Origin of the sequence: Streptomyces sp. NPDC049585 (assembly GCF_040675615.1) — a bacterium.
GTDB lineage: Bacteria > Actinomycetota > Actinomycetes > Streptomycetales > Streptomycetaceae > Streptomyces > Streptomyces luteosporeus.
Map to the genome: position 1 here is coordinate 56474 of NZ_JBFAPE010000021.1, position 55158 is coordinate 111631.

Below are 55158 nucleotides of genomic sequence, written 5' to 3' on the forward strand. Positions count from 1 at the left end.
CGACGTCGGCCCGCATCGCCCGCAGAGCCGCCCGGGAGGCGGCCAAATGGGTGCGCTCGCGCTCCAGCGGGTCGTCGGCGTGGGTGGTCACTTGCTGTGCGGGCACGGCGGAGCCTCCAGACGTACGGCGGAAGAGCGGTCGGCCGCCGGTTTCCGTCCGGACGGCAGCGCACCCGCGGCGAAAGGGGCGGGAGGCGGCGAGAAGGGGGGATTGTAGTCACCTGCCCCCTGGGCGCGCGAAGCATTTTCCGCGCCCCCGGCGCGCCCTCGGGGACGCCCGTCCCTCTCCCGTAGGGGACGCCGTGCTGCTCAAGTCGTACGCCCGGACCTGCGCAGTTACACCGGCAGGCCGATGCCGCGGCGGTGGCCGGAAGCCATCATTGAGGGCATGAACACGACCACGCCATTCAACTCCGCCCTCCGCGCCTTCAAGGCCTTCGCCGGCGCGGCCCTGAGCGTCGTCCTCCTGGGCCGCCACGCGGAGGAGCGCCCCGCCCTCTGAGTAGCCCGTCCCAAGGAGCTGAGTACGTCGGCGGTGTTCCGGCGACCCGCCGGCCGGTTGGATGGGGGCATGAACCACACGAACTCCGCGAGGGACGACCGGGCCTGGCTGGTCCGCTCCCTGACCACCCTCGTGATGCTGCCGCTGCTGTTCATGGACTTCGTGTCCATCGGCCTGTCGCCGATGGCGACCGACAGCTGCGGCCCCGACCACTGCTCGCAGGCGCTGAACAACGCCCTCATGGCCGCCCCGATCCTGTGGCTGACGGCCGTCGTCCTGCTGATCGTCTCCTGGGTGCTGCCCTCGCGCACCCGCTTCTCCGCGGCCCGTACGACCACGGCCGTGCTCTCCCTGGGCGCCGGCCTGCTCACCTTCGCCGTGCTGGCCAACCTGCCGAACGGCTGACGGGCGCAGTCGGCTACGACTCCGGAAGCAGTACGTCCGCGTCGTCGAAGATGCGCAGCACCACCAGCAGCAGCCGCCCTCGCGAGACCATGTACTCCGCGACGATCTGCGAGGTCAGCCGCACCTCGCGGTCGTGCTCCCCCAGCCCGATGGGCCGGGAGAGCTCGGTGTAGGGGTCACGCGCCAGGATCTCGACGGCCTTGTCGAACGCGGCGCGGCGCACCGGATCGAGCCGGTCGCGGTCGCGCGCCGCCGGCTCGGTGTACAGCACCTCGTAGATCTCCTGATGAGGCAAAGCGCCCTCCTTGCCGTACCACCGCCGCGCCGTGGCGTGAATTCGTCCGCGGGAATTCACCCGCCAGGGTAGCGACTGCTCCCGCGTACACGCGGGCGCATCAGCCGGTCCCGTCGCCTGCCGGCAACTCGTCGGCGTCGACGATGCGGTACGCGTAGCCCTGCTCGGCCAGGAAGCGCTGGCGGTGGGCCGCGAAGTCCTGGTCGATGGTGTCGCGGGCGACGACCGAGTAGAACCGCGCCTCGTGTCCGTCGGCCTTGGGCCGCAGCACCCGCCCGAGCCGCTGGGCCTCCTCCTGACGGGAGCCGAAGGTGCCCGACACCTGGATGGCGACGGTCGCCTCCGGCAGGTCGATGGAGAAGTTCGCGACCTTGGAGACGACCAGGACGGAGATCTCCCCCGCCCGGAAGGCGTCGAAGAGCTTCTCGCGCTGGGCGTTGCTGGTCTCGCCCTTGATCACGGGCGCATTCAGGTGCTCGCCGAGCTCGTCGAGCTGGTCGATGTACTGGCCGATGACCAGCGTCTGCTCGCCCTTGTGCCGGGCCACCAGCGCCTCGGTGACGCGGCGCTTGGAGTCGGTGGTCGAGCAGAAGCGGTACTTCTCCTCGGGCTCCGCCGTCGCGTACGCCAGCCGCTCCGATTCGGTGAGGTTCACCCGCACCTCGACGCAGTCGGCCGGGGCGATGTAGCCCTGGGCCTCGATCTCCTTCCACGGCGCGTCGAAGCGCTTGGGGCCGATCAGGGAGAAGACGTCGGACTCCCGGCCGTCCTCGCGCACCAGCGTCGCGGTCAGTCCGAGCCGCCGCCGGGCCTGCAGGTCGGCGGTGAACTTGAAGACGGGCGCGGGCAGCAGGTGCACCTCGTCGTAGACGACCAGGCCCCAGTCCCGGGAGTCGAACAGCTCCAGGTGGGGGTAGATCCCCTTCCGCTTCGTGGTCAGCACCTGGTACGTGGCGATGGTGACCGGGCGGATCTCCTTGCGCGTCCCGCTGTACTCGCCCACCTCGTCCTCGGTCAGCGAGGTGCGCCTGACCAGCTCGTGCTTCCACTGCCGGGCCGAGACGGTGTTGGTCACCAGGATCAGCGTCGTGGCCTTGGCCTTGGCCATGGCCCCCGCGCCGACCAGCGTCTTGCCCGCGCCGCACGGCAGCACGACCACGCCGGAGCCGCCGTGCCAGAAGCCGTCGACGGCCTGCTGCTGGTACGGCCGCAGCGCCCAGCCGTCCTCGTGCAGCTCGATGGGGTGCGCCTCGCCGTCGACGTACCCGGCCAGGTCCTCCGCGGGCCAGCCCAGCTTGAGCAGCGTCTGCTTGATCTGCCCGCGCTCGGAGGGGTGCACCGCGACGGTGTCGTCGTCGATCCGGGCCCCCACCAGCGGCACGATCTTCTTCGACCGGAGGATCTCCTCCAGCACCGGCCGGTCGGTGCTCTCCAGCACCAGCCCGTGCACCGGGTGCTTGAGCAGCCGCAGCCGCCCGTAGCGGGCCATGGTCTCGGCGACGTCGACGAGCAACGCGTGCGGCACGGGGTAGCGGGAGTAGGTGACGAGCGCGTCGACGACCTGCTCCGCGTCGTGCCCGGCGGCCCGCGCGTTCCACAGCCCCAGCGGCGTGACCCGGTAGGTGTGGATGTGCTCCGGCGCCCGCTCCAGCTCCGCGAACGGCGCAATGGCCCGGCGGCAGGCGTCGGCCTGCTCGTGGTCCACTTCCAGGAGCAGCGTCTTGTCGCTTTGGACGATCAGCGGACCGTTCACGCGTCACCCTTTCGCTACGGCTAAACCTCCAGTGTGCCTCATGCGGGGGTGGTCACGTCGGGGGTTCGCGAGCGGGCGGTCAGTCGAGGATTCCGCGGGCTTCCAGGATCTTGTGGACGTCCTCCAGGGTCCGCGGCGCCGGGCCGTCCTGCTCCAGGACGCCCGTCTCGCGCAGGGCGGGGAGGGCCTCGGCGAGGGTGGTGGCGGATTCCGCCGGGCTGCCGGCCTCGTGCAGGAGCTGGGCGAGGTTCACCCGGGCCAGGCCCTCGTGGTAGCGGTCGTCGGTGTCGCGGTAGCAGGCGACGGCCTCGGTGCAGGCCGCGAGGGCTTCGGCCGGGCGGCCGGCGCCGGCCAGGGCGGAGGCGAGGTTGACGAGGACCCTGCCCTCGGCGTTGCGGTCGGCCAGCTCGCGGTAGCGGGCCACCGCCTGTTCGAGGGGGGCGAGCGCCTCCTCGTTGCGGCCGGATCTGATCAGGGACAGCCCGAGGTTGCCCAGTGCGTTGGCCTCGCCGTGCGGGGCGTGGCAGGTGCGGAAGGCCTGGACGGCCCGGGCCTGCGCGTCCAGGGACTCCTCGAGCCGCCCCTGCCGGGAGCGGACGAGGCCCAGGTTGGTGAGCGTCTGGGCCTCGCCGTGGACGTCGCCCAGCTCGCACAGGATGTCCCGGGCGCGGACGAGGGCCTCGGCGGCCTCGTCGAGCAGGCCCTCGTGGCGCAGGACCGTGCCGAGGTTGTTCAGGGCCAGGGCCTCCCCGCGGCGGTCGCCGATGCGTGCGCAGATGGCGGCGTCCTGGCGGTGGACCTCGATGGCCTCGGCGAAGCGGCGCAGGTCCTGCAGGACGAGGCCGAGGTTGGTCAGTGCGATGCCCTCGTTGCGCAGTTCGCCGGTCTCGCGGTGGATGGCGATGGCCTTCTCCAGGACGGTGATCGCCTCGTCGAAGCGGCGCATCTCGCCGAGCACCAGCCCGAGGTTGCTCAGGGCGCCGGCCTCGCCGCTGCGGTCGTCGATCTGCCGGTACAGGTCCGCGGCGACCTTGATGATCGAGGCCGCCTCCTCGAACCGTCGCAGGTGGCGCATCGGCACGCTGATGTTGTTGAGCACTCCGGCGAGGGCGAGCGGCCATTCCATGGCCCGGGCCGCCGACATGGCCAGGGCCCCCAGCCCCAGCCAGTCGTCGAAGTGGCGCCGCAGGGAGAGGTACTCGACGAGGGCCTCGAACAGCATCAGGGGCAGTTGCGGTGCGTCGAGGGCGGCGGCCGTCGCCGCGACCGCGATGAGGTTGGTGCGCTCGTCGTCGAGCCAGGTCAGGGCCTGGTTGCGGGTGGCGAAGAGGGGGTGGGGCGCGGCCGCGTGGGCCAGGTGGCTGGCGGCGGCCCGGGTCGTGTCGACGTAGTACTGCAGGAGTCTTTCGAGGGCCCGCACGGCGGCGTCCCCGGTGCCGTGGGCCTCGCCCAGTTCGGCGGCGTACAGGCGCATCAGGTCGTGCATGCGCCAGCGCCCGTACGTCGCGCCCGCCTCCAGCAGGTGGCCGCGGGCGAGGGCACGCAGCAGCTCCTCGGCGGCGTAGGGGTCGGCGTCGGCGAGGCGGGCTGCGGCCTCGGTGGACAGGTCGGGGCCGGGGTTGAGGGACAGCAGCCGGAAGAGGCGGGCCTGGTCGGGGCGCAGGTGCGCGTAGGAGAGCGCGAAGGCCGCGCGGACCGTGGCGTCCTCGCTGCTCAGGCGCTCGAGTCTGCTGCGGCCGTCCTCCAGGGCACCGGCCATGGAGGCCAGCGGCCGGCTGGGCAGTTCGGCGAGCAGGGCGGCGACGATCCGCAGGGCGAGGGGCAGGTGGCCGCACAGCCGGGCGAGGCGGGCGGCGGCGCCGGGGTCGTCGGCGACGCGGGTGTCGTCCTCACCGCGGGCCTGGCGCACGGCTCCGGCCAGCAGGTCCACGGCGGCGGCCTCGTCGAGTACGGACAGGTCGTACAGCCGGGCGCCGAGGCCGGTGAGGGTGTGGCGGGAGGTGACGAGGACGGGGATGCGCGGGTCGCCGGAGAGCAGCGGCCGGGCCTGTTCGCTGCTGCCGGCGTTGTCGAGGACGACGAGGAGCCGGCGTCCCTGGTCGGCGTAGGCGGCGAGCACCGAGCGGTAGAGGCGGGCGCGGTCCTGCAGATCGGCGGGGAGGTGTTCGTCGGTGACGCCGAGGGCGCGCAGCAGGGAGCCGAGGGCGCGTTCGGGGGTGAGCCGGCGTTCGGCGTCGTAGCCGAAGAGGTCGACGAACAGCACGCCGCCGGGGAACCAGTCCCGCTCGCGCCAGGCGTGCCAGGCGGCCTGCCGGACGAGCTCGGTCTTGCCGACGCCGGGCAGTCCGGCCACGGAGCACACGTGGGGCGCGCCGTCGCCGGGCGGGCGCGGGCGCAGGAGGTCGGTGAGGAAGGCGAGGTCGTCGCCGCGGCCGGTGAAGGTGGGCGACGGATCGGGCATGCCGGTGAGGTGGGGCGGCAGTTCGCGGGGCAGCTGGAGGGTGACGTTCTGGCCCTGGACGACGGTGTGGAAGAAGACGCCGCCGGATATGTCGTTGTGCACGCCCCGCCCCTCGCTCGCATCCGTGTGCCTCCACACGGTACGGGCGCACCGGGCCGCGGGGAGGGGAAAACGCCGCCGGGGCGGCACCCCCTGGGAGAGGGGTGCCGCCCCGGCGATCAGGACGGTCGATCAACCGGTGCGGTCGATCAGAAGTCCATGTCACCGCCCGGCATGCCGCCCGGAGCGGCCGCGGCGGCCTTCTCCGGCTTGTCGGCGATGACGGCCTCGGTGGTCAGGAACAGCGCGGCGATGGACGCGGCGTTCTGCAGGGCGGAGCGGGTGACCTTCGCCGGGTCGATGATGCCCTCGGCGATCATGTCGACGTACTCGCCCGTGGCGGCGTTCAGACCGTGGCCGACGGCCAGGTTGCGCACCTTCTCCACGACGACGCCGCCCTCGAGACCACCGTTGACGGCGATCTGCTTGAGCGGGGCCTCCAGGGCGGCCTTGACGGCGGCGGCACCGGTGGCCTCGTCGCCCTCGAGCTCCAGCTTCTCGAAGACGGCGGACGCCTGCAGCAGGGCCACGCCACCACCGGCGACGATGCCCTCCTCGACGGCGGCCTTGGCGTTGCGGACGGCGTCCTCGATGCGGTGCTTGCGCTCCTTGAGCTCCACCTCGGTGGCGGCACCGGCCTTGATGACGGCCACGCCGCCGGCCAGCTTCGCCAGGCGCTCCTGCAGCTTCTCGCGGTCGTAGTCGGAGTCGCTGTTCTCGATCTCGGCGCGGATCTGGTTGACGCGGCCCTGGACCTGGTCGCTGTCACCGGCACCGTCGACGATGGTCGTCTCGTCCTTGGTGATGACGACCTTGCGGGCGCGGCCGAGCAGGTCGAGACCGGCGTTCTCCAGCTTGAGGCCGACCTCCTCGGAGATGACCGTGCCACCGGTGAGGATGGCGATGTCGCCGAGCATGGCCTTGCGGCGGTCGCCGAAGCCCGGGGCCTTGACGGCGACGGACTTGAAGGTGCCGCGGATCTTGTTGACGACCAGGGTCGACAGGGCCTCGCCCTCGACGTCCTCGGCGATGATCAGCAGCGGCTTGCCCGACTGCATGACCTTCTCCAGCAGCGGGAGCAGGTCCTTGACCGAGGAGATCTTGGAGTTGGCGATGAGGATGTAGGGGTCCTCGAGGACGGCCTCCATGCGCTCCATGTCGGTCGCGAAGTACGCCGAGATGTAGCCCTTGTCGAAGCGCATGCCCTCGGTGAGCTCGAGCTCGAGGCCGAAGGTGTTGGACTCCTCGACGGTGATGACGCCTTCCTTGCCGACCTTGTCCATGGCCTCGGCGATGAGCTCGCCGATCTGGGTGTCGGCGGCGGAGATGGAGGCGGTGGAGGCGATCTGCTCCTTGGTCTCCACGTCCTTGGCCTGCTCGAGCAGGGCGGCGGAGACGGCCTCGACGGCCTTCTCGATACCGCGCTTCAGGGCCATCGGGTTGGCACCGGCGGCCACGTTGCGCAGACCCTCGCGGACCAGCGCCTGGGCGAGGACGGTCGCGGTCGTCGTGCCGTCACCGGCGACGTCGTCCGTCTTCTTCGCGACCTCCTTGACCAGCTCGGCGCCGATCTTCTCGTACGGGTCCTCGAGCTCGATCTCCTTGGCGATGGACACACCATCGTTGGTGATCGTGGGGGCGCCCCACTTCTTCTCGAGGACGACGTTCCGGCCCTTGGGGCCGAGGGTGACCTTGACGGCGTCGGCGAGCTGGTTCATCCCGCGCTCGAGACCGCGCCGTGCCTCCTCGTCGAACGCGATGATCTTGGCCATGTGAAGTGGTCCTCCCAGGACGGGGTGGATTGCTCCGGACCGCGCTGGCGCCCGCGACGGACGGCCTGCTTGCCCCGCGGTTCCTTGCCCCGCTTGGCCCGCGACCTCACCGACGGTCCAAATCTGTCACTCTCACCTGGAGAGTGCTAAGCCCAATGATTAGCACTCGCACCCTGAGAGTGCAAGGCCGCCCTACCGGTGCAGCCTGCCCCGCCGGGCCTTGGGTCACACGTGGTGCCCAAGGGTGCCCGCAACGCGCGAGGGGCCCGCGTCGTGATGACGCGAGCCCCTCGGCGAGCTTCAGCGAGCTTCAGTGAGCCGGTGGTCGATGCGCACCGATCAGACGGTCACCTTGACCATGTCCGCCTGCGGCCCCTTCTGGCCCTGCGAGATCTCGAACTCGACCCGCTGCCCCTCCTCGAGGGTGCGGTAACCGTCCATCTGGATCGCGCTGTAGTGGACGAATACATCCGCACCACCGTCGACCGCGATGAAGCCGTACCCCTTCTCCGCGTTGAACCACTTGACGGTGCCCTGAGCCATGCCTAACTCCCCTATTACTGGCCCTTGCACAGGACCGCACTTCGCGGACCCGGGTCAGACCTCACCCCCAGACAGGGTGGGGGTGTGCGCCGGAACGCGTCGACCGCGGCTGAATGTATCTGCACGGATGCCGTCTGCAACAGGTCACTCGGACGAGAAATCCGGCGGCGGCCGATCGGTTATTCGTACCGATTTCCACAGCTTCCCGGGCAAGTCGGGCCGGGCAAAACGCCACCAACCCGGCAAATCGCATCCTCGCAATGGGCACAACTTGACGGGTTCTCGTACGCACTCGGCAGTGACGCCAGAGGGGGAACGCCCCAACTGTAGCGCGCTTCAACAGACGGAATCGCCCCGTCCGCTTTACGGACGGGGCGATTCCGTCTGCTTGCCGAGCGTGGTCGCGAGGCCGGCTCAGCCGCCCGCGACGGCGGGAATGATCGAGACGCCGGCCCCGTCGGGCGTGGCCGTGCCCAGGCCGTCCTCGAAGCGGACGTCGTCGTCGTTCACGTAGACGTTCACGAAGCGCCGCAGCTTGCCGGCGTCGTCGAGCACCCGGCCGGCGATGCCGGGATGGTTCGCCTCCAGGGAGGCGATCACCTCGCCGAGGGTGGCGCCCTCGGCGGCGACCTCCGCCTGCCCGCCGGTGTAGGTGCGCAGGATGGTGGGGATACGGACGGTGACGCTCATGGGTATGCCTCGACCTTCTGTGTGTCGTGTGAGGTGAGAGGTGTAAGCGAAGAAAGGGACGCCCGTTCGGGCGAAGGGCCCTACCGGCCCTGCAGGCCCGCCGCACGGAAGGCGTCGAGCGTCGGACGGATCGTGGCCGTCGGCCCCGCCGCGACCGCGTCGAGCGTCTTGAGCCCGTCCCCCGTGTTGAGCACGACCGTGGTCAGCTCCGGGTCCAGCGCGCCGCTCGCGAGCAGCTTGCGGGTCACGCCCACCGTCACCCCGCCCGCGGTCTCGGCGAAGATGCCCTCCGTCCGGGCGAGCAGCCGGATCGCGTCGACGACCGCCGCGTCGTCGACGTCCTCCACGCCGCCGCCGGTGCGCCGGGCGATGTCGAGCACGTAGATCCCGTCGGCCGGGTTGCCGATCGCCAGGGACTTGGCGATGGTGTCCGGCCGTACCGGCCGAACCACCTCGTGGCCCGCCTTGAAGGCGCGGGAGACCGGGGCGCAGCCCTCGGCCTGGGCGCCGAAGATCTTGTACGGCCGGTCCTCGACGAGCCCGAGGGCGACGAGCTCCCGGAGCCCCTTGTCGATCTTCGTCAGCTGGGAGCCGGAGGCGACGGGCACGACGATCTGGTCCGGCAGCCGCCAGCCGAGCTGCTCGCAGATCTCGTACGCCAGGGTCTTGGAGCCCTCCGCGTAGTACGGGCGGAGGTTGACGTTGACGAAGCCCCAGCCCTCGCCGAGCGGATCGCCGATGAGCTCGGAGCAGAAGCGGTTGACGTCGTCGTACGTGCCCTCGATGCCGACGAGGTCGCCGCCGTAGACCGCGGCCATGACGACCTTGCCGGCTTCCAGGTCGTGCGGGATGAACACGCACGAGCGCAGGCCCGCGCGGGCCGCGGCCGCGCCGACGGCCCCGGCGAGGTTCCCGGTGGAGGAGCAGGACAGGGTGGTGAAGCCGAAGGCGCGCGCCGCCTCGACGGCGACGGCGACGACGCGGTCCTTGAAGGAGTGCGTGGGGTTGCCGGAGTCGTCCTTGACGTACAGGCCGCCGGTCACGCCGAGTTCGCGGGCGAGGTTGTCGGCCTTGACGAGCTTGGTGAGGCCGGGGTTGAGGTTGGGCCGTTCGGCGACGTCCGCGGCGACCGGCAGCAGGGGGGCGTACCGCCAGATGCTGGCCGGGCCGGCCTCGATGCGCCGGCGCAGCTCCTCGGGATCGCCCTGGGGCAGCTCGTAGGCCACTTCCAGCGGTCCGAAGCAGGAGGCGCAGGCGAAGACGGGGCCGAGGGGGGAGCGCTCGCCGCACTCGCGGCAGGAGAGCGCGACGGCAGGTCCGAAGGAGGACGCAGGTCCGGCGGAGGGTGTGGTGGTACGACTTTCAACGGCTTCGACGGCCATGGAGGCGAGGCCCTTTCTCCTCATCTTCCTCGCGGCGCACCTCGCCACGAGACGGAATTGGCACCTTCCCCGCCGGGAGCCTCGCGTCCTGTACGGACGAAAGACCGGCTGGAGGGTTGCCGGGGCTTCATCGGGCCGTGTCCCTCTGCCCCTCTGGATGAGCGGTATGGCGCTGGGCGGACCCAGGCATTTGTGCGCGGAACGACCCCGACATAGGGCGGCCGTCCGCGTTGTTCAAGACTGTAACGGAAGGGGCGGCCGCAGCAGAGGGCCGTCCGAACCGCGAGATGCGTCACACGGGCGCATCGGCGACCATCGAGACGATGCACAGCAGGGAGTCCTACACGTGCTGGATGAGGTGGAGCGCTGGCTGGCCCAGCGGTCCTGGTCCGCAGCCGATCGTCCGCTCGACCGGCTTCTCGCTGCCAAACGCGGCTCGGGCACCACGGTCAGCGTCGTACTGCCGGCGCTGAACGAGGAGGCCACGGTCGGCGCCATAGCGGCGACGATCCGTCGCGAGCTGATGACGGACGCCGTCCCGCTCGTGGACGAGCTGGTGGTGCTGGATTCCGGCTCCACCGACCGTACGGCGGCGGAGGCGGCGGCGGCCGGGGCGCGCGTGGTGCACCGCGACGAGGTGCTGCCGCGGATCCCGGCCCTGCCCGGCAAGGGCGAGGTCCTGTGGCGCTCGCTGCTGGTCACCACCGGCGACGTGATCTGCTTCGTCGACGCCGACCTGCGGGACTTCTCGGCCACGTTCGTCTCCGGCATCGTCGGCCCGCTGCTGACCGACCCCGAGGTGCAGTTCGTCAAGGGGATGTACGACCGTCCCCTCGGCGAGGCCCCCGGCCAGGGCGGCCGGGTCACCGAGTTGGTCGCCCGCCCGCTGCTGAACCTGCACTGGCCGCAGCTCGCCGGCTTCGTCCAGCCGCTGGGCGGCGAGTACGCCGCCCGCCGCTCGCTGCTGGAGCGGCTGCCCTTCCCCGTCGGGTACGGCGTGGAGCTCGGCCTGCTCGTCGACGCGCTGCACACGGTGGGCCTGGACGCCCTCGCCCAGGTCGACGTCGGCGAGCGCAAGCACCGCCACCAGGACGGCCGCGCGCTCGGCCGGATGGCAGCCACCATCTACCGCACGGCGCAGCTGCGGCTGGCCCGCGGCCACCTCGTGCGGCCCGCACTGACCCAGTTCGAGCGAACGGCGGAGGGTTTCGTCCCGCGGACGTACCCGGTCGACACCGAGGAGCGCCCCCCGATGGCCGGAATCCCGGAGTACGCCCGCCGGCATGCCGCGTAAGCGTACGTTTGAGCGGTTCTCCCGGGGGCAAGGCTGGCGACATGGTCGTTGAGCACACCCACACCTCCCCCGGCGCGGCGCCCATCGTGGTCGCCTCCAACCGCGGCCCGGTCTCCTACCGGCTCGGCGAGGACGGCACGCTGCATGCGGGCCGCGGCGGCGGCGGGCTGGTCTCGGGGCTGAGCGCGATCGGCCCGGACGCCGGGGCCGTGTGGGTCTGCGCGGCCCTCGGCGAGGGCGACCGGCTCGCCGCCCGGCGCGCCGGGCGCAGGCTGGACGCCGCCGACACCGGCGAGCAGCCGGTGCGGATGCTCGACATCCCCTCCGCCACCTTCGCCGCCGCGTACAACGGCGTGGCCAACTCCGTCCTGTGGTTCCTGCACCACATGCTCTGGCAGACCCCGCTCGAACCGTCCTTCGACAGCGGGTTCCGCGAGCAGTGGGCCCAGTACGAGGCGTACAACACCGCCTTCGCCGACGCCGTCGCCGAGGAGGCCGCCGAGGGCGCCAGCGTCCTCGTCCAGGACTACCACCTCACCCTCGTGCCCGGGCTGCTCCGCGCCCGCCGCCCCGATGTGCGCATCGGCCACTTCTCCCACACCCCGTGGGCCCCGCCCGACTACTACCGCCTGCTGCCCGACGACATCGCCGAACAGGTGCTGCGCGGCATGCTCGGCGGCGACCGGGCCGCCTTCCTCACCCGCCGCTGGGCCGAGTCCTTCGCCGCCTGCTGCGCGAGCGTGCTGCCCGGCGCGGAGATCCTGCGCGAGGAGGACGGCACCGCCGCGGCCGTCCGCTTCGAGGACCGCACCACCCGGCTCGGCGTGCACGGGCTCGGCGCCGACGCCGAGTTCCTGCGCGCCCGCGCGCACCGGCCGGACGTCGAGGAGTGGATCGACCGGCTGCGCGAGCAGATCGGCCCCGACCGAAGCATCGTCCTGCGCGTCGACCGCACGGAGCTCTCCAAGAACATCGTGCGCGGCCTGCACGCCTACCGGCGCCTGCTGGAGGACCACCCCCAGTGGCGCGGCCGCGTCGTCCACCTCGCCTTCGCCTACCCCTCCCGGCAGGACCTGAAGGTCTACCGCGACTACACGGACGAGGTCCAGCGCGTCGCCCAGGAGATCAACTCCGCCTTCGGCACGGACTCCTGGCAACCGGTCTCGCTGCAGGTCAAGGACGACTTCGCACGCTCCCTCGCCGCCTACCGCATCGCCGACGTGGCCCTGGTCAACCCCATCCGCGACGGCATGAACCTCGTCGCCAAGGAGGTCCCCCTCGTCTCCGACCGCGGCTGTGCGCTGGTGCTCTCCCGCGAGGCCGGCGCCGCGGCGGAGCTGGGCGAGGACGCGCTCCTGGTGAACCCGTACGACGTGGAGGCGACGGCACGCGCCCTGCACATGGCCCTGCTGATGGACCCGGCCGAGCGCGCGGAGCGCACGAAACGTCTCACGTCCGCAGCAACCGCCCTGCCCCCGGCCCACTGGTTCACGGACCAACTGGCGGCGCTGCGACGGTAGGCCCTCCCGGGGGCTTCGCCCCCGGGAGACCGCTCAGCCCAGCTTGTCCGCAAGCGCGGTCAACAGCTCCACCACACCCGACGGCCCGTCCACCACAAGGTCCGCCCGCTCGGCCAGCACCGTCACCTCCGCACTGCCACTGCACACGAGCGTCCCCGCCACCCCCTCGCCGCGCAGCTCCTCCACCGCCGCGAAGGCGGCCACGTCGCCGAGGTCGTCGCCGGCGTACAGCACCGCGCGGGCCCCGGTCTCGCGGAGGTAGCCGGCGAGGGCGACGCCCTTGTCCACACCGGGCGGGCGCAGTTCGAGCACGAACCGCCCCGGCTCGACGATCAGCCCGTGCCGCTCGGCGAGCGCCGCGAGCGGCGCGCGCAGCGCGTCGAAGGCGGCCTGCGGGTCGGTGGCGCGCCGGGTGTGCACGGCGATGGCCCGCCCCTTGTCCTCGGTCCAGGTGCCCTGCCACGTACCGGACGCGTCGAGCACGCCGGGCAGCTCGGCCCGTACCGCCGCCACGCCCGGGTGCGGCGCCGGGGCGCGTACGGTGCCGGTGACCGCGTCCCAGCGTTCGGCGCCGTAGTGGCCGAGCACGACCAGGCGCTCCAGGCCCGGCACGCCGGCGAAGCCGCCGTGGCGCACCGCGGCCCCGGCGGGGCGGCCGGTGACAACGGCGACGGAGGCGAGGTGCGGGGCGAGGCGGGCGAGGGCGGGCACGGCGCCGGGGTGGGCGCGGGCCCGCTCGGGGTCGGTGACGATCTCGGCGAGGGTGCCGTCGAAGTCGAGGGCGACGACGGCGTGTTCGGGCCGCGCGAGCAGCGCGGTCAGGCCCTCGCGGCCGGCGTCGGTCACGGGTTCCGGAAGCGGTTGGCTGCCCATGGGGCCCGACCCTACCGGTGTCAGCGGCGCTCGCGCCGCTCCTCGCGCAGGCGCCGCAGCCGGTTGACGGTGACGGGGTCGTGGGCGAGGGCGCGGGGGTCGTCGAGCAGGACGTTCAGGAGCTGGTAGTAGCGGGTGGGCGTGATGCCGAGGCGTTCGCGGACGGCCCGTTCCTTGGCGCCGGGCCCGGGCCAGGACTGCCGTTCCAGGGCGAGGACGGCGAGGTCGCGTGCGGACAGGCCGCCCCGGGGGCGGCCCTCCGGCGCGTCCGTTCCGCCGTCCTTCTCCCGACTCACGTACTCCAACCTACCGGTCGGCCAGCTCCGTCGCCTCGGCCTCGCGCTGGATCTCGCCGAGGACGGCGGCGGGGTCGCCGCTCTTCTGCACGACGGATCCGATCTTCTCCTTGATCGTCGCGCTGACCTTGGCCCAGGAGGTCTTGTCGGCCGGGTAGAAGTCGGCGTTCTGCAGCTGGTCGAGGAACGGCCACAGCTTCTCGTACTGCCGGTCCAGGTGCATGGCGGCCGAGGCGGACTCGGTCACCGGCAGCAGCTGGTACTGGCCGGTGAAGCTGAGGTGGTTGTCCTTGCTGAAGACGAAGTCGAGGAAGGTGCCGATCTGCTCGCGGTGGCCGTTCTGCTTGAAGGCCATGATCCAGTCGGCGACGCCCATGGTGGAGGCGGCCTTGCCCTTGATGCCCGGCAGCGGCGCCGTCCCGTACTTGAGCTTGGCGGCCTCCGCCTGCTGCATCAGCGTCGGGTGGCCGTGCAGCATGCCCACGTCGCCCTTGCAGAAGGCCTCGAAGAGGTCCTGGCGGTTGGTGCGGGCGGGGTCGCCGGGGCCGGTGAGGCCCTTGCCGACGAGTTCGTCGCGCACCCACGCGAACGCCTTGATGTTCGCGTCCGAATTGATCGTATATGCACCGGTGTTGTCGGTGTAGCCGCCGCCACCCGCCAGCATCCACAGCATCGTCTCGGCGGGCGCCTCCTCGGGGCCCAGCGGGAGACCGAAGGGTATCTTCACGCCGGCCGCCTTGAGCTTGACCGCCGCGGCCTGTAGCTCCTCCCAGGTCTCCGGCGCCTTGCCGATGCCGGCCCTGGTGAAGAGGGACTGGTTGTAGAAGAGCATGCGGGTGCTGGAGACGAACGGCAGGCCGTACTGCACCCGGTGCACCTCGCCCGCCTTGGCGATCGGGGTGATGAAGTCCGCCTGGGTGGGGATGGAGATCAGCTGGTCGGCGCTGTAGAGCTTGCCGGCGGCCGCGAAGTCCGCGTACGCACCGATCTGCGCGATGTCGGGCGCCTTGCCGGCGGCGACCATGTCGGCGACCTTCTTGTCGACCTCGGTCCAGCTGTAGACCTCGACGTCGATCTTGATGCCGCTGTGCTTGGACTCGAAGTCCCGAGCGAGGGAATTCCAGTACTTCTTGGAGCTGTTGTCCGGTTTGTCGCCGTAGTCCGCCGCGACCAGCTTCAGCTTCTTGTCGCCGACGGGGCCCTCACTCCCGCACGCCGTCAGAACGGGCGCCAGCGCCGCCGTCGCCACGCCCGCCGCCGTCATGCCCAGGAACCGCCGCCGCTGCACCTTCTGCTACCCACCTTGTGGTTCGTGTCCGCACTATGGAGACCGTGAATCTCCCCCCTGGGATTCGTGAGTCCCGTGGAGACCGTGAGTTTCTCCCGCGCGCAACCTTACGGTCTACGGATCCCGCGTTGCGCTTCGGTATCGCCCTAACGCCCTTCCCCCAGGTCAGCGCGGACTGCTATGCACGGGAACGACCGATTGCCGCACCACCGCACCCGCAAGGAGCGCAGCCGCATGAAGCCGTCACTGACCACGCGTGAGCTGTCCACCCAGCCCGCCTCCTGGCGCCGCGCCACCACCGCGGCCGCCCACACCCCCGGGCTCCCCGCCCCCGGCGAACGCGTGGCGGTCACCGGCTGCGGCACGTCGTGGTTCATGGCCCAGGCGTACGCGGCCCTGCGCGAGGCCGCCGGCCACGGCGAGACCGACGCCTTCGCCTCCTCCGAATTCCCCGTGGGCCGGACCTACGACCGCGTGGTCGCCATCACCCGCTCCGGCACGACCACGGAAGTACTGCACCTCCTCGACACCCTCCGCGGCCGCACCCCCACCCTCGCCCTGACCGCCGACCCGCACACCCCGGTGATGCACACGGCGACCGAGGTCGCCGTCCTGGACTGGGCCGACGAGGAATCCGTCGTCCAGACCCGCTTCGCCACCACCGCCCTGGCCTACCTGCGCACCGGCATCGACGGCGCCGCCACCGTCGAGAAGGCCGCAGCCGACGCGGAGGAGGCCCTGGCCGAGGAGTTGCCGATGGCGGCACTGATCGCCGAACAGTGGACGTTCCTCGGCCGCGGCTGGACGTACGGGCTGGCGCAGGAAGCGGCCCTGAAGATGCGCGAAGCGGCCGGAGCGTGGACGGAGGCCTACCCCGCGATGGAATACCGCCACGGCCCCGTGGCCATCACGGCCCCCGGCCGCGTGACATGGGCCTTCGGCCCCCTGCCCGACGGCCTCCCGGCCGAGGTCGCGGCCACCGGCGGCACCCTCGTCCACGCGGAGGGCCGCGACCCGATGGCGGACCTCGTCCGCGCCCAGCGCCTGGCGGTGACCCTGGCACAGACCCGAGGCCTGAACCCGGACGCCCCCCGCAACCTGACGCGGAGCGTGATCCTGCCGACGAGGTGAGGCGCCGGACCCGAAATCGGGGCTCCGCCCCGGACCCCGGCCCCACCACAGGCGGTACCGGCCGCCACCCCGGCGAGTGGACTAGACCTTTCGTGCTCCGACGCGCAAAACTACAGGCGTGAAACACGTCATCGCCCTCGACGTCGGCGGCACCGCCATCAAGGCGGCCCTCGTCGCCCCGGACCACACGCTCCTGTACGAGACGCGCCGTCCCACCGGCCGTGAGCGGGGGCCGGATGCCGTCGTGGCCGGGATCCTCGATCTGGCCGCCGAGCTGCGCGGCGTCGGTGAGGAGCGGTTCGGGGAGGGGGCCGTGGCGGCCGGGGTGGCCGTGCCCGGGATCGTGGATGCGGCCTCCGGCACCGCCGTGTACGCCGCGAACCTCGGCTGGCGCGACGTGCCCCTGCGCGACGTGCTGGCCGAGCGTCTCGGCGGGATTCCCGTGGCCGTCGGCCACGACGTGCGCACCGGCGGGCTGGCCGAGGGCCGTATCGGTGCAGGCCGGGGCGCGGACCGCTTCCTGTTCGTGCCGCTGGGCACCGGCATAGCGGGCGCGATCGGCATCGACGGCCGGATCGAGGCCGGCGCCCACGGCAACGCGGGCGAGATCGGCCACGTGGCCGTCCGTACCGGCCCGGATGCGCCGCTGTGCGGCTGCGGGGGCCGGGGCTGTCTGGAGACGCTGGCCTCCGCCTCGGCCGTCAGCCGTGCCTGGGCCGAGGCCAGTGGCGACCCGGCGGCGGACGCGGCCGGCTGCGCCCGGGCCGTCGAGGCCGGCGACGAGCGCGCCCGCGCCGTGTGGCAGCGCGCCGTGGACGCGCTCGCCGACGGCCTCGTCGTGGCGGTCAGCCTGCTGGACCCCGGCATGTTGATCATCGGCGGCGGGCTGGCCGAGGCCGGCGGGACGCTGTTCGCGCCGCTGCGCGCGGCGGTCGCCGAGCGCGTGACGTTCCGCAGGCTCCCCCTCATCGTCCCGGCGGCCCTCGGGGACGCCGCCGGCTGCCTGGGCGCCGGTCTGCTCGCCTGGGACCTGCTCGCCGTCCCCACCGACACCACGGAGGTATCCGCCCGATGAACGAACGTACGGTTCTCACCGGAGCCCGCGTGGTCCTGCCGGCCGGGGTCGCGGAGGACGACCGGCTGACGGTGGAGGGCACCCGGATCGCGGAGGGCGTGCCGCACGAGGCGCCCACCATGGATCTGACCGGGCACTGGATCGTCCCCGGCTTCGTGGACATGCACGTGCACGGCGGCGGTGGCGCGTCGTTCCAGGCGGGTGGCGCCGAGGAGGCGATGACGGCGATCGGCGCGCACCGCGCGCGCGGCACGACGACCATGGTCGCCTCCATGGTGACCGGCGACCTGGACGACCTGGCCCGGCAGGCGGCGCTGCTGTCGGAGCTGACGGAGCAGGGCGAGCTGGCCGGCGTCCACTTCGAGGGTCCGTTCATCTCGCCGCACCGCTGCGGCGCCCACCAGCCGGAGCTGCTGCGCGATCCGCACCCGGCGGACGTGCGCAAGCTGCTGGACGCGGCCCGCGGCGCCGCCCGGATGATGACGCTGGCCCCCGAGCTGCCCGGCGGCCTGGACTCGGTGCGTCTGCTCGCCGACCACGGGGTCGTGGCCGCCGTGGGCCACACCGACTCCTCGTACGAGGCCACGCTGGAGGCCGTCGAGGCGGGGGCCACGGTGGCCACCCACCTGTTCAACGCGATGCCCTCGCTGCTGCACCGGGCGCCGGGGCCGGTGACGGCCCTGCTGGAGGACGAGCGGGTCACCGTCGAGCTCATCAACGACGGCACCCATCTGCACCCGGCCGTCCTGCAGCTGGCCTTCGCGCGGGCCGGCGCGGACCGCGTCGCGTTCATCACGGACGCGATGGCCGCCGCGGGCATGTCCGACGGCATGTACACCCTCGGCCCGATGGGTGTCGAGGTCAGGGACGGCGTCGCCCGCATCTCCGACGGCCCCACGGCCGGTTCGATCGCCGGCTCCACGCTCACCCTCGACGTGGCCTTCAAGCGGGCGGTGACGGTCGACCGGCTGCCGGTCGAGGACGCCGTACGGGCCCTGTCCGCCAATCCGGCACGACTGCTCGGCGTCGACGACCGTGTCGGCTCCCTCGAACCCGGCAAGGACGCGGACCTGCTGGTGTTCGACGGTTCCTACGACCTGGTGGGCGTCATGCGCAGGGGAGAGTGGCTGGTCCGTCCCGAAGTGGGCTGATTGCTCCTCCAGTTGCGGCGCGGCGGCAGGTCCCGAGGTCTGGGCCTGCCGCCGCGCATTTGGCATGATCACTGGCGCTGTCGTCCGCCGGACGAGGAGAGAGTCGAGGAGAGAGAGGCGCCGATGATCCTCACGGTCACGCTCAACGCCGCGCTCGATCTGACCTATCGCGTCCCCCAGCTGCTCCCGCAGACCGAGCACCGCGTCACCCAGGCCCTCGAACGCCCCGGCGGCAAGGGGCTCAACGTCTCCCGCGTCCTGGCCGCCCTCGGCCACGAGACCGTCGTCACCGGCTTCGCCGGCGGACCCACCGGCGAGACCCTGCGCCGGCTGCTGGCCGACGCGCCCGGCCCGCTGACCGACGCCCTCCTCCCCGTCACCGGCACCACCCGCCGCACGGTCGCCGTCACCGACGCCGCCACCGGCACCACCACCCAGCTCAACGAGACCGGCCCCGACATCACCCCCGGCGAATGGGCCGCCTTCACCGACCGCTACGCCCAACTGCTGTGCGACGCCGACGCCGTGGCCCTGTGCGGCAGCCTGCCACCGGGCGTGCCGGTGGGCGCGTACGCCCATCTCGTACGGCAGGCCCGGGCCCGCCACGTACCCGTCCTGCTCGACACCGGCGGCGAACCCCTGCGGCGCGGCATCGCCGCCCGCCCCGACGTCGTCAAGCCCAACGCCGCCGAACTGGCGGCCCTCACCGGCTCGACGGAACCCCTGCGCGCCGCCATGGACGCCCGCCGCCGCGGCGCCCACACGGTCGCGGCCTCCCTCGGCCCCGACGGCATGCTGGCCGTCACCCCCGACGGCATCTGGCGGGCCACCACACCCCGTCCCCTGCAGGGCAACCCCACGGGCGCCGGCGACTCGGCCGTGGCCGGTCTCCTGCTCGCCCGCGACCTGCCGTGGCCCGACCGCCTCGCCCGGGCCGTGGCCCTGGCGGCCGCCACCGTCCGCTCCCCGACGGCGGGCGACTTCGACGCGGCGGCGTACGAGGACCTGCTCCCGCAGGTACGGGTCACGGCCATGTGACACCCCACGACAGGAGCCGCCACATGCCCCTCATCCGCACCAGCGAGCTCATGAAGTCCGGCCGTCCCCTCGCCGCCTTCAACGTCATCACCCTCGAACACGCCGAAGCGATCGCCACCGGCGCCGAGGCCGCGGGCACCCCGGCCGTCCTCCAGATCTCCGAGAACGCCGTGAAATACCACGGCGGCGCCCTGGCCCCCCTCGCCGCCGCCACGGCCGCCGTGGCCCGCACCTCCAGCGCCCCGCTCGCCCTCCACCTCGACCACGTCGAGACCGTGGACCTCCTCCACGCCGCCCACGCCCACGGCTTCGGCTCCGTCATGTTCGACGCGTCGAAACTCCCCTACGCCGACAACGTCAAGGCAACCGCCGCGGCCGTCCGCTGGGCCCACGCACGCGAGATCTGGCTGGAGGCCGAACTCGGCCGCATCGGCGGCAAACCGGGCGACGCCCACACCCCCGGCGTCCGTACGGACCCCGCCGAGGCCGCCGCCTACGTCGCCGAGACCGGCGTGGACGCCCTCGCCGTGGCGGTCGGCAGCAGCCACGCCATGACCACCCGCACGGCAACCCTGGACCACACCCTGATCGCCACCCTCCGCGCGACCGTCCCCGTCCCCCTGGTCCTCCACGGCTCCTCGGGCGTCCCCGACGAGGAACTCCGCGCGGCGGTGACAGCGGGCATCCGCAAGATCAACGTAGGTACGGCCCTGAACCGCGCCTTCACGACCACGCTCCGCGCCTCCCTCGCAGCCCACCCGTCGACGACGGACCCCCGCAAACACCTCACCCCGGCCCGCGAGGCGATGGCCGGGGTGGTGACGCAGTTCCTGGAGACAGTGCGCTTCTGAGCAGGAGTCAGGCGGGAGCAAACCGGCCAAAACCGATTATCGAATCGAACAAAAGAGCTATATGATCTTGAACCTCTCGCTCCGACACCGGTTGCGAGAGGTGACCGTGAGACCGCATGAGGGGAAGAAATGCGCCGAGGGATACGAATGATGACCATGAGCGGCGCGCTCGCACTGGGCGCGCTGTTCGCAGGATCGTCGTCCGCCCAGGCCTATGGCTGGGGCCAGGCCAACAACTGGAACAACGCGTGGAACATCCGCTCCGCGCAGACCACGTCCGCACCCGTGATCGCCAGGATTCCGGCCAAGCAGGACGTTCCTTGCTGGTACGAGTACTGCACGGGAGAGGAGACCGGTGGTTCCTACACCTGCCCCGGCTCCTCCACTAAGTACAACACGTGGGTCCCGCTCAACTACAAGAGCCGCAAGGGCTGGGTCGCGAGCCGTTGCGTGGGCTTCCGCCAGGGCTGACCGACTCGCCCGGCCAATGAAGCCCTGAGCCTTCGCGTTCCGTCCAAGACGCGAAGGCTCAGGGCTTTCTTCGATACGCCGACGTCAGCCGTTCACGTGCCCCGGCTTCAGCCACACCTGGTCGAGGTTGAAGTTGCACTGATTGCCCTGCTCGCACGAAATCTTTATGGTGTTCGTGCCCTTGTTCAGGTCGATCCATGCGAACGTCCGGGTCCAGCCCTTCTCCCAGTCGCCGTTCTTGGCCTGGGCGAAGTTCTTCATGTTCAGGGCCTGGCTACGCGCGGACCCGTTGATCGAGAGCGTGGAATTGGCGTCCACGCCCGGCACGCCGTATCCGACGAACACCGTGTACTCGCCGGCCTGCGGGACTTCCAGCACCCACTCGACTGAGGCGCCAACCGCGTTCATGCCGGCGATGTACGTGCCGCCGTCGGCCTTCGCGCCCTTCACGTCCTTGGCGGTGGTGGCCCCGCCAGCGAGCCGGAGGCTCGCGGCGTCCCGCTGCATCATGCCGGCCGCCGACGGGTTCTTGGGACCGTCGTCGCCCTTCTTTGCGTCACTATCCTTCTTGGACTTCTGGGACTCGTCCCGATCTGCGCCGCCAGCGCTGTTCTGCTGGCCGCTCTTGCCGTCGCCCGACATGTTGGCCACGATCGCCGCGCCGATGCCGCCCGCGACGACCACCACGACCGCCACCGCGGCTATGAGCAGCCCGCGGCGCTTCGGCCGGGCCGGTGGGGCGGCGTGGCCGCCCTGGGGCTGGGGGCCGGGGGCGGGGGTGCCGCGGCCGAGCGTCTCCGGGGCCGCGTAGTGCGGGTTCGGGCGCTGGGCGGCGCCGACGCCCTGGGCGCCGCCGTAGGTGCGGGAGCCGACCGGGCGGACCTGGTTGTACGACGTGCGCGGGACGCCCGGCTGGTAGCCGGCGGAGTCCTGGTTGGTGCCCTCGCCGCCCTCCGAGCGGTACAGGTAGCCGAACGGATCGTCGTTCTCCGGCGTACCGGTGCCCGGGCCCGTGCCCGTGCCGTTGTTACCGGCCGTCATCCCCTGTCACTCCCCACATGGTGTGCCCATCGGCGCCCACGCTGATACCCGCCGAAACCGCAGCTGTCGGCGGCGGTTGCCGCATCGGCGAAGCGTACCCCGAGAGGGTGGTTTCACGCCGTGCCCCTGCCCTTCACAACGTACGCAAAACCCCACGGTCCCGGCACTCAGCCGGCACGTCTTCCGGCCTTGGCACGTGATCTTTTCTCGACGTACATCCGCTGGTCGGCCGAGTGGAGCACCTCGTCGGCGGACATTCCGCAGCCGGCCCAGCCGATTCCGAAACTGGCCCCCACCCGCACGGCGCGTCCGTCGACCCTTATAGGCGGAATGATCGCATTGCGCAGCCGCGCCGCGAGGTCCTCGGCGTCGGCGGGGGTGAGCCCGTCGGCCAGGACGACGAACTCGTCGCCGCCGAGCCGGGCGACCGTGTCGCCGTCGCGCACCCCGCTGCTGAGCCGCCGGGCGACCTCTATGAGCACCTCGTCGCCCGTGTGGTGCCCGAAGCGGTCGTTGATCGCCTTGAAGCCGTCGAGGTCGCAGAAGAGGACGGCGAGCCCCTTGGTGCCGTCGGCGAGGTCCTCGTCGGGGGCGATGGCGTGCTCGTGGTGGTGGTCGTAGCCGCCGACCGGCGGCATGCCGCCGTAGTCCTCCGGGGAGACCGGGGGGAAGTCCGGCGCGTAGTCGGGTCCGGCGTCGGAGCCGAAGCCGTGACCGTGGCCGCCGTGACCGTGACCATGACCATGACCGCCGTGGCCGTGACCGCCGTGGCCCGGGCCGGCCCCCGCGCCGGCCCCGATGCCCGCGGCCTCCAGCGCGGCCGGCACCGCGACGCCCGCGGTGACGCTCTCGACCTCGGCGAAGCCCTCCAGGTGCCCGTACGGGGCGACGGTGGCCGCGCCGCGCGTCTCGCTGCCGGGCGGCCGGCCGCACAGCCGGCTGCTGAGGCGGGCGCGCAGCTCGGCGCTGTTGGGCAGGCCGGTGAGCGAGTCGTGGCTGGCCCGGTGCGCGAGCTGCAGTTCGTGCCGCTTGCGCTCCTCGATGTCCTCCACGTGCGTGAGCAGGTAGCGGGGCCCGTCGGCGGCGTCGGCGACGACGGAGTTGCGCAGGGAGACCCACACGAAGGTGCCGTCGCGGCGGGCGAGGCGCAGTTCGGCGCGGCCGCCCTCGGCGGAGGTGCGCAGCAGGGTGCCGACGTCGTCCGGGTGGACGAGGTCGGAGAAGGAGTAGCGGCGCATCTGGGAGGCGGAGCGGCCGAGCAGCCGGCACAGGGCGTCGTTGGTGCGGTGCAGCCGGCCGTGCTGGTCGCCACCCATCTCGGCGATGGCCATGCCGCTGGGCGCGTACTCGAAGGCCTGGCGGAAGCTTTCCTCACTGGCGCGCAGGGCCTGCTGTTCGCGTTCGAGTCTGACCAACGCGCGTTGCATGTTTGCGCGCAAGCGAGCGTTACTGATTGCAATCGCCGCCTGCGATGCATACATCTGAAGGGCTTCGCGGCCCCATGCGCCCGGTCTGCGCCCATTGCGCGGTTTGTCCACCGAAATGACGCCCAGCAGTTCGCCGCCGGACGGCCCGGTCGTATACATCGGGGCGAACAGCCGGTCCATCGGGTGCCACTCGTCGGCGAAGCGCGGCGCCGGTCCGCCGGTGTGCCACTGCGGAACGTCGTCGTCGTCGAGGACCCAGCCCTCGGTGTACGGAATGAACCTCAGCTCGCCCCACTGGTCGCCCATGGCCAGCCGGCGCTCCCACGACACGCGCGACCCGACGCGCCCCGCCATGAGCGCCTCGGCGCTGGCGCTACCGGCCACCGCGGCAACCACGAGGTCGCCGTCCGGTCGTACGAGATTGACGGCCGAGAGCTCGTAGCCGAGCCCGGTGACGACACCGTCGGCCACGGTCTGCAAGGTGTCCGCGAGGCTTCGCGCGGTGTTCAGGTCCGCGATGGCCCGGTGGACCTGTTTCAAGGTCGCCAGGCGGACATACGGCTCCGACTCGGTCTCCATAGCTCGCTCTCCCCCGAGACCTCGACAGCAACTCCAGACTTCTTGTTTTCGTCCGATTACCCGGCCACTGAATCACAGCGAGCTGACTGCCCGGTACACAGGGTCAACAATTAGAGCCCACTGTGACTCATGTCACAATGAGTGATCGCGCCACGCTACTGGCGTTCGAGTGACCTCTATGCTTCGTGAACGCAAATTCGGACACACGGGACCCCGCGACCTAGGACCGTGTCCCCCTCCCTCCTGGTCCCCGGGCCCGATGCGTCCCGTCCCCCGGGCCGACTAGCGTGCGGAGCGTGTTGCAGACGACTACGCCCACCGTGACCGGCATAGCCCATCCTGAAGGGGTGACCGCCGCCAGTGCCAGTGAGGGAGTGACCGCCGACGAGTTCCGTGCCGCCCTCGCACGGCTCGCCGCCGGCGTGGTGCTGGTGACCGCGCACGACCCTGAGGACGGGCCGCGCGGCGAGGACGTCGGCATGACGGCCACCGCCTTCCTGTCCGTCTCCCTCGACCCGCCCCTGGTCATGGTCAGCGTGCGCACCGGCTCGCGCATGGACGAACTTCTGGAGCGGCAGCCGCTGTGGGCGGTCTCCGTCCTGGCGGAGCAGCAGCGCCACATCGCCGGCCGCTTCGCGATGAAGGGCCGCCTCAGCGACCGGCTGCTCTTCGAGGACATGGCCACCGCGCGCGGCCCGGTCACCGGCGCCCCCCTGGTGCACGGCGCCCTCGCCGCCGTGGAGTGCCGCACCGAGCAGCGCGTGGCTGCCGGCGACCACACGCTCGTCATCGGCCGCGTGCTGCGGGTGGACACACCCGACACGGGCAGCGGCCCACTGACGTACTTCCAGGGCCGCTACCGCCACCTGGCGTAGCACCACGGCGCCCCGAAGGGGCGCGGGGCAGTATCGATCTGCGGCTGCCGCCGCGTGGGCGCGACGAACCACCACGCACCCGCAGACGGAATGCGCCCTGCGCCACCACGGTGCCCCGTAGGGGCGCGGGGAACTGCGCGAACGGCCACCGACGGCCCGCAGCCGATGCACGAACCTGCCGGGCGCATCGTGGCTTGTCGCGCCCACGCGGCGGTAGCCGCAGATCGATACCGCCCCGCGCCCCTACGGGGCGCTTAGTGCCAGTCGCGCGCGGAGCGACCGCGCTTGGTCTCGGCGCGCTGCTTCTTCTCCCGCAGCCGGCGCTCGTTGATGCCGCGGGGGATCTTCGTCGCCCGGCGCGGCTTGGGCGGCGGGGCGCTCGCCTCCGCCAGCAGGGTCGCCAGCCGTACGGCCGCGGTCTCGCGGTTGCGCCACTGGGAGCGGTGCTCGGAGGCCCGTACGCTCACGACGCCGTCCACCAGCCGGCCCTCCAGGCGGGCCAGGGCGCGTTCCTTCCACACCGGCGGCAAGGCCTCGGTCGCCGCCAGGTCGAAGCGCAGCTCCACCTGGCTGTCGCTGGTGTTGACGTGCTGTCCGCCCGGCCCGGACGAACGGGAGAAACGCCACATCAGCTCCCCCTCGGGGAGCGTGACGGAACCGCGGATGACATAAGGGCCGGACATGCGTTCCATGATGTCCCCGGCGGCCGGAACTCGTCATCCCGTTAATGTCCGGCAAAGAAAGTAAAGGGACCTGGAACCCTCGGTCCCCCACATGGCGTTATGAGGGGCGACGCAGCTCGTACGCAGAAAGGGACCATCCCATGGCTGTAAGCCTGTCCAAGGGCGGCAACGTCTCCCTCACCAAGGAGGCCCCGGGCCTGACGGCCGTCACGGTCGGCCTCGGCTGGGACGTCCGCACCACCACCGGCACGGACTTCGACCTCGACGCGAGTGCGATCGCCGTCAACCCGGCCGGTCGCGTCTACTCCGACGCCCACTTCGTCTTCTTCAACAACAAGTCGACGCCGGACCAGTCCATCGTCCACACCGGTGACAACCGCACCGGCCAGGGCGAGGGCGACGACGAGCAGATCAACGTCAACCTGGCCGCCCTGCCGGCCGACGTCGACAAGATCGTCTTCCCGGTCTCCATCTACGACGCGGCCTCCCGCGGCCAGAACTTCGGCCAGGTGCGCAACGCCTACATCCGCATCGTCAACCAGGCCGGCGGCGCCGAGATCGCCCGCTACGACCTGAGCGAGGACGCGGCCACCGAGACCGCCATGGTCTTCGGCGAGCTCTACCGCCACGGTGCGGAGTGGAAGTTCCGCGCGGTGGGCCAGGGCTACGCCTCGGGCCTGGTCGGCATCGCCCAGGACTTCGGCGTCAACGTCTGATACGGACGCGCCCCCAGGGGGCGCCGTTGGCTGGTGCCGTGCCCCGTCAGGGGCGCGGGGAACTGCGCGATCGGCCACCGACGGCCCGCAGTCGACGCGCCACCCCGAGACCGGGCGAAGCACGGCACCCTGTCCGCGGGCGCGTCGTGGCTTGTCGCGCCCACGCGGCGGCAGCCGCACATCGACAACGCCCCGCGCCCCTCACGGGGCGCCGTGCATGGCGAAGGTCCGCCGGACAGGCCCTAGTACGCGACCGTGAAGCGCCGCCCGCGGTGGCGGGGGTGCTCCGCCTCGTCGAGGACGGCCACCGCGAGGTCCTCGACGGAGATCTCCGAGCGGCCCGCGGCGTCGACGAGCAGTTCGTCGCGCCCCGCCCGGTACATCCCCGTCCGTGCGCCCGGTTCCAGCAGGGCCGGCGGGCTGAGGTACGTCCAGTCGACGGCGGCCGTACCGGCGTTCCGGAAGACCTCGTACTGCCGGACGCTCGCCAGGGCGATGCCCCGCCACGCCGCGGGCACGTACCGCGGGTCGTCGTACACGGGCTTCCCCGAATCCCGTACGACCAGGCTGCCCGCGCCGCCGACCACCAGCAGCCGTACGCCCGTGCCCGCGAGCCCGGCCAGCAGGCCGGCGGCGGTGGCGCCGTGGTCGTCCTCCCGGCCGGCGGCGGGCCGGGTGGCACCGACGACGAGGTCCTGGTCCGCGCCCAGCGCCGCGACGTCGGCGGCCACCGAGGCGTCCCCCGTACGGTGCCGGGCGCCCGGCGGCAGCTCGCCGAAGCGGGCCGCGTCCCGTACGACGGCCGTCACCTCGTGGCCCCGCTCCAGGGCCTCGGCCACGATCCGGCCGCCCACGCTTCCGGCGGCACCGAAGACAGTGATGCGCATGTTCTCGCTCAGCTCCTTTGAGACGTTCGAGGCATTTCAGGCAGAGGTGCTTTCTGTTCCGCGGAGGCCCTCGACCTCCGCGTCTGGGCGACGACCAGCGACCCGAGCACGACGAGCCCGCCCAGTACCTGCGCCGGCGCCAGGTCCTGACCGAGGGCCAGCCACCCCACCGTCGTGGCGACGACCGGGCTCAGCAGGCCCAGGAAGGTGACGTCGGTGGCGGGCAGCGCCCGGATGCCGCGGAACCACAGGGCGTACGCCAGCGCCGAGCCGACGACGGCGAGATAGGCGTATCCGGCGAGGTTGCCCCCGGTCAGCGACGCCGGCGGCGGGCCCTCCACCAGCAGCGCGACCGGCAACAACAGGATGCCGCCGGCCACCAGCTGCCAGCCGGTGGTCGCCAGCAGCGGCGCGGGCGAGGCCCAGCGCTTGCTGAGCACGACACCGGTGGCCATGACCACCGCGCCACCGAGGGCCGCGGCGACCCCCAGCGCGTCCAACCGGGCGTCGGCCCGCAGCACCAGCAGGCTCACACCGGCCACTCCCGCCGCACCCGCCAGCACCGTGCGCAGCGAGAGCCGCTCCCCCAGCAGCCCGGCCGACAACCCGGCCGCCAGCAGCGGCTGGACGGCCCCCACGGTGGCGGCGACGCCGCCGGGCAGCCGGTAGGCGGCGACGAACAGCAACGCGAAGAACGCCCCGATGTTGAGCGCCCCCAGCACGGCCGCCCGCCACCACCAGCTGCCGCGCGGCAGCCGCCGGGTGACCGCGACCAGGACGAGCCCGGCCGGCAGCGCCCGGACGACGGCGGCCAGCAGGGGCCGGCCGGGCGGGAGGAACTCGGTGGTGACGACGTAGGTGGTGCCCCACACGGCGGGCGCGAGGGCGGTGAGGAGCAGGGTGGCGAGCCTGCTGTTGCCGATGTTGCCGTTGCTCGGATCGCTTAGCACTAAGCCAATATATCTCACCGCTAAGCAATCTGTCTCACCTCTAAGAGATCCGCGGCTAGACTCGACCCGTGACCGACCACGTCGACCGCGTCCTCGAACAGTGGGGCCGGCAGCGCCCGGACCTCGACGTCTCCCCCATGGCCGTCATCGGCCGCCTCTCCCGCCTGCAGCAACTCGTCTCCACCGAGCTGCGCCGTACCTTCGCCGCCCACGGACTGGACGCCGCGTCCTTCGACGTCCTCGCCACCCTGCGGCGCAGCGACCCGCCCCACCGCCTCACCCCCGCCGAGCTCATGCGCTCCTCCATGGTCACCTCGGGCGCCATCACCCAGCGCCTCGACCGCCTCCAGGAGCGCGGCCTGGTCACCCGCGCCCCCAGCCCCGCCGACGGCCGCAGCGTCGTCGTCACCCTCACCGACGAGGGCCGCGCCCTGATCGACCGCGCCCTGCCCGACCACGTCGCCACCGAGGAACGCCTGCTCGCCACCCTCACCCGCCCCGAACGCGACGCGCTCGCCGGCGCACTCAAGCGCCTGCTGTGCTCCTTGGACGACGGGTAGAAAAGGGGTAGGAAACGGGTAGGAACACCGACGCCAGGGAAGCCTCTCCGTCGCCCCCTCCACATCGAGGAGTTGGTACGACGGTGAGCGAGGAAAAAGCCCTGAACGTCGGACCGTCCGCCATCGATATCGCCTACGAGCGCCTGGGCGACCCCAAGGACCCGCCCCTCCTGCTGCTGATGGGCGGCGGAGCGCAACTCACCGACTGGCCCGACGGCTTCTGCGCCGCACTCGTCGACCACGGCCTGCACGTCATCCGGTTCGACAACCGCGACTCCGGACGCTCCACCCACCTCCACGACGCGCCCGCCCCCGACCTCCAGGCCGCCCTGGCAGGCGACTTCGCCTCCGCGTCCTACACCCTCTCCGACATGGCCGCCGACACCATCGGCCTGCTCGACACCCTCGGACTCGACAGCGCCCACCTCGTCGGCGCGTCCCTGGGCGGCATGGTCGCCCAGACGATCGCCATCGAACACCCCGACCGCGTACGGTCATTGACATCGATGATGTCCACGACCGGCGACCGCCGCGTCGGCCAGCCCCGCTTCGCCGCCCTCGCCGGCATCGGCGCCCCACCACCGGACCGCCAGGGCTACATCGACTGGCGCGTCCGCGCCTTCCGCACGATCGGCTCCCCCGCATTCCCCTACGACGAAGCGGTCGCCGCCGAGCGAGCCGCACGCGCCTACGACCGCGGCCACGACCTCACCGGCATGCTGCGCCAGTCCGTCGCCACGCTCGCCTCCGGCGACCGCACACCCGCACTGCGTTCGCTGCGCGTACCCACCCTCGTCGTCCACGGCGCGGACGACGTCATGTGCGACCCCAGCGGCGGCCACGCCACGGCGGCGGCCGTACCCGGCGCGGAACTCCTGCTGATCGAGGGCATGGGCCACAACCTCCCCCGCGAGGTGTGGCCCGCGATCACCGACCGCATCGCCGCCCTTGTGCGGCACGCGGAAGGGGCCGACTGACGCCGTCAGTGATGCCAGGGCAGCCGCACGGGCTCGCCCGGTACGCGCCCGGCGACCAGCTCGCCCAGCAGGCCGGCGAGGCCGAGGGGGTACACGGTCTCGGCACTCCCGGCGAGCTCGCCGGGCGCCCACCAGCGGTGCCCCGCGTGGTACGCGCGCTCGTCGGCGCCCTGGCCGCCGGCGTCGACCGTGTGACGCGCCACGCGGTAGTGGAAGAAGTCGTCCCGGAAGACCCCTTCGGCCCAGCCGAGATCGGCATACCCGGAGGTGTACGCAACCGCCGGCCCCAGCTCCTCCGGCGCCACGACCAGCCCCGTCTCCTCCCGCAGCTCCCGAGCAGCAGCCTGAGCCAACGTCTCGCCGCCCTCCACCCCACCGCCGGGCGTGAACCACGCGTGCCCGGCTGCCGGATCGCCGGGATCGACGTGGGTCTTCAGCAGCAGGAGGCGGTCCGCCTCGTCGAGCAACAGGACTCGGGCGGAACGCCGGCGATAACTCATCGCAGGTACGCCACGAAGGCGGCCCAGGTGGGGGTGGGGAAGGCGAGGGTGGGGCCGTTCGGACGCTTGCTGTCGCGGACGCGGGTTATATGGGGTATGTCGTCGGCGACTTCGAGGCAGTCGTCACCGCCTCCGCTGTAGCGGCTCTTGCGCCAAACGCCGCCGGTCAGCGACTGATCTTCACGACTCATCTGCATACTCCTCCGCCACGGATGCGATCAGGTCCAAGGAAGCCGCCGGCGACAGCGCAGTTGCCCTGAGAAAATCGTAGGCGAGCTGATAGCGGGCCACCTGGGCCGGATCGTCCCTGAGCATGCCGCTCATGGCGCCTTCCACATACGCCACAGGAGGCGCGTCCGCAAAGCTCATGAGCTTCAGCAGTCCGCCCAGAGTGAGGATGCCCGCCCTCATCGGCACCACCTGCACCACGATGCGCCGCTTGTCGACCAGAGCCGCCAGGTGCGCAAGCTGTTCACCCATGACGGCGGGTCCGCCGATCGGGCGGCGAATGACGCTTTCGTCGAGGACGGCCCACAACAAGGGCTCTGTTGGATGCTCCAGGATCCTCTGACGCTCCAGCCGACCCGACACCCATCGCTCGATCTCACTGTCCGGCGCCAGCGGAAAGCCGCCGATCATTACGGCGCGTGCGTATGCAGCGGTCTGGAACAGCCCGGGCACGTAGAGCGGCGCGTAGGCGTGAATCGCCGTGGCGATGCCTTCGAGATACTTGGTCTCCACGAAGTAGTCGCGGTAAGGAGCGTTGTCGATCAGCTGCCGGCACATCCTGGCGAAGAAGCCGTCCGTCCCGAGCTCCACGTCGATCCGCTCCGCGATCTCCAGCTGCGGCTTGCGCATGCCGGCTTCGAACTGACCGATGTACGACCCGGAACAGAAGACCCGACGTCCCAGCTCCTGCTGTGAGAGTCCACGCTCCTCGCGGCGACGCTTCAGCTCGGCCCCGAAGAACTCCCATCCGAACTTCGCCCTGCCGTGCCAGCCGATACCGCCCGATGTGTTGGCCATGACTTAACTCCCCTTGCCCACAGTGCTGTTGTAGCCGCGCACCCCCTCCCGAAACTAGGCCCCGCCGCACAACGCTGAGGCCCGCATTGGTCAGCACAACCCGAAGGGAACATTCCATGACCTACCGCGAGGGGGCCTACGTCGTGGACACGCGGGACGCGACGCTCGCACAAGTACTGGGCAACGCCGGACCGCATGTGCGGGTCAAGGAGCCGGGCGGCGCGTACGAGTGGTACGTGCCCACGAACGCGCTGCGCCTGGCCACCCAGCAGGAGCGCCGGGCCGCCGGCCTGCCCGGCACCGCGTCGACATCACCGATCGGTTGCACGGAGTGCGCCGACCTGGAGGCGGCGCGGCGGGAGGCGGTGAAGGGCGGTGACGAGAAGGCCGTCGCCGACGCGACGGTGGCCGTGCGCAGTCACTTCCGGTGGGCACACCTGATGCCGCAGGGGGTGTGGAGGTGAGGTGCGGGTGAGTGGGTCGGGTGACGGAGTGTGCGCTGCGCCGCTGCGCGGCTTGGGGGGCGGAGGGCCGGGCTGCGCCCTGGGCGGTCCACCCGCTGCGCGGCCGGAAGCGCGCATCCCGCACGGGAGCGGTGCCCGGCACCGGTCTGAGCGATGAAGCGAGGTGCGCCGCTGCGCGGCTGAAGGGCGAGCCCCGCAAGAGAAAGGGCGCCCCGGATCGCAGTGAAACCCGCCGCTACGCGGCTTGGCAGCGTTTCCCCGCATCGTGGGGGCACCCCCGACGAGTGCTCCCGCGGCCAAGACGGCACCCGAACCCAGTGCCGGCATCCTGACAGCGCAGCGAAGCGGAGCGGCCGACCCACCGGGAGGGGAAACGCTGCCAGTGCGGGCCGAGCCCTCAAGCCGCGCAGCGGCGGACCTCACTCCGCCAGGCAAACGACACGGGGCACCGAACCCGCTCCGGGCTCCCCCTTCCAGCCGCGCAGCGGGTGGGCCCCCAGGGCGCAGCCCGGCCCTCCGCCCCCCAAGCCGCGCAGCGGCGCAGCGCACCCTCCCCCACCAAACCCACCCACCCGCACCGCATCCCCACCCCACCCACACCCGCACCCGCACCTGCCCCACCCGCCCGCTCAGCCCCCGAACAGCCGGTCCAAGTGGTGGCGCAGTACCGTCGTCGCCGACTCCACCGTCCGCTGGCCCACCAGGACCGACGTCCCCAATCCGGCCGACAGCGCCAGCAGGGTGATCGCCTCCGTGCGGACGTCCGTCCCCTCGGGCACGAGGCCCGCGTCCTTCGCGCGTTGGAGGAGGCCCGCCACCGCGTTCTCCGCCGCGTCGGGGTCCTCCGTGAACGGCTGGGCCGCCAGGGCCTCGTCCGTGACGGACAGTACGGCGTACGCGGTGTGGACGAGGTGGAACGTACGGCTCTCGTCGTCCGTGGGCAGCGCTTCCGTCAGGAGGGCCTCGATGAGGGCGCGGGGGCCGGCGGTGTCGCCGGCGGCTCGTACGCGGGCGGCGACCCGGGCTTCGAGTCCGGCGGTCAGGTGGCGCAGGCCGTAGAGGAGGAGCTTCTCCTTCGTTTCGAAGTAGTACTGCACCAGTCGGAGCGAGACACCGGCCTCGGCGGCCACGTCGCGCATTCCGACCGCGTGCAGTCCTCGTCGGCCGGCGACCCTGACGAGTGCTTCGGCGATCTGCCGGCGTCGTTCGTCGTGGTCCACGCGTTTGGGCATCCGCAGACCCTCCCCTCACCTCTTCCCTCTTCATGGTACAGCCGTATCACGTTCATGGTACGGTCGTACCACAAAACCGCACCCCTCGGAGGTGGTCGACCCATGTCCGCGCCCGCAACCACGTCCCGCGACCGTCTCCCGGCCGACGTGGGCCGCTACGTGAACGACGCCCTGCGCGACCGCTACTTCGCCGCCTGCGACGAGGTCTTCGCCCTCGGGCCGGCCCCGACCGCGGAAACGGACGTGGAGACCACCTTCGGGACCACGCACGTCTACCGCTACGGCCCCGCGGCAGCGCACCGCACCCCCGTCGTGCTGGTGCACGGCGCCGGCTCCAACTCCGCCATGTGGTACCCGAACGTCGCCGCCCTCGGCGCGGAGCGCCCCGTGTACGCCGTCGACACCCCCGGCGATCCGGGGCGCAGCGTCCAGCACATGGCCATCCACCAGCCCGAACGCGCGGCGCAGTGGCTGGACGAGGTGCTCGCCGGCCTCGGTCTGGACGAGGTCCACCTGGTCGGGGCGTCCTACGGCGGCTGGCTCGCGCTGAACCAGGCGCACCGCCGCCCCGCCCGGCTGGCCTCGGCCACCCTTCTCGACCCCGGCGGCCTGGAGAAGGTGGGGGCACGCTTCTTCGCCTGGATCTTCGTCAGCGCGTTCGCCACCTTCGCACCGGGCCCGTTGCGCCGGCGCCTGGCGGTGTGGCTGGACCAGCCGGTCCTGGTGATGCCCGAGTTGCAGCGGATGGTCATGCTGGGCGTGCGCGCCTACCGGATACGCCGTCCGGCCCCGCTCCCGCTCACCGACGAGGAGCTGGCCACGGTCCGTACGCCGCTGCACGTCCTGCTGGGGGCGCGCAGTCTGCTGCTGCACCCGCAGCGGCAGCTCGAACGCGTCCCGCGGCTGGTGCCGGGCGCCCGGGTCGAGATCGTGCACCAGACCGGGCACGGGCCCCAGATCGACCACGCCGAGGCGACCAACGGCCGGCTGCTGCGTTTCATGGACTCCGTCGACGGAGCCTGACGCGGCCATCCGTACGCCCCGCGCCCGCCCCCGTACGCCCTGGGCTCGGGATGCGGGGCGGGGCCGCGCTGGCGATCCTGAGGGGGTCAGGTACACACGGAGAAGGACCGCGCCCCGGGAGGATCGCGCCATGTCCATGCTCGACAAGCTCAAGGGACTGCTCAAGGGCCACGAGGACACCGCCCGGCAGGGCGTCGAGAAGGGTGGTGACGCCTTCGACGCCCGGACGGGGAACAAGTACCAGAGCCAGGTCGACACTGCTCAGCAGAAGATCAACGAGCAGCTCGGCACCCAGGAGAGGCGGCCGGACGACCAGCAGTAACCGTCATCGGCCCCCACCTCACCCACCTCACCACAACCTGTCGATCCCGCCGGGGTGGAGCCGGATGCGGCTCCCCCGGAAGGCCGGCTCCGCGCGCCGTGCGCGCTCGGTGAAGAAGTCGGCCATGGTCACCTTGTCGAACCCCGGCCGGTCGCTGGGGAAGGGGTCCTGCGGCGTACCGCCGACGAGGACCGCACCCTCCAGCACCCGCCAGCCCGCGCGCTCGTAGAAGCCGCGCGTCGGGCGGTCGCAGGTGAAGATCCCCAGGTCCGCACCGTTTTGCGCTATCGCGTCACGGGCGGCGGCCACGAGCCGCCGCCCGTTTCCCATGCCCCGGTGCGCCGGTGCCGTGACGACCGCGCTCAGGCCCGCGGCCCGGTAGCGCTCGGGCGGCGCGCCGGGCGCGCCGTGTTCGATGTCCTTGGTGAGGATGTCGAGCGCCGCCAGCACTTCGCCCTGTGCCGAGACCAGCAGCATGGTCACCGGGTGCAGGGCGGGGTCGTGCCCGCCGCTGCCGCCCATGCCGGGCCAGGCCTCCTCGTGCAGGGCGTCCACTTGAACGCGCAGAGCCCTCGGAACATCTGACTCCGTATAGGTTCTGATCGACACGCGCGCCCTCTTCCTTCACTCCCGTCGACGGTCGAATCGATTCTGCATACAAACGGCGGGCCTCCGGCAGATGAACACTCCCGCAGGTCTTCTCAACTCACCGCATAGCGGACGCAAATGACCGCTATTTGTTTACCGATAGATCAAATCCTTGTTGCGCCCCTGTCAAAGTCGAACGATCAGTGGCACTCTCTCCTCAATTCGCTCCTGCACAACTCCTGTACCAACGAGCGGCGTCGGCACACGCTGCACGTAACCCCCCTCATAGGAGACTGAGTTGAGAAGCAACAACGCCACCCCCCGCACCACCTCCCTGCGTGCAGCCGCCCTGGTCGCCTCGGCCGCGATGGTCGTGATCGGCGCGACGACCGGCTCGGCGAACGCCTCGGCCGACAAGGCCCAGGGCGGGCAGCAGCTCGCGCTGTCGGCCGGCCAGCGGGCCGCGGCCATCAAGGACGCGCAGGGCGAGGCCTCCTCGACCGCCGCGAAGATCGGCCTGGACGGCAAGGAGAAGCTGGTCGCCCGCGACGTCGTCAAGGACGCGGACGGCACGGTGCACACGCGCTACGAGCGCACGTACGACGGTCTGCCGGTGCTCGGCGGCGACCTCGTGGTCCACGAGAAGAAGAACGGCGCCCGCGACGTCACCAAGGCGACCGACGCCTCGATAGCCGTGCCCACCACGACCTCCGCCCTCGGTCCGGGCACGGCGAAGAAGAGCGCACTGAGCGCTGCCGCCGAGGAGAAGACGACCAAGGCCGACGCCGGCCAGGCGCCGCGCAAGGTGATCTGGGCCGCGCAGGGCAAGGCCGTGCTCGCGTACGAGACCTTCGTCACCGGCGTCCAGAAGGACGGCACGCCCAGCAAGCTGCGGGTCATCACCGACGCCGACACCGGCAAGAAGCTGTACTCCGAGGAGCGCGTCCACACCGGCACGGGCACCAGCACCTACAGCGGCACGGTTCCGCTGACGACGACGAAGACGTCCTCCGGCTACAGCCTCACCGACGGCTCGCGCGGTGGCCACAAGACGTACGACCTGAACCAGGGCACGTCCGGCACGGGCACGCTGTTCACCAACTCCAGCGACGTGTGGGGCGGCGGCCGCCAGACCGCCGGCGTGGACGCCCAGTACGGCGCGGCCGTCACCTGGGACTTCTACAAGAACGTGCTCGGCCGCAGCGGCATCCGCAACGACGGCAAGGGCGCCTACTCCCGCGTCCACTACGGCGACGGCTACGTCAACGCCTTCTGGGACGACGACTGCTTCTGCATGACGTACGGCGACGGCGAGAACAACGCCCACCCGCTGACCTCCCTCGACGTGGCCGCCCACGAGATGAGCCACGGCGTCACCTCCGCCACCGCCAACCTCAACTACAGCGGTGAGTCCGGCGGCCTGAACGAGGCGACCTCCGACATCTTCGGCACCGCCGCCGAGTTCTACGCGAACAACTCCACCGACCCGGGTGACTACCTGATCGGCGAGAAGATCGACATCAACGGCGACGGCAGCCCGCTGCGCTACATGGACAAGCCCAGCAAGGACGGCTCCTCGCGCGACTACTGGTCCTCCTCGCTCGGCAACGTGGACGTCCACTACTCGTCCGGCCCCGCCAACCACTTCTTCTACCTGCTGTCCGAGGGCAGCGGCAGCAAGGTCCTGGGCGGCGTGACCTACAACAGCCCGACCTACAACAACTCCAAGATCACCGGTATCGGCCGGGACAAGGCCACCAAGATCTGGTACAAGGCTCTGACCACGTACTTCACCTCCACCACCAACTACAAGGCCGCCCGGACCGCGACGCTGAAGGCCACCGCGGACCTGTACGGCTCGACCAGCAACGAGTACAAGACGGTCGCCGCGACCTGGTCCGCGATCAACGTCAAGTAACCGCAGGTCCTCCCCAGGGCTCACGCCCCCTCCGCCCCACGGCGGCGGGGGCGCGGGCCCTGTCCCCGTACGTGCCGCCGGGGCAGTACGTACTCTCGCGGCAGTACGTACCCGCGCGGCAGTACGTACCATCGAGGCGTGATCGACCTCGGCTACTCCCTCTCCCGCCGCTTCCCGGACCCGCCCCAGACGGACTACCGGACCGCGGACGTGCACGCCCTGCGGCACGACCTGTTCTGCGGCGACGTCTACCTCGCCGACGTCAAGGCCGACCGGGAGCTGTCCACAGCCTGGGGATGGGTGCCGGTGCTCGACTTCGCCTGGGCCCTGTGCGACATCGTCGAGCAGCTCGACCGCGACCCCCGCGGCAGCCGCTCGGCCACGACGCAGTTCGCCGAGCTCGACTTCACCGAGTCCACCGACTGCCTCGTCTTCGAGCGCCGCTTCGGATGGGTGGACGTCACCGCCGACTGGGCACCCGACGAGGCCCCGCTGACCTTCGGCCACGCCGAGCTGCGCCGCGAGGCCCGCGACTTCCTGCACGACCTGATCGCCGACCTGGCCGACATGCACGAGGGCCTCGCCGACAACCCCGCGATCTGGAACCTGCAGACCCGCTTCCCCCGGGTGTGACATGGCGCCCCTTGAGGGGCGCGGGGCGGTGTCCGATCCGTGGCCGCCGCCGCGTGGCGACGCACGGAACGTCGTCTGCGGGCACGTCGTGGCTGATCGCGCAGTTCCCCGCGCCCCTGCGGGGCGCCCCCCGTCACTCCCCCGGTGCCGCCACCCGCAGGCCTATGTGCGCCGCGAACGCCGGGGCCAGGTCCAGCAGCTGGGCCGGGGTGACGACCGCGCCCGTCAGCCGCTCGATGCCCGCGGCGACGTCCAGCTCGGCCGCCTCGCGCAGGTCGACGTCGGTGAGCCGCGCCCCGGTGAGGTCGGCGCGGCGCAGCACGCAGTCGCGGAAGACCACGCGCTCCAGCGTCGCGCCGCCGAAGTCGGCCTCCGCCAGCACGCAGCCCTCGAAGGTGACGTCCTTGAGCACGGCCGACCGCAGGTTCAGATAGTCGATCTTGCCGCCGCGCACCAGGACCCGCTCCAGCACGGCGCCGTGCAGCTGCGTCCCGCCCAGGCGCGCATCCCGTATCTCGACGTCCCGCAGGGACGCCCCGGCCAGCCCGGTGCCCACCCCGCGCGGCGCGTCCAGGACGCAGTCGGCGAACCGGGCCCGGCCGAGCCCCGTGTCGTCCAGCACGCATCGCTCGAACAGACAGTCGATGAAGCGCGACGTGGCGCCGTCCTGCCCCGTGAAGTCGGCCTCCCGGAAGCCGACCCCCTCGTGATCACCCTCGGGCTCCAGCCCCACGCCCTCGTACGTCCACAGCTCCGGAAGCCGCACCTGCGGCAGGCGTGGAAGACGTGCTGCTGTGCCCTGCCCGCGCCTCGCGTTCGTCATGGTCCCACCGTGCCACAGGGCACTGACAACGGCCTGTGAGCAGGGAGTTCGGGCCTTGACCTCAAGTCCGGTCGAGGTCGCAGACTCGGTGCGGCAATCCCCTTTTCCACCGAGGAGCTCCTCCATGCACGCAGTCCGGCTGCACGCCTTCGGCCCCGCCGAGAACCTCACCCACGAGCGCACCGACGACCCGCTCCCGGGCCCCGGCCAGGTCCGCATCGCGGTGGCCGCCGCCGGCGTGCACCTCGTCGACACCACCCAGCGCGAGGGCGACCCGAACGGCCCGTACGAGCTGCCCGAGCTGCCGTACGTCCCAGGGCGCGAGGTCGCCGGCACCGTCGACGCGCTCGGCGCGGGCACCGACCCCGCCTGGCTCGGCGCCCGCGTCGTCGCCCACCTGGGCCGCGATGTCCCCGGCGGCGGCTACGCCGAGCTGGCGGTGACCGATGCGGACCGGCTGCACCGGCTGCCCGCCGGGCTGGACGAGGCCGCCGCGATCGCCATGATCGGTACGGGCCGCACCGCGCTCGGCATCCTCTCCTTCACCGACCTGACCGCCGACGACGTCGTGGTCGTGCCCGCCGCGGCCGGCGGCATCGGCTCCCTGCTCGTGCAGTACGCCCGCAACGCCGGTGCCACCGTCGTGGCCCTGGCCGGCGGGCCGGCCAAGGTGGCGCACGCCCGCGGGCTGGGCGCGCACATCGCGCTGGACTACACCGACCCCGCGTGGCCGGAAGCCGCCCGGGCCGCCCTCGGCGGGCGCGCGGCCACCGTCGTCCTCGACGGCGTCGGCGGCGACGTCGCCCGCGAGGCCGTCGGCCTGCTCGGGCCCGGCGGGCTGCACCTGGTCTTCGGCTGGTCCTCGCAGGGCCGCACGGGCGCCGCCGCCGGCGGGCAGCTCGACCCCGAGGAGCTCGCCGCGCGGGGAATCACCTCGCGCAGCGTTCTGGGTCCGGCCATGCTGGAACGTTTCGGCGGTGGCCAGGCGGGCCTCCGGCGGCTCGAGGAACTCTCCCTGGCCGAGGCCGCCGCCGGCCACGTCGTCCCCACCGTGCACCGCTTCCCGCTCGCCCGGGCCGCCGACGCCCACCGGGCCCTGGAGACGCGCGGCACCATGGGCAAGGTCGTCCTGGTGCCGTGAGTTCCCCGACGGCCCGCAGTCGGGGGAAGGGCAGTGCCCCTCTGCGGGCACGTCGTGGCTTGTCGCGCCCACGCGGCGGCAGCCGCAGATGGATACTGCCCCGCGCCCCTTCGGGCCTCCGCATTCCGCGCGCGTACGTCACCCACAGGGCCTACGCTGGACTGCGACCGACCGCGCCCGGCACACGTCGAGAGCAGGTGCGTGATGAGCTCGGCGAACCAGCCCCCCATATCCCCGCCCCACCGGCCCGGTACCGAGCCCGACCCCCGACGCTGGTGGGGACTGGTCGTCATCGCCGTCGCCCAGCTCATGGTCGTCCTCGACGCCACCATCGTGAACATCGCCCTGCCCTCCGCCCAGCGCGCGCTCGGCATGTCCGACAGCAACCGGCAATGGGTCATCACCGCCTACACCCTCGCCTTCGGCGGGCTCCTGCTGCTCGGGGGCAGGATCGCCGACCTCGCCGGCCGCAAGCGCACCTTCTGCACCGGGCTCATCGGCTTCGCCGCCGCCTCCGCGATCGGCGGCGCCGCGCACAGCTCCGGGGTGCTCTTCGCGGCGCGCGCCCTGCAGGGCGCCTTCGGCGCCCTCCTCGCGCCCTCCGCGCTGTCCCTGCTGACCACGACCTTCACCGACCGCAGGGAACGCAGCAAGGCCTTCGGCATCTACGGCGCCATCGCCGGCGGCGGCGCCGCCATCGGACTGATCGCCGGCGGGCTGCTCACCGAGTACCTCGACTGGCGCTGGTGCCTGTACGTGAACGTGCCCATCGCCCTCGCGGCCCTCCTCGGCGCCCTGGCCCTGCTGCACGACCACCGGCCCGACCGGGCGCACCGCCCCTCCCTCGACCTGCCCGGCGTCCTGCTCGGCTGCGGAGGGCTCGTGGCCATCGTCTACGCCTGCAGCGAGGCCGAACCGCGCGGCTGGGGCGACCCGCTCGTCCTCGGCCTGCTGTGCGGCGGCGTCGCGCTGCTCGTGGCCTTCGCGCTGTGGCAGCAGCGCACGCCGCACCCGCTGCTGCCCGTGCACGTCCTGCGCGACCGCAACCGCGGCGGAGCGGTGCTCACGATGGGGCTCGCCGTGATCGCCATGTTCGGGATGTTCCTGTTCATGACCTACTACCTGCAGGTCGTGCTCGGCTACTCCCCCGTGCGCACCGGGCTGGCCTTCCTGCCGGTCACCGCGTCCATCGTCCTCGCCTCGACGCAGATCTCCGCGCGGCTGATGAACCACCTGCCGCCGCGGCTCCTCATGGGCCCCGGCACGCTCCTCGCCGCGTCCGGGCTCTTCCTGTTGACCTTCCTGCCGGTCGAACCGGCGTACGTCTCGCACGTCCTGCCGGCGGAAGTGCTGGTGGGCCTGGGGATGGGGCTGACCTTCATGCCCGTCATGGACGTCGCCACCCGCGGCGTCGCCCCACAGGACTCGGGCGTCACCTCCGCCACGGTCAACACGGCGCAGCAGGTGGGCGGTTCCGTCGGCACGGCCCTGCTCAACACGATTGCGACGTCGGCGGGAACGGCGTACGTGGCCGCACGGGCCAAGGCGGGAGTCGCGGGGGTGGCGGTGGCCAAGGCCGGGGTGGTGCACGGGTTCAACGTGGCGATCGGGTGGGCGGCGGTCATCATGCTGGCGGCCGGACTGGTGGCGACGATGCTGGTGACGGCGGAGGCGCCGAAGCGGGGCCGCCCGGAGGGCGGGTACCCGGCGACGTACGACCCGCACCGCATGCGGGCGGAGTAGCACCGGGGCGGTGCGGGCCGGTGGGCCGCGCGCCCCGCGAAATTCGGTGGCGGGTCGTGCCCGGGCGGCCCCATCCTCACCCCCATGCTCATCCGAGACGCCGAGGCCGCCGACTGGCCCGCCGTGTGGCCGATCTTCCGTGCCGTCACCGCCGCCGGTGACACCTACACCTATCCCCGCGACCTCGCGCCCGACGTGGCCCGTTCGTGGTGGATGCTCGACGCCCCCGGGCGCACCGTCGTGGCCGTGGACGACGACGGTGCGGTTGTGGGGACCGCCAAGATGAACCCCAACCAGGCCGGCGGCGGCTCCCACGTCGCCAGCGCCAGCTTCATGGTCGCGCCCGGCCACCGCCGCCGCGGCGTCGGCCGGGCGCTGGGGGAGCACGCCCTCGCGTGGGCCCGCGCCGAGGGCTACCGCGGCATGCAGTTCAACGCCGTCGTCGAGGCGAACACCCCGGCCGTCGCCCTCTGGCACTCCCTCGGCTTCGCCGTCGTCGGCACCGTGCCCGAGGGCTTCCGGTTGCCGGACGGGACGTACACGGGACTGCTCGTCATGTACCAGCGGCTCCGCGACTAGGCCGCGTCCGGCGGCTCAGGCAGGCCCCGTAAGGGGCGCGGGGAACTGCGCGACAAGCCACGACGTGCCCGCAGTGGCGTGTCAGCTGCGGGCCGTCCGTGGTTGATCGCGCCCACGCGGCGCAGCCGCAGATCGACACCGCCCCGCGCCCCTGACGGGGCGCCGTGGTGGCGCGTGACGAAGATCCGCCGGACACGGCCTGGGCCACCGCGTCATGCCACCACGCGCAGCTCCCGCGCGGTGTTGTTCAGGCGGCGGGCGCCGGTCTCCGTGCAGGCGACGATGTCCTCGATGCGGACGCCGAAGCGGCCGGGCAGGTAGATGCCCGGTTCGATGGAGAAGCACATGCCCGGCACGAGCGGCAGGTGTTCGCCCTCGACCATGTAGGGCGGTTCGTGCGTGGTGACGCCGATGCCGTGGCCGGTGCGGTGGATGAAGTACTCGCCGTAGCCGGCGCGGCGGATGATCTGGCGGGCGACGCGGTCGATCTCCTGGCAGGCGACGCCGGGGCGGACCGCTTCGAACGCCGCCTGCTGCGCCTCGCGCACCAGGTCGTGGACCTTGCGCTCCTCGGCGGTGGGCTCCCCCACGTGGACGGTGCGGGTCGTGTCGGAGCCGTAGCCGTCCTTCAGGCCACCGAAGTCGAGGACGACCATGTCGCCGTCCTCGATGACGCGGTCGCCGGCCTCGTGGTGGGGGTTGGCGCCGTTGGGGCCCGAGCCGACGATCGTGAAGTCGACCTGGCTGTGCCCGTGCTCGCGCAGCAGCCGGGCGAGGTCGGCGGCGACCTCGTCCTCGCGACGACCGGCGAAGGGCAGCCGCACGATCTCCTCGAACGTGGCGTCGGCCGCGGCTCCCGCGGCGGCGAGCAGGTCGGTCTCGTGGGCGTCCTTGACGGCCCGCAGCATGGGCAGGGCCTCGGTGAGGGCGCCGAGACCGAGTCCGGGGACGGTGCGTTGCAGGGCGAGCAGGTGCAGGGCCCAGGCGTTGTCGGAGATGCCGTAACGTCCCTGCGGAGTCAGCTGTTTGGCGACGGCGGCGTAGGGGTTCTCGCCGTCGACCCAGCCGGTCAGGGACAGGGCGCCGGCTCCCGGGGCCTTTTCCGCATCAGGTCGTTCGAGCTGGGGTACGAACAACTGGGGCCGCCGGCCCGGCGCCAGGAGCAGCACCGTCAGCCGTTCGGTGGCGGCGGGGGGCGCGTAGCCGCACAGCCAGACGAGGTCGGGGCCGGGTGTGACGATCAGCCCGGCGAGCCCGGCGTCGGCGGCCGTGCGGGCGGCACGGTCCATGCGGGCTGCGTAGAAGTCGACATCGCTCATGGGGGCAGCGTAGTCCCGTGTCATCCAGCTGCAGGTGGTCGGCGCCGCCGTCTCTACCCCACGGGTGAGAGGCCCTCATCCCCAGGATCGATTTACCCCTGATTCCGCAGAACTTTGTTGTCTCCGGGGAACCCGCATCCCTAGCGTGTTCATGCCCGTGCTGCACGCCCGTCGAAAAGCCGGTCCCGTCCGAAGGAGGGGGTCGGCGCACAACCCTGCCCATTTGCACGACGAGAAGCAAGAGCGCGAACGACGCGCGGAAAAGGAAGTTGAAGGAGCATCATGTTCCGAGGAGTCGGGCGGTTCGCCGTCCACCGGCCCTGGCTCACGATCGCGGGCTGGATCATTGCAGCCGTGGCGCTCGCCATGCTGGCCCCTGGCCTGAAGTCCACCACCGACGAGACCGAGTTCCTGCCTTCGCACTATGAATCCGTGCAGGTGGGGAATCTGACGCAGAAGGCGTTCCCGCAGACCGAGCAGCCGACCGCCATCGGTGTCTTCCAGCGGTCCGACGGCGGGAAGCTGTCCGAGACCGACAAGCGTGACGTCGCGAAGGTGACGAGCGGTCTGGACGCCAAGCACCGTCCGAAGATCGCCAAGGTGGTCACCAACGAGCAGGCCGTCTCCCCCAACGGGGAAATAGCCCTGGCCAACGTCTATCCCACCACCAAGAACAGCTTCGACGACGCACTGCCCGATTCCGTCAAGGCGTTGCGCGAGGACGCCAAGGAACTGCTCAAGGGCACCCAGCTGAAGCTGGGCTTCACCGGTCCGGCCGCGCAGGCGCTGGACTCGAAGGACTCGTCCGGCGACACCGACTCGATGGTCATGTCGGCGACGTTCCTGCTGATCATCGTGCTGCTGCTGGTCATCTTCCGCAGCCCGCTGATCGCCATCATGCCGGTGATCATCATCGGTATCGTGGCCACCGTCGCCACGGGTCTGATCGGCACCGCCGCCGAGGTGGGCGGTCTGAAGGCGGACGCCTCGATCACGGCGATCCTCATCGTCGTCCTCTTCGGCGTCGGCACCGACTACATCCTCTTCCTGCTCTTCCGCTACCGCGAGCACCTGCGCGCCGGTCAGGAGCCCAAGCAGGCCCTCGTGGAGGCCGTCGCCCGCGTCGGCGAGACCATCGCCTCGGCGGCGGGTGCCGTCATCGCGGCCTTCCTCGCGCTGCTGCTGTCCACGATGGGCATGATGCGGGCGATGGGCCCGTCCCTGGCCATCGCCGTTGCCGTGACGCTGGTCGCGGCGCTGACCCTGGTGCCGGCGGTGTTCTCGCTGCTGGGCCGGGCGGCCTTCTGGCCGTCGAAGGCGTGGAAGAAGACCCCGCGGAATCGTTTCGCGAACGGCGTGGGCGACCTCGTCGCCCGCCGTCCCGGCATCGTCGCCGTGCTCTCCACCGCCGTCCTGGCCGTACTGGCGGTCGGCGCCCTGAGCTTCAAGGCGGAGTTCGACACCAGCAGCCAGATGCCGCAGAAGCTCGAGTCGGTCCAGGCCATGAAGGACATGCAGCGCGGCTTCTCCGCCGGCCAGTCCGACCCGGCCATGGTCTACCTCAAGAGCAAGGACGGCTCCCGCCTCAAGCCCGCCGAGATCGAGGCGTTCCGCGGCAAGCTGGAGGGCATCGAGGGCGTGACCTCCCCGGTCGCCCCGGCCGTCGCCAACCCCGACGGCAGCGTCGCCCAGTACCGCGTGGTGCTGAAGTACGCGCCGACCTCGGACGAGGCCATCGACCTGGCCGGCGGCGATCTGCGCAAGACCAGCCACAAGGCGGCGCCCGAGGGCACCGAGGCGCTCGTCGGCGGCACCTCCGCGGTGCTGGCCGACATCGAGGACGCGGTCGGCCACGACTACCGGGTCGTCTTCCCCGTCGCCGGCGTCGCGATCATGGTCATCCTCGGCCTGCTGCTGCGCAGCCTGGTGGCCCCGTGGTACCTGATGATCGCCGTGGCCCTCGGCTTCGGCGCCACCCTCGGCTCCACGGTCTGGCTCTTCCAGGACTACAAGGGCGAGAACGGCCTGCTGTTCATGCTGCCGGTGATCGTCTACCTCTTCGTGGTGGCCATCGGCACGGACTACAACATCCTCATGGTCGCCCGCCTGCGCGAGGAGGTGCGCCGCGGCATCCCGGCCCGGGAGGCCGTCCGCACGGCGGTCGCCCAGTCCACGCCGACCGTCTCGGCGGCCGCGATCATCCTCGCCGGCACCTTCGGCGTGCTGATCCTGGCCGACAACTCGATGCTGCAGCAGATGGGCTTCGCCGTCGGCTTCGGCATCCTGCTCACCGCCTTCATCATGGCGATGCTGCTGGTCCCGACGGTCACCTCGCTGCTGGGCCACAAGGCCTGGTGGCCCGGTCACCAGGACGAGCCGCAGGGCGAGGCCGCCCGGTCGGCCGAAGCGGGCGAGCGGATCCGCGCGTAGCGATCCGGCGAGAACGCCGAAACCGCAGGTCCCTCGGGGAGGGGCCTGCGGTTTCGTGTAGGTGGGGAGAGAGCCGCCTGTCGGGCTCGAACCGACGACCTTCGCTTTACAAGAGCGGTGCTCTACCAGCTGAGCTAAGGCGGCGTGCGTGTCGCAGTCTACCCACACCCGCATTGTGACCCGCCACCTGCTGACAAGCGCTTGCCGCCCGGGTACCGTCACCAGCACTCCCGTCCTATTGGACTGGACCACTCCCTCTACAACGGATCGTCCGGCACGTTCCTGCCGGTGAAGGGACCACCACACCACCATGGCCACGGTCACGTACGACAAGGCGTCCAGGATCTACCCCGGCGCCGAGAAGCCCGCCGTCGACCAGCTCGACATCACCATCGAGGACGGGGAGTTCCTGGTCCTCGTCGGACCCTCCGGCTGCGGCAAGTCCACCTCGCTGCGGATGCTGGCGGGGCTGGAGGACGTCGACTCCGGCGCGATCCGCATCGGCGACCGCGACGTCACCCACCTGCCGCCCAAGGACCGGGACATCGCCATGGTGTTCCAGAACTACGCGCTCTACCCGCACATGACCGTCGCCGAGAACATGGGCTTCGCGCTGAAGATCGCCGGCGTGCCCAAGGCGGAGATCCGGCAGAAGGTCGAGGACGCGGCCCGCATCCTGGACCTCACCGAGTACCTGGGCCGCAAGCCCAAGGCGCTCTCCGGCGGTCAGCGCCAGCGCGTGGCCATGGGCCGGGCCATCGTGCGCGAGCCGCAGGTGTTCCTCATGGACGAGCCGCTGTCCAACCTCGACGCCAAGCTGCGCGTGCAGACCCGTACGCAGATCGCGAGCCTGCAGCGGCGGTTGGGGATCACGACGGTGTACGTCACGCACGACCAGGTCGAGGCGATGACCATGGGCGACCGGGTGGCGGTCCTCAAGGACGGCCTGCTGCAGCAGGTCGACTCCCCCCGCAACATGTACGACCGCCCGGCCAACCTGTTCGTCGCGGGCTTCATCGGCTCGCCCGCGATGAACCTCGTCGAGGTGCCGATCACCGACGGCGGCGTGAAGTTCGGCAACAGCGTGGTGCCCGTCTCCCGCGAGGCGCTGACCACCGCCGCCGACAAGGGCGACCGCACGGTCACCGTCGGCGTGCGCCCCGAGCACTTCGACGTCGTGGAGCAGAACGGCGAGGCCGCGCGCTCACTGAGCAAGGAGTCCGCCGACGACCCGGCCGGCGTGGCCGTGACCGTCAACGTCGTCGAGGAGCTCGGCGCCGACGGCTACGTCTACGGCACCGCCGAGGTCGGCGGCGCGCAGCAGGACCTCGTGGTGCGCGTGAACGGCCGCCGGGTGCCGGAGAAGGGCTCGGTGCTGCACGTCGTGCCGCGCCCGGGCGAGCTGCACGTGTTCTCCACGTCCTCCGGCGAGCGCCTGAGCGACTGACCCGGGCCACCCCCGCAGAACCCCGCGCCGCCCGCGCTCCGTACACCATGCGTTACGCCATGTGTGCGGACCGGGCGGCGTGGGGTATGCGTCTGCGCCGGCCCGGTGATCGCACGGGAAAATACCCTGGCAGATCACCCATTTCGACCAGCGTGCGTCAACGCGGTCGTCATATCGCCTCCCGACGACATCCCTCGACCGGGTGACTAAATGTCGCGCGCCCATTACCCCTCGCTACCATCTGCGGCATGAACCAGGCCGCCCGCCGCATCGGCAGAACTCTCGCTCTCGTCCTCCCGGTCGTTCTCGTGCTCTCGGGGACCCTCGCGGTCACGCGCGTTCCCTGGGCCGCTCCGAACGCCGAGTCGCAGGTGCTCACCGCATCCTCGGAGAACGCCTCCACCGTCGCCAAGGCGCGCGCCCCGCACGAGGTCCTGCGCGACCGGCTGCTGGGCGAACTCCAGGAGAAGAACCCCGGGGTCGCGCTCACCCACCTGCAGGAGGCGACCAACGGCCGCCCCTCGCTGGCCCAGCACTGCGTGGAGATCGCCCGCGCCCTGGGCCAGGCCGCGGTCAAGAAGTACCGCTCGGTCAAGCAGGCGCAGTCCTACGCCCGCCCCGTCTGCGACACGGCCTTCGCGGCCGGTGTCGTCCAGGGTGGCCACTGACGGTCCACGGCTCCGGGCGGGCCACCGGCGACGGCTCCGCTCGCGGCACGGCATATCGTGCGGAGCATGACCGGCACGCAGCCCTCCCCGTATCCGACCCAAGCCGTGATCCTGGCCGGTGGCCAAGGATCACGGCTTCGCCCTTACACGGACGACCGTCCCAAGCCGATGGTCGAGATCCCCGGCACCGGGGTCCCGATCATCGGCCATCAGCTCGCCTGGCTGGCGGCCGAGGGAGTGACGGACGCGGTCGTCTCCTGCGGCCACCTGGCCGAGGTCCTCGAGGACTGGCTCGCCTCGGCCGACCTGCCGCTGCGCGTGACGACGGTGGTGGAGAAGGAACCGCTCGGCCGGGGCGGCGGCCTGAAGTACGCCGCCGCCTCCCTGCCCCGGCCCGACGAGCCGTGGTACGCCACCAACGGCGACATCTGGACCCGCTTCTCCCTGCGCGAGATGGCGGCCTTCCACCACGAGCGCGACGCCCTGGCCACGCTGGCGCTGGCCCGTCCCCGCATCCCCTGGGGCGCGGTGGAGACCAACGAGTTCGGGCACGTGCTGGACTTCATCGAGGCGCCCCCGTCCCCGTACCTGATCAACGCGGGCGTGTACGTCTTCGCCCCCGGCTTCACGGCGCTGCTGCCGGAGCGGGGCGACCACGAGCGCACCACGTTCCCCCGACTGGCCCGTGAGCGCCGGCTGGCGGGCTTCCCGCTGCCGCAGGGCGCGTACTGGCGGGCCATCGACACGGCCAAGGACCTCACCGAGGCCGCCAAGGAGCTGGCCCGCTAAGCGCCCGTAGGGGCGCGGGGAACTGCGCGACAAGCCACCGACGGCCCGCACATGTCGAATGCGGGCCGTCGGTGGCCGATCGCGCAGTTCCCCGCGCCCCTATGGGGCGGCGGGTGTCAGCCCAGCAGGCCGCCGAGGGCGCCGCCGCCGGAGCCGTTGCCCGGGCCGCTGGAGCCGCTGCCGGCGCCGGTGCCGCTCGTGCCGCCCGTGGACGAGCCCGAGGAGCTGTGCGGCGGGGCCGCGGGGGCCGGGGCCTGGTGCGGGCTCTGCGGAGCCGGGCGGACGCTGCCGGTGCTGCCCGGGCCGGCCCCCGTGGCCCCGGCCGAACCGGCCGGCGTACGGGTGCCGGGCGCCGCCGAGGGCGTGGCCCCGGGCACCGCGGGCTTGTGGGTCGCGCCCGGCTTGGGCGTCCCGGAGGCGGAGGGGCCGTGCGAGCCGTGCCGCGCCGAGGACGACGGCGACTGCGGCAGCGGCGAGCCGGGCAGGCTGTTGGCCGGGATCGTGGGCGTGCCCGGGGTCTCGGCGACCCGCGAGGAGCGGACGGCGCCGCCGAGCATCGAGCCGGTGAGCAGCGCCAGACCGATGACGACGGTCGCCATGACCGTGCCCCGCCGCAGCACCCGCCGGCGCAGCGCCCACAACTCGGCGCGCGGCCCGAGCCGCCGCCAGGCCTCGCCGGCCAGCCGGCCGTCGATGGAGTAGAACGGGGCCCCGGCGATCACCAGGGGGCTCCACGCGGCCAGGTAGATGATGTCGGGGGCGTCGTAGACGGGGGCGCTCTGCCAGCTGACGGTGACCAGCAGCACGGCGGACAGCAGGGCGCCGATGGCGGCGGCGAGCCGCTGCCAGAGGCCGAAGAGAGTCAGGACGCCGACGACGATCTGCAGGAAGGCCACCGTCAGGCCGGAGCCGATGGGGTGGGCGAGGGCGAAGTCCCGCAGGGGCTCGGCGGCGCTCCAGGGGTGCAGGTGCCGCAGCCAGTTGACCATGGAGCCGCGGCGGCTGCCGCCGTCGAAGTAGGCGGGGTCGCACAGCTTGCCCATGCCGGCGTAGACCGAGCTGAGGCCGAGGAAGATCCGCAGGGGCAGCAGGACGACGCCGAGGTTCATCCGGCGCCCGGGGTAGTAGGCGTGGCGCAGGGGGTCGCCCTGCCGGCCGCGCCGCTCCTCGTCGTCGTCGTGCTCGGCGTCGTAGTCCGGGTAGTCCTCGTACGGACCGTGCGCCCCGGCGTCCTCGTCGTACGCGCTGCCGGTGGGACGCACCCCGTCCAGGAGGCGGGGGTGGGACCCGGTGGCCTCGGCGGGGCCGCGGGGGCCGATGACGGTGGTGGGGGCGTCGTCGCCGACGGCGATGCGGGGCAGGACCTGCGTGGCGCCGGCGTCGCCGCCGGCGTGCAGGGGGGCGCCGGAGTCCCTGACGGCCTCCAGGAGCTGGGTGGAGGCGTCGCCCGGCCCCGTCCGCCCGCTCCACACCACGGGGGCGCGGCGCCTGGCCGCGCTCTTGGCGGTGGGCAGCGCCGAATCCGCTCCCCCGGCGAAGGGCCGGGTGGTGCGTGGGGGGCGGGCGAGCTGCACCCGGAAGCTCATGTGGTTGACGATGACCTGCGCCGGATCCGACGGCACCTTCACCGTACTCAGCGCGGGCTGGTCGTCGTACCCGGAAGAGCTTCCCCCCGTAGGTGTGCGGGGTGTTCTGGTGTCCACACTCATCTAACCGAGTGACCGGAGGTTAGGACACTGCCTTGACCGGTTGGATGTGTCCGAGACCCGTCAACATCATCAGCCAAACGCACGGCGGCCGGGGAGATCGTCCCCGGCCGCCCGAAACGTCGTCGATGTGCGTCGTCGGAGGTGTCCGACGTCGGTGTCAGCGCTGTGCGCGCCGGCGCGCGGCCTCGTAGAGCACCACGCCGGCGGCGACACCGGCGTTGAGCGACTCGGCGCCGCCCGGCATCGGGATGCGCACGCGGTAGTCGCAGGTCTCGCCGACGAGGCGGGACAGGCCCTTGCCCTCGCTGCCCACGACGATCACGACGGGGCCGTCGAGGACGTCGAGCTCGTGCAGCTCGACGTCGCCGTCGGCGGCGAGGCCGACGACCATCAGGCCCTCCTTCTGGTACCCCTCCAAGGCGCGCGTCATGTTCGTGGCGCGGGCGACGGGGGTGCGCGCGGCGGTGCCGGCGGAGGTCTTCCAGGCGCTGGCGGTCATGCCGGCCGCGCGGCGCTCGGGGACGACGACGCCGTGGCCGCCGAAGGCGGAGACGGAGCGCACGACGGCGCCGAGGTTGCGCGGGTCGGTGATGCCGTCGAGGGCGACGATCAGCGGGTCCTCGCCGTCGTCGAGGGCGGCGGCGGAGAGGTCCTCGGGGTACGCGTAGTCGTACGGCGGCACCGACAGGACCAGGCCCTGGTGGTTGAGCCCGTTGGTCATGCGGTCGAGCTCCGGGCGCGGCGCCTCCATGAGGTTCATGCCGCGCTCGGTGGCCAGCTGCAGCGCCTCGCGCACGCGCTCGTCGCTGTCGACGAACTGCTGGACGTACAGGGTGTTGGCCGGCACGCCCTCGCGCAGCGCCTCGACGACGGAGTTGCGGCCGACGACCAGCTCGTTGGTGCCCTTGGGGCCGCCGCGGCGCGGGGCCGGGCGGCGGGCGGCGTGCTTGGCCTGGGCGTTGGCCACGCGGTTCTTCTTGTGTCCCTTGCGCATGTGCGCGGGCGGGGTCGGGCCCTTGCCCTCCAGCCCCCGGCGCCGCTGGCCGCCGCTGCCGACCGTCGCGCCCTTCTTGTTGGACGTGCGGCGGTTCCTGCGCTGGCTGTTGCCGGCCATGGGGGTCACCTGTTTCTTCACTGCTCGGAGCCGCGTGGGAGGCGGCTCCTCTTAGACGTACGTACGAAAGTGTCCCTCAGGACAGGGTCCAACGCGGGCCGGAGGGAGTGTCCTCGATCACCAGGCCGGACTGCTGGAGGCTGTCGCGGATGGCATCGGCGGTGGCGTAGTCCTTGCGGGTGCGGGCGGCCTCGCGCTGGTCGAGCACCAGGCGGACCAGGGAGTCCACCACGCCGTGCAGCTCCTCGCCCTTGCCACCGTCGGCGCCGGCCCACTGCGCGTCCAGCGGGTCGAGGCCGAGCACGCCGAGCATGGCACGGACCTCGGCCAGGCGGGCGACCGCGGCGTCCTTGTCGTCGGCGGTCAGGGCGGAGTTGCCCTGGCGGACGGCGGTGTGGACCACGGCCAGGGCCTGGGGCACGCCGAAGTCGTCGTCCATGGCCTCGGCGAAGGCCGGGGGCACCTCGTCGGCGGGCTCGACCGGGCCGGCGAGCTCCACGACGCGCTGCATGAAGCCCTCGATGCGGGCGAAGGCCGCCTCGGCCTCGCGCAGCGCCTCCGGGCTGTACTCGATCATCGAGCGGTAGTGCGGGGTGCCGAGGTAGTAGCGCAGGACGATGGGCCGCCACTGCTTGACCATCTCGGAGACGAGGACGGAGTTGCCGAGGGACTTCGACATCTTCTCGCCGCTCATGGTGACCCAGGCGTTGTGCAGCCAGTACGAGGCGAAGGCGTCGCCGAAGGCCTTGGCCTGGGCGATCTCGTTCTCGTGGTGCGGGAAGATCAGGTCCAGGCCGCCGCCGTGGATGTCGAAGGCCTCGCCCAAGTACTTGTGGGCCATCGCCGAGCACTCCAGGTGCCAGCCGGGGCGGCCGCGGCCCCAGGGGGTCTCCCAGGACGGCTCGCCCGGCTTGGCGGCCTTCCACATGGCGAAGTCGCGGGGGTCGCGCTTGCCGGTCTCGCCCTCGCCGGAGGGCTGCAGGAGGTTGTCCAGCTCCTGGTTGGACAGCTCCAGGTAGCCGGGGAAGGAGCGCACGTCGAAGTAGACGTTGCCGTCGGAGACGTAGGCGTGACCGCGCTCGATCAGGCCGCGCATCATCTCGACCATCTCGGTGACGTGGCCGGTGGCGCGGGGCTCGACGGTGGGCGGCAGGCAGCCGAGGGCGGCGTAGCCGTCATTGAAGGCGCGCTCGTTCTCGTAGCCGATCGCCCACCAGGGGCGGCCCTGCTCGGCGCCCTTCGCGAGGATCTTGTCGTCGATGTCCGTGACGTTGCGCACGAAGGTGACGTCGTAGCCGCGGTGGGCGAACCAGCGGCGCATGATGTCGAAGTTCAGACCCGACCGGATGTGTCCGATGTGGGGCGCAGCCTGCACGGTCGCGCCGCACAGGTAGATCGAGACGCAGCCCGGCCGCAGCGGGGAGAAGTCACGGATCTGCCGGGCGCTGGTGTCATACAGGCGAATGGTCACGGAACCAGGGTAGTGGGCCGTGGGCAGTGCCTCGCCCCGCCGAAAGGCCGGAAAGCCAGGGTTTGCGGGTCTGCTGCAGCGGAGGGATACATTCCGCGGAACCTGCCCGCCTTCTTTGACGTCTCTTTACTATCTGCACATGATAAAGAGCCGCATGGTAGCTTCGCCGGGCGTCACGCCACCCGGCGGGACGGCGAGCTCACCGGTGCATTGACCGGTGGTACGACCAGCGGAACCCGGCCACGGGACTCAGGAGGGACGTTGCAGTCCTCTGTGACGGTGCAGCAACGGCAGCAGGAACAGCGCCCTGTCCCGGCGCCCGCTCGACCGGCAGCTGCCAAGGAAAGACTGGCGGCCCTCGACGGGCTGCGGCTGCTCGCGGCCCTCATGGTCGTCCTCTACCACTACATGGCCTTCAACGCCGGCGCCTGGTCCAAACCGGTCGCCCAGATCTTCACGATCGGGTCGTGGCCCGCCTCCTACGGCTGGGCGGGCGTGGAGCTGTTCTTCCTGATCAGCGGCTTCGTCATCTGCATGAGCGCCTGGGGCCGCACGGTCGGCGAATTCGCCTCCTCGCGCGTGACCCGGCTCTACCCGGCGTACTGGTTCGCCGTGATCGCCACCGCACTGGTCTCCGTGATCTGGCCGGGGATCAACAACGTGCCCAAGCTCGGCGACATCACGGTGAACCTCACCATGCTGCACGAGCCGCTGAAGGTGACGCCCGTGGACGGCGTGTACTGGACGCTGTGGGTGGAGCTGAAGTTCTACCTGCTCTTCGCCCTCGTCGTCTGGAAGGGCCTGACCTACCGGCGCGCCCTGGGCTTCTGCGTGGTGTGGGGCCTGGCCGCGGCCTTCGCGACGACGGTGAACGTGCCGGTGCTCGACGCCCTGCTGCTGCCGGACGACTGCTGGTACTTCATCGCGGGCATCGCCTTCTACCTGATGTACCGCTACGGCCCCAACCTGGTGCTGTGGCTCGTCGTGGCCTCCTGCTACCTGATCAGCCAGCACTTCCTGATGCAGGCGCAGACGCACGCCGAGAAGTACATCGGCCGCAACGTCCCCGAGTGGCCGACCACCATGCTGCTCACCCTCTTCTTCCTGGCGATGGCCGCGGTGGCCCTGGGCTGGACGCGCCGCATCCGCTGGGGCTGGCTGTCGACCGCGGGCGTCCTGACGTACCCGCTGTACCTGCTGCACGAGCGCATCGGCTGGGTCGTCATCCAGCACACCGAGCCGTACCTGTCGCAGTACGTGCTGGTGCCGGCGCTGATCGCGGCCATGCTCGGCGCCGCCTGGCTGCTGCACCGCTTCTGGGAGCGGCCGCTGGCCCGCCTGGTCAAGCGCGGCATGAACCGCGCCCTGGCCGACATGCGCACGGCGCGCGAGCGCATCTGACCCCCTGAACCCCTCGTCCCCACCGGCGCCCGGCCCCACGGCCGGGCGCCGTCGCACACCCGGTGTCAGCACCGCGCCGGTGGTACGTCCGTTCGGCGGACGCGGCGTGTCCTACGGGCGAAAACCCGCCGTCCACCCGGAGTCCTCCCCTCCAACAGTCCCTCGGCACGCACCGTGGTTGTGCCAGCATGCTGCGTGACCCAGACACCGACGGGCTCCACGCCGACGGGAGAGGACGACATGCGTTTCGCCAGCGGCGGCGCGACCGCGGGCGTCCGGACGGATGGCACGGACCGCGGGCACACCCCCCGGCTCCACATCCTGGACGGACTGCGGCTCCTCGCGGCCCTCATGGTCGTGCTGTACCACTACACGAGCCTGAGCGGCGGCTGGCACCGAGATCCGCGGCAGCTGTTCCCCACCCTCGAGCCCCTCACCCGCTACGGCTGGCTGGGCGTCGAGACCTTCTTCCTGATCAGCGGCTTCGTCATCTGCATGAGCACCTGGGGCCGCACCGCCGGGGAGTTCCTGGTCTCCCGCGCCGCGCGGATCTACCCGGCCTACTGGGTGGCCATCGTGCTCACCGGCGGCGTCGTCCTGCTGTGGCCGCAGGTGCGCTCGGTGGCGGGCCCGGAGACGGTCTTCACCAACTTCACCATGCTCCAGACCGGGCTCGGCGTGTGGGACGTCGACGGCGTCTACTGGACACTGTGGGTGGAGCTGAAGTTCTACCTGCTCTTCGCCCTCGTCGTCGCCCGCGGGGTCACCTACCGCCGGTGCGTCGTCTTCTGCGGGGTGTGGACGGTGGCCGCCGCCGTCAGCCCCACCGCGGACAGCAAACTGCTCACGATGTGGGCCATGCCCTTCGCCGAGCCGTACTTCGTCGCCGGCATCTCCTTCTACCTGATGCGCCGCTTCAAGCCGACGGCACTGCTGTGGGGCATCGTCGGCATCTCCTACCTGATCGCCAACCACCACGTGGCCAAGCGCGTGCACGACAACGCCAACCACGCCACGGCACTCCTGCCCGCCCAGATCGGCGTCTTCGTCATCTTCGCGGTCATGGCCCTGGTCGCGCTCGGCACCTTCGACCGGGTGCGTTGGAACTGGCTGGGCACGGCGGGAGCGCTGACGTACCCGCTGTACCTGCTGCACCAGTACATCGGCATGACCGTCATCTACGCGCTGCGGACGACGGTGCCGGCGCCGCTGCTGGTCGCCGGGCTGATCGTG

53 protein-coding genes, 1 tRNA gene and 1 riboswitch (2 of these 55 only partly in view) are annotated in these 55158 nt (G+C 71.9%); of the genes, 27 read left to right on the forward strand and 27 right to left on the reverse strand.

Features of this window, described 5'->3' with window-relative positions:
• Positions 1–106, reverse strand: the 5' end (the start) of a protein-coding gene (locus AB0K17_RS21315; RefSeq protein ID WP_365983864.1) for an ATP-binding domain-containing protein. It extends 2036 nt beyond the left edge of the window; 106 of the gene's 2142 nt are visible here — the first part of the coding sequence; the start codon lies at positions 104–106; the stop codon falls past the left edge of the window.
• A 465-nt stretch (positions 107–571) separates the two neighbouring features.
• Here AB0K17_RS21315 and AB0K17_RS21320 point away from each other — a divergent pair, with 465 nt between their 5' ends.
• Positions 572–907 carry a hypothetical protein gene (locus AB0K17_RS21320; RefSeq protein WP_365983867.1) on the forward strand — a complete coding sequence of 112 codons (336 nt, stop codon included), beginning with the start codon at positions 572–574 and terminating at the stop codon, positions 905–907.
• A 13-nt stretch (positions 908–920) separates the two neighbouring features.
• Here AB0K17_RS21320 and AB0K17_RS21325 read toward each other — a convergent pair whose 3' ends face one another.
• The 7 genes from AB0K17_RS21325 to thrC form a co-directional block, all read right to left on the reverse strand.
• Complete coding sequence (locus tag AB0K17_RS21325; RefSeq protein ID WP_344432608.1) at positions 921–1202, reverse strand: hypothetical protein; 282 nt, start codon at positions 1200–1202, stop codon at positions 921–923.
• 100 nt (positions 1203–1302) lie between these two features.
• On the reverse strand, positions 1303–2955 hold the full coding sequence (locus tag AB0K17_RS21330) for a DNA repair helicase XPB (protein WP_365983868.1): 1653 nt from the start codon (positions 2953–2955) through the stop codon (positions 1303–1305).
• A gap of 79 nt (positions 2956–3034) precedes the next feature.
• A complete protein-coding gene (locus AB0K17_RS21335) occupies positions 3035–5518 on the reverse strand; it encodes a tetratricopeptide repeat protein (RefSeq protein ID WP_365983869.1) in 2484 nt (827 codons plus the stop codon).
• Positions 5519–5664: 146 nt separating this feature from the next.
• A complete protein-coding gene (gene groL, locus AB0K17_RS21340; protein ID WP_365969531.1) occupies positions 5665–7287 on the reverse strand; it encodes a chaperonin GroEL in 1623 nt (540 codons plus the stop codon).
• Positions 7288–7626: 339 nt separating this feature from the next.
• A complete protein-coding gene (locus AB0K17_RS21345) occupies positions 7627–7830 on the reverse strand; it encodes a cold-shock protein (protein WP_190135646.1) in 204 nt (67 codons plus the stop codon).
• A 414-nt stretch (positions 7831–8244) separates the two neighbouring features.
• On the reverse strand, positions 8245–8520 hold the full coding sequence (locus tag AB0K17_RS21350) for a ubiquitin-like small modifier protein 1 (protein WP_365969533.1): 276 nt from the start codon (positions 8518–8520) through the stop codon (positions 8245–8247).
• An 80-nt stretch (positions 8521–8600) separates the two neighbouring features.
• On the reverse strand, positions 8601–9926 hold the full coding sequence (gene thrC / locus AB0K17_RS21355) for a threonine synthase (RefSeq protein WP_365969534.1): 1326 nt from the start codon (positions 9924–9926) through the stop codon (positions 8601–8603).
• Positions 9920–10066: riboswitch (SAM riboswitch) on the reverse strand. (Overlaps the previous gene by 7 nt.)
• A 182-nt stretch (positions 10067–10248) precedes the next feature.
• Here thrC and AB0K17_RS21360 point away from each other — a divergent pair.
• Positions 10249–11196, forward strand: coding sequence for a glucosyl-3-phosphoglycerate synthase (locus AB0K17_RS21360; protein WP_365969535.1), 948 nt, complete (start codon positions 10249–10251; stop codon positions 11194–11196).
• Between the two features lie 41 nt (positions 11197–11237).
• A complete protein-coding gene (locus AB0K17_RS21365) occupies positions 11238–12716 on the forward strand; it encodes a trehalose-6-phosphate synthase (RefSeq protein WP_365969536.1) in 1479 nt (492 codons plus the stop codon).
• 33 nt (positions 12717–12749) lie between these two features.
• Here the strand turns inward: AB0K17_RS21365 and otsB are convergent, their stop codons facing one another.
• The 3 genes from otsB to AB0K17_RS21380 are packed head-to-tail and all read right to left on the reverse strand — an operon-like array spanning position 12750 to position 15173.
• On the reverse strand, positions 12750–13589 hold the full coding sequence (otsB, locus tag AB0K17_RS21370) for a trehalose-phosphatase (protein ID WP_365969537.1): 840 nt from the start codon (positions 13587–13589) through the stop codon (positions 12750–12752).
• A gap of 20 nt (positions 13590–13609) precedes the next feature.
• Entirely contained in the window at positions 13610–13885 is a 276-nt protein-coding gene (locus AB0K17_RS21375) for a DUF3263 domain-containing protein (RefSeq protein WP_365983870.1), read from the reverse strand.
• A gap of 10 nt (positions 13886–13895) precedes the next feature.
• Positions 13896–15173, reverse strand: coding sequence for an extracellular solute-binding protein (locus AB0K17_RS21380; protein ID WP_365983871.1), 1278 nt, complete (start codon positions 15171–15173; stop codon positions 13896–13898).
• A 234-nt stretch (positions 15174–15407) separates the two neighbouring features.
• Between AB0K17_RS21380 and AB0K17_RS21385 the strand changes: the two genes are divergently transcribed.
• From AB0K17_RS21385 to AB0K17_RS21410, 6 genes are all read left to right on the forward strand, one after another.
• Positions 15408–16304: a sugar isomerase gene (locus tag AB0K17_RS21385; RefSeq protein ID WP_365983872.1), complete on the forward strand. Its 897-nt coding sequence runs from the start codon at positions 15408–15410 to the stop codon at positions 16302–16304.
• A 118-nt stretch (positions 16305–16422) separates the two neighbouring features.
• On the forward strand, positions 16423–17379 hold the full coding sequence (locus AB0K17_RS21390) for an ROK family protein (RefSeq protein WP_365983873.1): 957 nt from the start codon (positions 16423–16425) through the stop codon (positions 17377–17379).
• Entirely contained in the window at positions 17376–18530 is a 1155-nt protein-coding gene (gene nagA, locus AB0K17_RS21395) for an N-acetylglucosamine-6-phosphate deacetylase (RefSeq protein ID WP_365983875.1), read from the forward strand. Before AB0K17_RS21390 ends, nagA begins: the two co-directional genes overlap by 4 nt.
• A gap of 123 nt (positions 18531–18653) precedes the next feature.
• On the forward strand, positions 18654–19568 hold the full coding sequence (locus AB0K17_RS21400; protein ID WP_365983877.1) for a 1-phosphofructokinase family hexose kinase: 915 nt from the start codon (positions 18654–18656) through the stop codon (positions 19566–19568).
• 23 nt (positions 19569–19591) lie between these two features.
• Positions 19592–20419: a class II fructose-bisphosphate aldolase gene (locus AB0K17_RS21405; protein ID WP_365983878.1), complete on the forward strand. Its 828-nt coding sequence runs from the start codon at positions 19592–19594 to the stop codon at positions 20417–20419.
• A 147-nt stretch (positions 20420–20566) separates the two neighbouring features.
• Positions 20567–20890 (forward strand): hypothetical protein, encoded by a 324-nt coding sequence (locus AB0K17_RS21410; protein WP_365983879.1) that lies wholly within the window; start codon positions 20567–20569, stop codon positions 20888–20890.
• An 84-nt stretch (positions 20891–20974) separates the two neighbouring features.
• Here AB0K17_RS21410 and AB0K17_RS21415 read toward each other — a convergent pair whose 3' ends face one another.
• Entirely contained in the window at positions 20975–21931 is a 957-nt protein-coding gene (locus AB0K17_RS21415) for a CBM35 domain-containing protein (protein ID WP_365983880.1), read from the reverse strand.
• A gap of 167 nt (positions 21932–22098) precedes the next feature.
• Complete coding sequence (gene cdgB, locus AB0K17_RS21420) at positions 22099–23937, reverse strand: diguanylate cyclase CdgB (RefSeq protein WP_365983881.1); 1839 nt, start codon at positions 23935–23937, stop codon at positions 22099–22101.
• Between the two features lie 320 nt (positions 23938–24257).
• Here cdgB and AB0K17_RS21425 point away from each other — a divergent pair, with 320 nt between their 5' ends.
• Positions 24258–24812 carry a flavin reductase family protein gene (locus AB0K17_RS21425; RefSeq protein WP_365983908.1) on the forward strand — a complete coding sequence of 185 codons (555 nt, stop codon included), beginning with the start codon at positions 24258–24260 and terminating at the stop codon, positions 24810–24812.
• A gap of 254 nt (positions 24813–25066) precedes the next feature.
• Here the strand turns inward: AB0K17_RS21425 and arfB are convergent, their stop codons facing one another.
• Positions 25067–25504, reverse strand: a complete 438-nt coding sequence (gene arfB, locus AB0K17_RS21430) for an alternative ribosome rescue aminoacyl-tRNA hydrolase ArfB (protein ID WP_365983882.1) — start codon at positions 25502–25504, stop codon at positions 25067–25069.
• Positions 25505–25635: 131 nt separating this feature from the next.
• On the opposite strand from arfB, the gene AB0K17_RS21435 reads away from it, so the two are divergent.
• Positions 25636–26211: a TerD family protein gene (locus AB0K17_RS21435; protein WP_365970265.1), complete on the forward strand. Its 576-nt coding sequence runs from the start codon at positions 25636–25638 to the stop codon at positions 26209–26211.
• 242 nt (positions 26212–26453) lie between these two features.
• Here the strand turns inward: AB0K17_RS21435 and AB0K17_RS21440 are convergent, their stop codons facing one another.
• Together AB0K17_RS21440 and AB0K17_RS21445 are read right to left on the reverse strand one after the other, a co-directional pair.
• Positions 26454–27098: an NAD(P)H-binding protein gene (locus AB0K17_RS21440; RefSeq protein ID WP_365983883.1), complete on the reverse strand. Its 645-nt coding sequence runs from the start codon at positions 27096–27098 to the stop codon at positions 26454–26456.
• A gap of 8 nt (positions 27099–27106) precedes the next feature.
• Entirely contained in the window at positions 27107–28021 is a 915-nt protein-coding gene (locus AB0K17_RS21445; protein WP_365983909.1) for an EamA family transporter, read from the reverse strand.
• Positions 28022–28116: 95 nt separating this feature from the next.
• On the opposite strand from AB0K17_RS21445, the gene AB0K17_RS21450 reads away from it, so the two are divergent.
• Positions 28117–28608 carry a MarR family transcriptional regulator gene (locus AB0K17_RS21450; RefSeq protein WP_365970261.1) on the forward strand — a complete coding sequence of 164 codons (492 nt, stop codon included), beginning with the start codon at positions 28117–28119 and terminating at the stop codon, positions 28606–28608.
• A gap of 83 nt (positions 28609–28691) precedes the next feature.
• Positions 28692–29585 (forward strand): alpha/beta hydrolase, encoded by an 894-nt coding sequence (locus AB0K17_RS21455; RefSeq protein ID WP_365983884.1) that lies wholly within the window; start codon positions 28692–28694, stop codon positions 29583–29585.
• Positions 29586–29590: 5 nt separating this feature from the next.
• On the opposite strand, the gene AB0K17_RS21460 is transcribed toward AB0K17_RS21455, so the two are convergent.
• The 3 genes from AB0K17_RS21460 to AB0K17_RS21470 are packed head-to-tail and all read right to left on the reverse strand — an operon-like array spanning position 29591 to position 31111.
• A complete protein-coding gene (locus AB0K17_RS21460) occupies positions 29591–30085 on the reverse strand; it encodes an NUDIX domain-containing protein (protein WP_365983885.1) in 495 nt (164 codons plus the stop codon).
• A complete protein-coding gene (locus AB0K17_RS21465) occupies positions 30082–30276 on the reverse strand; it encodes a DUF397 domain-containing protein (protein ID WP_365983886.1) in 195 nt (64 codons plus the stop codon). Before AB0K17_RS21465 ends, AB0K17_RS21460 begins: the two co-directional genes overlap by 4 nt.
• A complete protein-coding gene (locus AB0K17_RS21470; protein ID WP_365983887.1) occupies positions 30266–31111 on the reverse strand; it encodes a helix-turn-helix transcriptional regulator in 846 nt (281 codons plus the stop codon). Before AB0K17_RS21470 ends, AB0K17_RS21465 begins: the two co-directional genes overlap by 11 nt.
• 116 nt (positions 31112–31227) lie before the next feature.
• Between AB0K17_RS21470 and AB0K17_RS21475 the strand changes: the two genes are divergently transcribed.
• Positions 31228–31575, forward strand: coding sequence for a hypothetical protein (locus AB0K17_RS21475; RefSeq protein ID WP_365970256.1), 348 nt, complete (start codon positions 31228–31230; stop codon positions 31573–31575).
• Positions 31576–32204: 629 nt separating this feature from the next.
• Here the strand turns inward: AB0K17_RS21475 and AB0K17_RS21480 are convergent.
• A complete protein-coding gene (locus tag AB0K17_RS21480) occupies positions 32205–32807 on the reverse strand; it encodes a TetR/AcrR family transcriptional regulator (RefSeq protein WP_365983888.1) in 603 nt (200 codons plus the stop codon).
• Positions 32808–32909: 102 nt separating this feature from the next.
• Here AB0K17_RS21480 and AB0K17_RS21485 point away from each other — a divergent pair, with 102 nt between their 5' ends.
• Positions 32910–33830, forward strand: a complete 921-nt coding sequence (locus AB0K17_RS21485; protein WP_365983889.1) for an alpha/beta fold hydrolase — start codon at positions 32910–32912, stop codon at positions 33828–33830.
• Positions 33831–33960: 130 nt separating this feature from the next.
• On the forward strand, positions 33961–34152 hold the full coding sequence (locus AB0K17_RS21490; protein ID WP_365970234.1) for an antitoxin: 192 nt from the start codon (positions 33961–33963) through the stop codon (positions 34150–34152).
• Positions 34153–34179: 27 nt separating this feature from the next.
• On the opposite strand, the gene AB0K17_RS21495 is transcribed toward AB0K17_RS21490, so the two are convergent.
• Positions 34180–34761, reverse strand: a complete 582-nt coding sequence (locus AB0K17_RS21495) for a GNAT family N-acetyltransferase (RefSeq protein WP_365983890.1) — start codon at positions 34759–34761, stop codon at positions 34180–34182.
• 277 nt (positions 34762–35038) lie between these two features.
• Between AB0K17_RS21495 and AB0K17_RS21500 the strand changes: the two genes are divergently transcribed.
• Together AB0K17_RS21500 and AB0K17_RS21505 are read left to right on the forward strand one after the other, a co-directional pair.
• On the forward strand, positions 35039–36658 hold the full coding sequence (locus tag AB0K17_RS21500; protein ID WP_365970232.1) for a M4 family metallopeptidase: 1620 nt from the start codon (positions 35039–35041) through the stop codon (positions 36656–36658).
• A gap of 138 nt (positions 36659–36796) precedes the next feature.
• Entirely contained in the window at positions 36797–37291 is a 495-nt protein-coding gene (locus tag AB0K17_RS21505) for a hypothetical protein (protein ID WP_365970231.1), read from the forward strand.
• Positions 37292–37424: 133 nt separating this feature from the next.
• Here the strand turns inward: AB0K17_RS21505 and AB0K17_RS21510 are convergent, their stop codons facing one another.
• A complete protein-coding gene (locus AB0K17_RS21510) occupies positions 37425–38114 on the reverse strand; it encodes a pentapeptide repeat-containing protein (RefSeq protein ID WP_365983891.1) in 690 nt (229 codons plus the stop codon).
• A 124-nt stretch (positions 38115–38238) separates the two neighbouring features.
• Between AB0K17_RS21510 and AB0K17_RS21515 the strand changes: the two genes are divergently transcribed.
• The 3 genes from AB0K17_RS21515 (at position 38239) to AB0K17_RS21525 (ending at position 41577) form a co-directional block, all read left to right on the forward strand.
• The gene (locus AB0K17_RS21515; RefSeq protein WP_365970229.1) at positions 38239–39255 is read left to right on the forward strand and encodes a zinc-binding dehydrogenase; all 1017 of its coding nucleotides are present in this window, start codon (positions 38239–38241) and stop codon (positions 39253–39255) included.
• Positions 39256–39459: 204 nt separating this feature from the next.
• Positions 39460–40998, forward strand: coding sequence for an MFS transporter (locus AB0K17_RS21520; protein WP_365970228.1), 1539 nt, complete (start codon positions 39460–39462; stop codon positions 40996–40998).
• A gap of 84 nt (positions 40999–41082) precedes the next feature.
• Complete coding sequence (locus AB0K17_RS21525; RefSeq protein ID WP_365970227.1) at positions 41083–41577, forward strand: GNAT family N-acetyltransferase; 495 nt, start codon at positions 41083–41085, stop codon at positions 41575–41577.
• A 212-nt stretch (positions 41578–41789) separates the two neighbouring features.
• Here AB0K17_RS21525 and AB0K17_RS21530 read toward each other — a convergent pair whose 3' ends face one another.
• Positions 41790–42896 (reverse strand): aminopeptidase P family protein, encoded by a 1107-nt coding sequence (locus AB0K17_RS21530; RefSeq protein ID WP_365983892.1) that lies wholly within the window; start codon positions 42894–42896, stop codon positions 41790–41792.
• Positions 42897–43178: 282 nt separating this feature from the next.
• Here AB0K17_RS21530 and AB0K17_RS21535 point away from each other — a divergent pair, with 282 nt between their 5' ends.
• On the forward strand, positions 43179–45326 hold the full coding sequence (locus AB0K17_RS21535) for an MMPL family transporter (protein ID WP_365983893.1): 2148 nt from the start codon (positions 43179–43181) through the stop codon (positions 45324–45326).
• Positions 45327–45397: 71 nt separating this feature from the next.
• Here AB0K17_RS21535 and AB0K17_RS21540 read toward each other — a convergent pair.
• Positions 45398–45470: transfer RNA gene (locus AB0K17_RS21540), tRNA-Thr, on the reverse strand.
• A 166-nt stretch (positions 45471–45636) separates the two neighbouring features.
• Between AB0K17_RS21540 and ugpC the strand changes: the two genes are divergently transcribed.
• The 3 genes from ugpC (at position 45637) to AB0K17_RS21555 (ending at position 48230) form a co-directional block, all read left to right on the forward strand.
• Positions 45637–46773, forward strand: coding sequence for a sn-glycerol-3-phosphate ABC transporter ATP-binding protein UgpC (ugpC, locus tag AB0K17_RS21545; protein WP_365966243.1), 1137 nt, complete (start codon positions 45637–45639; stop codon positions 46771–46773).
• Positions 46774–47021: 248 nt separating this feature from the next.
• On the forward strand, positions 47022–47441 hold the full coding sequence (locus AB0K17_RS21550; RefSeq protein WP_344432560.1) for a hypothetical protein: 420 nt from the start codon (positions 47022–47024) through the stop codon (positions 47439–47441).
• Between the two features lie 66 nt (positions 47442–47507).
• Positions 47508–48230, forward strand: a complete 723-nt coding sequence (locus AB0K17_RS21555) for a nucleotidyltransferase family protein (protein ID WP_365966242.1) — start codon at positions 47508–47510, stop codon at positions 48228–48230.
• 116 nt (positions 48231–48346) lie between these two features.
• Here AB0K17_RS21555 and AB0K17_RS21560 read toward each other — a convergent pair whose 3' ends face one another.
• The 3 genes from AB0K17_RS21560 to cysS all read right to left on the reverse strand — a co-directional run bounded on the left by AB0K17_RS21560 (position 48347) and on the right by cysS (position 52524).
• A complete protein-coding gene (locus AB0K17_RS21560; RefSeq protein ID WP_365966241.1) occupies positions 48347–49939 on the reverse strand; it encodes a DoxX family membrane protein in 1593 nt (530 codons plus the stop codon).
• Positions 49940–50096: 157 nt separating this feature from the next.
• A complete protein-coding gene (gene rlmB, locus AB0K17_RS21565) occupies positions 50097–51053 on the reverse strand; it encodes a 23S rRNA (guanosine(2251)-2'-O)-methyltransferase RlmB (protein WP_365966240.1) in 957 nt (318 codons plus the stop codon).
• Between the two features lie 76 nt (positions 51054–51129).
• Complete coding sequence (gene cysS / locus AB0K17_RS21570) at positions 51130–52524, reverse strand: cysteine--tRNA ligase (protein WP_365966239.1); 1395 nt, start codon at positions 52522–52524, stop codon at positions 51130–51132.
• 261 nt (positions 52525–52785) lie between these two features.
• Between cysS and AB0K17_RS21575 the strand changes: the two genes are divergently transcribed.
• Positions 52786–53925: an acyltransferase gene (locus AB0K17_RS21575; RefSeq protein WP_365983894.1), complete on the forward strand. Its 1140-nt coding sequence runs from the start codon at positions 52786–52788 to the stop codon at positions 53923–53925.
• Between the two features lie 240 nt (positions 53926–54165).
• Positions 54166–55158, forward strand: the 5' portion of a protein-coding gene (locus AB0K17_RS21580) for an acyltransferase (RefSeq protein ID WP_365983895.1). Its footprint extends 225 nt past the window's final position; 993 of the gene's 1218 nt are visible here — the first part of the coding sequence; it begins with the start codon at positions 54166–54168; its stop codon lies beyond the right edge, outside the window.

Bases quoted from the DNA above. Each gene is read 5' to 3' on its own strand.
- AB0K17_RS21560 (WP_365966241.1), bottom strand. From the start codon at position 49,939: ATGAGTGTGGACACCAGAACACCCCGCACACCTACGGGGGGAAGCTCT.
- AB0K17_RS21435 (WP_365970265.1), top strand. From the start codon at position 25,636: ATGGCTGTAAGCCTGTCCAAGGGCGGCAACGTCTCCCTCACCAAGGAG.
- AB0K17_RS21400 (WP_365983877.1), top strand. From the start codon at position 18,654: ATGATCCTCACGGTCACGCTCAACGCCGCGCTCGATCTGACCTATCGC.
- AB0K17_RS21345 (WP_190135646.1), bottom strand. From the start codon at position 7,830: ATGGCTCAGGGCACCGTCAAGTGGTTCAACGCGGAGAAGGGGTACGGC.
- AB0K17_RS21515 (WP_365970229.1), top strand. From the start codon at position 38,239: ATGCACGCAGTCCGGCTGCACGCCTTCGGCCCCGCCGAGAACCTCACC.
- AB0K17_RS21550 (WP_344432560.1), top strand. From the start codon at position 47,022: ATGAACCAGGCCGCCCGCCGCATCGGCAGAACTCTCGCTCTCGTCCTC.
- AB0K17_RS21530 (WP_365983892.1), bottom strand. From the start codon at position 42,896: ATGAGCGATGTCGACTTCTACGCAGCCCGCATGGACCGTGCCGCCCGC.
- AB0K17_RS21480 (WP_365983888.1), bottom strand. From the start codon at position 32,807: ATGCCCAAACGCGTGGACCACGACGAACGACGCCGGCAGATCGCCGAA.
- otsB (WP_365969537.1), bottom strand. From the start codon at position 13,589: ATGGGCAGCCAACCGCTTCCGGAACCCGTGACCGACGCCGGCCGCGAG.
- AB0K17_RS21415 (WP_365983880.1), bottom strand. From the start codon at position 21,931: ATGACGGCCGGTAACAACGGCACGGGCACGGGCCCGGGCACCGGTACG.
- AB0K17_RS21460 (WP_365983885.1), bottom strand. From the start codon at position 30,085: ATGAGTTATCGCCGGCGTTCCGCCCGAGTCCTGTTGCTCGACGAGGCG.
- arfB (WP_365983882.1), bottom strand. From the start codon at position 25,504: ATGGAACGCATGTCCGGCCCTTATGTCATCCGCGGTTCCGTCACGCTC.
- AB0K17_RS21535 (WP_365983893.1), top strand. From the start codon at position 43,179: ATGTTCCGAGGAGTCGGGCGGTTCGCCGTCCACCGGCCCTGGCTCACG.
- AB0K17_RS21485 (WP_365983889.1), top strand. From the start codon at position 32,910: ATGTCCGCGCCCGCAACCACGTCCCGCGACCGTCTCCCGGCCGACGTG.
- groL (WP_365969531.1), bottom strand. From the start codon at position 7,287: ATGGCCAAGATCATCGCGTTCGACGAGGAGGCACGGCGCGGTCTCGAG.
- AB0K17_RS21555 (WP_365966242.1), top strand. From the start codon at position 47,508: ATGACCGGCACGCAGCCCTCCCCGTATCCGACCCAAGCCGTGATCCTG.
- cdgB (WP_365983881.1), bottom strand. From the start codon at position 23,937: ATGGAGACCGAGTCGGAGCCGTATGTCCGCCTGGCGACCTTGAAACAG.
- AB0K17_RS21465 (WP_365983886.1), bottom strand. From the start codon at position 30,276: ATGAGTCGTGAAGATCAGTCGCTGACCGGCGGCGTTTGGCGCAAGAGC.
- AB0K17_RS21385 (WP_365983872.1), top strand. From the start codon at position 15,408: ATGAAGCCGTCACTGACCACGCGTGAGCTGTCCACCCAGCCCGCCTCC.
- AB0K17_RS21440 (WP_365983883.1), bottom strand. From the start codon at position 27,098: ATGCGCATCACTGTCTTCGGTGCCGCCGGAAGCGTGGGCGGCCGGATC.
- ugpC (WP_365966243.1), top strand. From the start codon at position 45,637: ATGGCCACGGTCACGTACGACAAGGCGTCCAGGATCTACCCCGGCGCC.
- rlmB (WP_365966240.1), bottom strand. From the start codon at position 51,053: ATGGCCGGCAACAGCCAGCGCAGGAACCGCCGCACGTCCAACAAGAAG.
- AB0K17_RS21520 (WP_365970228.1), top strand. From the start codon at position 39,460: ATGAGCTCGGCGAACCAGCCCCCCATATCCCCGCCCCACCGGCCCGGT.
- AB0K17_RS21525 (WP_365970227.1), top strand. From the start codon at position 41,083: ATGCTCATCCGAGACGCCGAGGCCGCCGACTGGCCCGCCGTGTGGCCG.
- AB0K17_RS21410 (WP_365983879.1), top strand. From the start codon at position 20,567: ATGATGACCATGAGCGGCGCGCTCGCACTGGGCGCGCTGTTCGCAGGA.
- nagA (WP_365983875.1), top strand. From the start codon at position 17,376: ATGAACGAACGTACGGTTCTCACCGGAGCCCGCGTGGTCCTGCCGGCC.
- AB0K17_RS21350 (WP_365969533.1), bottom strand. From the start codon at position 8,520: ATGAGCGTCACCGTCCGTATCCCCACCATCCTGCGCACCTACACCGGC.
- thrC (WP_365969534.1), bottom strand. From the start codon at position 9,926: ATGAGGAGAAAGGGCCTCGCCTCCATGGCCGTCGAAGCCGTTGAAAGT.
- AB0K17_RS21490 (WP_365970234.1), top strand. From the start codon at position 33,961: ATGTCCATGCTCGACAAGCTCAAGGGACTGCTCAAGGGCCACGAGGAC.
- AB0K17_RS21365 (WP_365969536.1), top strand. From the start codon at position 11,238: ATGGTCGTTGAGCACACCCACACCTCCCCCGGCGCGGCGCCCATCGTG.
- AB0K17_RS21510 (WP_365983891.1), bottom strand. From the start codon at position 38,114: ATGACGAACGCGAGGCGCGGGCAGGGCACAGCAGCACGTCTTCCACGC.
- AB0K17_RS21320 (WP_365983867.1), top strand. From the start codon at position 572: ATGAACCACACGAACTCCGCGAGGGACGACCGGGCCTGGCTGGTCCGC.
- AB0K17_RS21405 (WP_365983878.1), top strand. From the start codon at position 19,592: ATGCCCCTCATCCGCACCAGCGAGCTCATGAAGTCCGGCCGTCCCCTC.
- AB0K17_RS21470 (WP_365983887.1), bottom strand. From the start codon at position 31,111: ATGGCCAACACATCGGGCGGTATCGGCTGGCACGGCAGGGCGAAGTTC.
- AB0K17_RS21475 (WP_365970256.1), top strand. From the start codon at position 31,228: ATGACCTACCGCGAGGGGGCCTACGTCGTGGACACGCGGGACGCGACG.